The organism is Streptomyces sp. NPDC048002 (assembly GCF_040653275.1).
GTDB lineage: Bacteria > Actinomycetota > Actinomycetes > Streptomycetales > Streptomycetaceae > Streptomyces.
Window position 1 is genome coordinate 112762 of record NZ_JBEZNL010000011.1, and the last position, 56818, is coordinate 169579.

Annotated in this window: 49 protein-coding genes and 1 pseudogene (2 of these 50 running past the window's edge); 24 read left to right on the top strand and 26 right to left on the bottom strand. The window is 73.6% G+C overall.

Features of this window, described 5'->3' with window-relative positions:
• Positions 1–714 carry the 3' portion of a S1 family peptidase gene (locus AB0E07_RS16875; RefSeq protein WP_362251691.1) on the top strand. The gene continues 663 nt to the left of window position 1, outside the view, so only the last 714 of its 1377 coding nucleotides appear in the window; the start codon falls outside the window, past its left edge; the stop codon is at positions 712–714.
• 106 nt (positions 715–820) lie between these two features.
• Here the strand turns inward: AB0E07_RS16875 and AB0E07_RS16880 are convergent, their stop codons facing one another.
• From AB0E07_RS16880 to AB0E07_RS16890, 3 genes are all read right to left on the bottom strand, one after another.
• Positions 821–985, bottom strand: a complete 165-nt coding sequence (locus tag AB0E07_RS16880) for a hypothetical protein (protein ID WP_362251938.1) — start codon at positions 983–985, stop codon at positions 821–823.
• Between the two features lie 153 nt (positions 986–1138).
• A complete protein-coding gene (locus AB0E07_RS16885) occupies positions 1139–1834 on the bottom strand; it encodes a L,D-transpeptidase (RefSeq protein WP_362251693.1) in 696 nt (231 codons plus the stop codon).
• Positions 1835–1995: 161 nt separating this feature from the next.
• Positions 1996–2790, bottom strand: coding sequence for an SDR family NAD(P)-dependent oxidoreductase (locus AB0E07_RS16890; protein WP_362251696.1), 795 nt, complete (start codon positions 2788–2790; stop codon positions 1996–1998).
• A 51-nt stretch (positions 2791–2841) separates the two neighbouring features.
• Here AB0E07_RS16890 and AB0E07_RS16895 point away from each other — a divergent pair, with 51 nt between their 5' ends.
• Positions 2842–3390, top strand: coding sequence for a hypothetical protein (locus AB0E07_RS16895; protein WP_362251699.1), 549 nt, complete (start codon positions 2842–2844; stop codon positions 3388–3390).
• Positions 3391–3422: 32 nt separating this feature from the next.
• Here AB0E07_RS16895 and AB0E07_RS16900 read toward each other — a convergent pair whose 3' ends face one another.
• The 8 genes from AB0E07_RS16900 to AB0E07_RS16935 form a co-directional block, all read right to left on the bottom strand.
• Positions 3423–4337, bottom strand: a complete 915-nt coding sequence (locus AB0E07_RS16900) for an SDR family oxidoreductase (protein WP_362251702.1) — start codon at positions 4335–4337, stop codon at positions 3423–3425.
• Positions 4338–4443: 106 nt separating this feature from the next.
• Positions 4444–5466: a HEAT repeat domain-containing protein gene (locus AB0E07_RS16905; RefSeq protein WP_362251705.1), complete on the bottom strand. Its 1023-nt coding sequence runs from the start codon at positions 5464–5466 to the stop codon at positions 4444–4446.
• Positions 5453–6139 (bottom strand): HEAT repeat domain-containing protein, encoded by a 687-nt coding sequence (locus AB0E07_RS16910; protein WP_362251708.1) that lies wholly within the window; start codon positions 6137–6139, stop codon positions 5453–5455. The genes AB0E07_RS16905 and AB0E07_RS16910 overlap by 14 nt, the downstream gene beginning before the upstream one ends.
• Positions 6140–6235: 96 nt before the next feature.
• Complete coding sequence (locus AB0E07_RS16915) at positions 6236–6865, bottom strand: MBL fold metallo-hydrolase (protein WP_362251712.1); 630 nt, start codon at positions 6863–6865, stop codon at positions 6236–6238.
• The gene (locus tag AB0E07_RS16920; protein ID WP_362251714.1) at positions 6865–7950 is read right to left on the bottom strand and encodes an S-(hydroxymethyl)mycothiol dehydrogenase; all 1086 of its coding nucleotides are present in this window, start codon (positions 7948–7950) and stop codon (positions 6865–6867) included. Before AB0E07_RS16920 ends, AB0E07_RS16915 begins: the two co-directional genes overlap by 1 nt.
• Before the next feature lie 89 nt (positions 7951–8039).
• On the bottom strand, positions 8040–8876 hold the full coding sequence (locus AB0E07_RS16925; protein ID WP_362251716.1) for an SDR family oxidoreductase: 837 nt from the start codon (positions 8874–8876) through the stop codon (positions 8040–8042).
• A gap of 95 nt (positions 8877–8971) precedes the next feature.
• Positions 8972–9898 (bottom strand): DNA-3-methyladenine glycosylase 2 family protein, encoded by a 927-nt coding sequence (locus AB0E07_RS16930; RefSeq protein ID WP_362251719.1) that lies wholly within the window; start codon positions 9896–9898, stop codon positions 8972–8974.
• Between the two features lie 63 nt (positions 9899–9961).
• Positions 9962–10258 (bottom strand): hypothetical protein, encoded by a 297-nt coding sequence (locus tag AB0E07_RS16935; protein WP_362251722.1) that lies wholly within the window; start codon positions 10256–10258, stop codon positions 9962–9964.
• A gap of 170 nt (positions 10259–10428) precedes the next feature.
• On the opposite strand from AB0E07_RS16935, the gene AB0E07_RS16940 reads away from it, so the two are divergent.
• The gene (locus tag AB0E07_RS16940) at positions 10429–10794 is read left to right on the top strand and encodes a nuclear transport factor 2 family protein (RefSeq protein ID WP_362251724.1); all 366 of its coding nucleotides are present in this window, start codon (positions 10429–10431) and stop codon (positions 10792–10794) included.
• Positions 10782–11018 (top strand): hypothetical protein, encoded by a 237-nt coding sequence (locus AB0E07_RS16945; RefSeq protein WP_362251727.1) that lies wholly within the window; start codon positions 10782–10784, stop codon positions 11016–11018. Before AB0E07_RS16940 ends, AB0E07_RS16945 begins: the two co-directional genes overlap by 13 nt.
• Before the next feature lie 23 nt (positions 11019–11041).
• On the opposite strand, the gene AB0E07_RS16950 is transcribed toward AB0E07_RS16945, so the two are convergent.
• From AB0E07_RS16950 to AB0E07_RS16960, 3 genes are all read right to left on the bottom strand, one after another.
• Entirely contained in the window at positions 11042–11698 is a 657-nt protein-coding gene (locus AB0E07_RS16950) for a TetR/AcrR family transcriptional regulator (protein WP_362251729.1), read from the bottom strand.
• 82 nt (positions 11699–11780) lie between these two features.
• A complete protein-coding gene (locus tag AB0E07_RS16955) occupies positions 11781–13637 on the bottom strand; it encodes a cellulase family glycosylhydrolase (RefSeq protein WP_362251732.1) in 1857 nt (618 codons plus the stop codon).
• Between the two features lie 73 nt (positions 13638–13710).
• Positions 13711–15681 (bottom strand): translation factor GTPase family protein, encoded by a 1971-nt coding sequence (locus AB0E07_RS16960; protein ID WP_362251735.1) that lies wholly within the window; start codon positions 15679–15681, stop codon positions 13711–13713.
• A gap of 238 nt (positions 15682–15919) precedes the next feature.
• On the opposite strand from AB0E07_RS16960, the gene AB0E07_RS16965 reads away from it, so the two are divergent.
• A complete protein-coding gene (locus tag AB0E07_RS16965; protein WP_362251738.1) occupies positions 15920–17020 on the top strand; it encodes an XdhC family protein in 1101 nt (366 codons plus the stop codon).
• Positions 17021–17158: 138 nt separating this feature from the next.
• On the opposite strand, the gene AB0E07_RS16970 is transcribed toward AB0E07_RS16965, so the two are convergent.
• On the bottom strand, positions 17159–17659 hold the full coding sequence (locus AB0E07_RS16970) for a metallophosphoesterase (RefSeq protein WP_362251741.1): 501 nt from the start codon (positions 17657–17659) through the stop codon (positions 17159–17161).
• Between the two features lie 139 nt (positions 17660–17798).
• Between AB0E07_RS16970 and AB0E07_RS16975 the strand changes: the two genes are divergently transcribed.
• Positions 17799–19724, top strand: a complete 1926-nt coding sequence (locus AB0E07_RS16975; RefSeq protein WP_362251744.1) for a glycosyltransferase — start codon at positions 17799–17801, stop codon at positions 19722–19724.
• A gap of 5 nt (positions 19725–19729) precedes the next feature.
• A complete protein-coding gene (rfbC, locus tag AB0E07_RS16980; protein ID WP_362251746.1) occupies positions 19730–20326 on the top strand; it encodes a dTDP-4-dehydrorhamnose 3,5-epimerase in 597 nt (198 codons plus the stop codon).
• Between the two features lie 45 nt (positions 20327–20371).
• Here rfbC and AB0E07_RS16985 read toward each other — a convergent pair whose 3' ends face one another.
• The 5 genes from AB0E07_RS16985 to AB0E07_RS17005 all read right to left on the bottom strand — a co-directional run bounded on the left by AB0E07_RS16985 (position 20372) and on the right by AB0E07_RS17005 (position 26633).
• Positions 20372–21172: a class I SAM-dependent methyltransferase gene (locus tag AB0E07_RS16985; protein WP_362251748.1), complete on the bottom strand. Its 801-nt coding sequence runs from the start codon at positions 21170–21172 to the stop codon at positions 20372–20374.
• Positions 21169–22044: a dTDP-4-dehydrorhamnose reductase gene (gene rfbD, locus AB0E07_RS16990; RefSeq protein ID WP_362251751.1), complete on the bottom strand. Its 876-nt coding sequence runs from the start codon at positions 22042–22044 to the stop codon at positions 21169–21171. The genes AB0E07_RS16985 and rfbD overlap by 4 nt, the downstream gene beginning before the upstream one ends.
• Entirely contained in the window at positions 22041–23021 is a 981-nt protein-coding gene (rfbB, locus tag AB0E07_RS16995) for a dTDP-glucose 4,6-dehydratase (protein ID WP_362251754.1), read from the bottom strand. The genes rfbD and rfbB overlap by 4 nt, the downstream gene beginning before the upstream one ends.
• Positions 23018–24085 (bottom strand): glucose-1-phosphate thymidylyltransferase, encoded by a 1068-nt coding sequence (locus tag AB0E07_RS17000; RefSeq protein ID WP_362251757.1) that lies wholly within the window; start codon positions 24083–24085, stop codon positions 23018–23020. The genes rfbB and AB0E07_RS17000 overlap by 4 nt, the downstream gene beginning before the upstream one ends.
• A gap of 94 nt (positions 24086–24179) precedes the next feature.
• Complete coding sequence (locus AB0E07_RS17005) at positions 24180–26633, bottom strand: SpoIIE family protein phosphatase (protein WP_362251760.1); 2454 nt, start codon at positions 26631–26633, stop codon at positions 24180–24182.
• A 205-nt stretch (positions 26634–26838) separates the two neighbouring features.
• On the opposite strand from AB0E07_RS17005, the gene lanKC reads away from it, so the two are divergent.
• The 4 genes and pseudogenes from lanKC to AB0E07_RS17025 form a co-directional block, all read left to right on the top strand.
• Complete coding sequence (gene lanKC / locus AB0E07_RS17010; RefSeq protein WP_362251763.1) at positions 26839–29433, top strand: class III lanthionine synthetase LanKC; 2595 nt, start codon at positions 26839–26841, stop codon at positions 29431–29433.
• A 61-nt stretch (positions 29434–29494) separates the two neighbouring features.
• A complete protein-coding gene (locus AB0E07_RS17015; protein WP_362251766.1) occupies positions 29495–29608 on the top strand; it encodes a SapB/AmfS family lanthipeptide in 114 nt (37 codons plus the stop codon).
• Positions 29609–29687: 79 nt separating this feature from the next.
• Positions 29688–31379: an ABC transporter ATP-binding protein gene (locus tag AB0E07_RS17020; protein WP_362251768.1), complete on the top strand. Its 1692-nt coding sequence runs from the start codon at positions 29688–29690 to the stop codon at positions 31377–31379.
• Positions 31380–32290: 911 nt separating this feature from the next.
• Positions 32291–32830, top strand: a pseudogene (locus tag AB0E07_RS17025) (ATP-binding cassette domain-containing protein); the annotation flags it as partial.
• 240 nt (positions 32831–33070) lie between these two features.
• Here AB0E07_RS17025 and AB0E07_RS17030 read toward each other — a convergent pair.
• Positions 33071–33679: a response regulator transcription factor gene (locus tag AB0E07_RS17030; protein ID WP_362251771.1), complete on the bottom strand. Its 609-nt coding sequence runs from the start codon at positions 33677–33679 to the stop codon at positions 33071–33073.
• Positions 33680–33939: 260 nt separating this feature from the next.
• Between AB0E07_RS17030 and AB0E07_RS17035 the strand changes: the two genes are divergently transcribed.
• Complete coding sequence (locus AB0E07_RS17035; protein ID WP_362251773.1) at positions 33940–36087, top strand: SpoIIE family protein phosphatase; 2148 nt, start codon at positions 33940–33942, stop codon at positions 36085–36087.
• A gap of 92 nt (positions 36088–36179) precedes the next feature.
• Here the strand turns inward: AB0E07_RS17035 and AB0E07_RS17040 are convergent, their stop codons facing one another.
• Positions 36180–37484: a S1 family peptidase gene (locus AB0E07_RS17040; RefSeq protein WP_362251776.1), complete on the bottom strand. Its 1305-nt coding sequence runs from the start codon at positions 37482–37484 to the stop codon at positions 36180–36182.
• A 185-nt stretch (positions 37485–37669) separates the two neighbouring features.
• Between AB0E07_RS17040 and AB0E07_RS17045 the strand changes: the two genes are divergently transcribed.
• The 8 genes from AB0E07_RS17045 (at position 37670) to AB0E07_RS17080 (ending at position 48517) form a co-directional block, all read left to right on the top strand.
• Positions 37670–38083, top strand: a complete 414-nt coding sequence (locus AB0E07_RS17045; protein ID WP_362251779.1) for a PaaI family thioesterase — start codon at positions 37670–37672, stop codon at positions 38081–38083.
• A gap of 453 nt (positions 38084–38536) precedes the next feature.
• Positions 38537–38752 (top strand): type A2 lantipeptide, encoded by a 216-nt coding sequence (locus tag AB0E07_RS17050; protein WP_362251782.1) that lies wholly within the window; start codon positions 38537–38539, stop codon positions 38750–38752.
• A gap of 98 nt (positions 38753–38850) precedes the next feature.
• On the top strand, positions 38851–39657 hold the full coding sequence (locus tag AB0E07_RS17055; protein ID WP_362251786.1) for an HlyD family efflux transporter periplasmic adaptor subunit: 807 nt from the start codon (positions 38851–38853) through the stop codon (positions 39655–39657).
• Complete coding sequence (locus AB0E07_RS17060; RefSeq protein ID WP_362251789.1) at positions 39654–41876, top strand: NHLP family bacteriocin export ABC transporter peptidase/permease/ATPase subunit; 2223 nt, start codon at positions 39654–39656, stop codon at positions 41874–41876. The genes AB0E07_RS17055 and AB0E07_RS17060 overlap by 4 nt, the downstream gene beginning before the upstream one ends.
• 1 nt (position 41877) lies before the next feature.
• Positions 41878–44694, top strand: a complete 2817-nt coding sequence (locus AB0E07_RS17065; protein ID WP_362251791.1) for an NHLP bacteriocin export ABC transporter permease/ATPase subunit — start codon at positions 41878–41880, stop codon at positions 44692–44694.
• 169 nt (positions 44695–44863) lie between these two features.
• A complete protein-coding gene (locus AB0E07_RS17070; protein ID WP_362251793.1) occupies positions 44864–46366 on the top strand; it encodes an MFS transporter in 1503 nt (500 codons plus the stop codon).
• A 157-nt stretch (positions 46367–46523) separates the two neighbouring features.
• Positions 46524–47531 carry a Ppx/GppA family phosphatase gene (locus tag AB0E07_RS17075; RefSeq protein ID WP_362251795.1) on the top strand — a complete coding sequence of 336 codons (1008 nt, stop codon included), beginning with the start codon at positions 46524–46526 and terminating at the stop codon, positions 47529–47531.
• Between the two features lie 176 nt (positions 47532–47707).
• Positions 47708–48517: a VOC family protein gene (locus tag AB0E07_RS17080; RefSeq protein WP_362251797.1), complete on the top strand. Its 810-nt coding sequence runs from the start codon at positions 47708–47710 to the stop codon at positions 48515–48517.
• Between the two features lie 152 nt (positions 48518–48669).
• On the opposite strand, the gene AB0E07_RS17085 is transcribed toward AB0E07_RS17080, so the two are convergent.
• Positions 48670–49104, bottom strand: coding sequence for a subtilase-type protease inhibitor (locus AB0E07_RS17085; protein WP_362251800.1), 435 nt, complete (start codon positions 49102–49104; stop codon positions 48670–48672).
• 565 nt (positions 49105–49669) lie between these two features.
• On the opposite strand from AB0E07_RS17085, the gene AB0E07_RS17090 reads away from it, so the two are divergent.
• The 3 genes from AB0E07_RS17090 to AB0E07_RS17100 all read left to right on the top strand — a co-directional run bounded on the left by AB0E07_RS17090 (position 49670) and on the right by AB0E07_RS17100 (position 53530).
• Positions 49670–51262, top strand: a complete 1593-nt coding sequence (locus tag AB0E07_RS17090) for a cytosine permease (RefSeq protein WP_362251803.1) — start codon at positions 49670–49672, stop codon at positions 51260–51262.
• A 112-nt stretch (positions 51263–51374) separates the two neighbouring features.
• The gene (locus AB0E07_RS17095; RefSeq protein WP_362251805.1) at positions 51375–52544 is read left to right on the top strand and encodes a lactate 2-monooxygenase; all 1170 of its coding nucleotides are present in this window, start codon (positions 51375–51377) and stop codon (positions 52542–52544) included.
• Positions 52541–53530 (top strand): 2-hydroxyacid dehydrogenase, encoded by a 990-nt coding sequence (locus AB0E07_RS17100; RefSeq protein WP_362251808.1) that lies wholly within the window; start codon positions 52541–52543, stop codon positions 53528–53530. Before AB0E07_RS17095 ends, AB0E07_RS17100 begins: the two co-directional genes overlap by 4 nt.
• A 27-nt stretch (positions 53531–53557) precedes the next feature.
• Here the strand turns inward: AB0E07_RS17100 and AB0E07_RS17105 are convergent, their stop codons facing one another.
• From AB0E07_RS17105 to AB0E07_RS17115, 3 genes are all read right to left on the bottom strand, one after another.
• A complete protein-coding gene (locus AB0E07_RS17105) occupies positions 53558–55138 on the bottom strand; it encodes an RICIN domain-containing protein (protein ID WP_362251811.1) in 1581 nt (526 codons plus the stop codon).
• Positions 55139–55572: 434 nt separating this feature from the next.
• Complete coding sequence (locus tag AB0E07_RS17110) at positions 55573–55950, bottom strand: toxin Doc (RefSeq protein ID WP_362251813.1); 378 nt, start codon at positions 55948–55950, stop codon at positions 55573–55575.
• A gap of 3 nt (positions 55951–55953) precedes the next feature.
• A complete protein-coding gene (locus AB0E07_RS17115) occupies positions 55954–56199 on the bottom strand; it encodes a hypothetical protein (protein WP_004979459.1) in 246 nt (81 codons plus the stop codon).
• A gap of 209 nt (positions 56200–56408) precedes the next feature.
• Between AB0E07_RS17115 and sigJ the strand changes: the two genes are divergently transcribed.
• Positions 56409–56818 carry the 5' end (the start) of an RNA polymerase sigma factor SigJ gene (gene sigJ, locus AB0E07_RS17120; protein WP_362251817.1) on the top strand. It continues 589 nt past the right edge of the window, so 410 of the gene's 999 nt are visible here — the first part of the coding sequence; it begins with the start codon at positions 56409–56411; its stop codon lies off the right edge, out of view.

Here is a 56818-nt window from a genome sequence, read left to right on the forward strand (position 1 = left end):
GAGCAGGTGGGCCGCACGGTGCGGCAGAACTTCCCCGGCGGTGACTTCTCCCTGGTGCAGTACGCCGACGGCGAGGCCGGGGACGGCGCGGACGTGGTCGCCGTCGGTGACGGGCAGGGTGTGCGGATCACCGGGGTGAGCGATCCCTCGATCGGGCAGCGGGTGTTCCGCAGCGGCAGCACCAGCGGACTGAGCGACGGCACGGTGACGGCGCTGAACGCCACGGTGAACTACCCCGAGGGCACGGTGACCGGGCTGATCGAGACGAACGTGTGCGCGGAGCCCGGGGACAGCGGCGGGCCGCTCTTCTCGGAGGGCATCGCGCTGGGCATCACCTCCGGCGGCAGCGGGGACTGCGTCTCGGGCGGTACGACGTTCTTCCAGCCGGTGACGAAGGCCCTCGCCGAGCTGGGCGTCCAGCTCATCGCCGCGGCCCCGCAGGGCGGCGGACAGGGCGGGGCGGCCTCGCCGGCGCCGTCCGCCTCGCCCACGCAGAGCGCCATCGCGCCGGGGGCGGCCTCACCGGGCTCCTCGGCGCCCGTGAGCGGGGCGGAGGCGACGCAGCTTCTGGCCCGGCTGGCCGATCCGCGGAACGTGGGTCCCGGGTTGCTGATCATCGCGGGATCGCTGGTCGCGCTGGTGGCGACGCGGTTCATCCGCTCGGAACAGGACCGCAAGGCGTATCAGCGCTACTACTCGGCGAGCTGGGGGTGAGGGGGCCGGGCGCACCGGCCGGGGAAAGTAGAAAGGGCACCCGTTCGAAAGGGTGCCCACTGGGGTCTTCGAGGCTCGGCGGTCCCCGGGGAGCGTCAGGCGGCGTTCACACCGCCTGCGGGGCCGCTGCGGCCCACTCCATGACGAGTCGTTGGTACTCCTCGCGCTCCTCGACGCTCAGTGTCCCGCCCGCCCGGCGCCACAGGGCCCGGATCTCCTCGTTGACCTCGTCAGCCGATCGATCGGAAACGGGTTCAACACTGGTGGACATGGTGTGAAGCATACGTCCACGCAGGTGAAGGCGGCGTGAGTAAGGGCGACCAATCCGGACATACCGGACCGTGTCGCTCCTCACGTCCCGATCCCGGCCATACGCCCGCGCCCACAGCCGAGTTCAGCCGGAACCGGGGCGCGGGCGGACGTCTCACGTGCCCGGCTTGCGGCCGTAGACGAAGACGTCGTCGCCGTTCTTCAGGAGGGACCAGTACTTCTTGGCGTGCGTCTTGGTCATGTTGACGCAGCCGTGCGAGCCGGGCGGGTTCCACATGCTGACGCCGACCGAGTGGAAGGCCTGACCGCCGTCGAAGAACTGGGCGTACGGCATCGGGACGTCGTAGATCGTGGAGACGTGGTCGATGTTGCGCCAGTAGATCTTCTTCGCGCCGGTGCGGGTCTCGTAGCCGTCGCGGCCGGTGCGCACGGCGACGGGGCCGTAGACGAGCTTCTCGCCGTCCTGGATCCAGCTCAGCTGGAGGGTGAGGTTCACACAGGCGATGCGGCCCTTGTTCACGGGGCACTTGCCGTCCTTGTTGGGCTTGTTCCCGACGGCCTTCTGCTTGTTCATGAGGTTCATCACGCCCCAGGTCACCGGACCCGCGTAACCGGCGTTCGGTGTGATGCCGTGCTTGGTCTGGAAGCTCTGGATGGCCTTGCAGTCGGCGCTGGACTGCTTGCCGTCGACGGGTCGGCCCAGGAACTTCTCCACCTGCTTCTGGTACGGCCCGGTCTGCGAGGTGCAGCTCGCGGCCTGCGCCGGCGCGGCACCGAGCGCGAGCGTGAGCGGCGCCGTCAGCGCGGTGACTCCGAGGAAGACGGCTCCTCGTCTGCGTATGTCCCCCATGGTCGGCCTTTCCCTCAAGAACGGTGCGTCGCGGTGTGCCGCGATCTCTGCCAGCTAGACCGGTGTCCGGCGGTGTTGGTTGTGCTCCGGGGCGGTCCGTGACCAAATGGTGAACTTCGGGAGCTTCCGGCCCCGCGCCCGGGGCCGGCGTCCCGGTCCGCCTATTGGTCGTCCGCCTGGAGGGCCATCCGGAACCCTGTGTTCACCGAGGTCAGGCCGCCGTCGACGACCAGGGTGGTACCGGTGATCCAGGACGCGTCCCGGGAGGCGAGGAAGGCGACCGCGGCGGCGATGTCCTCCGGCTCGCCGACGCGGCCCAGCGGGTACACGCCGCCGGCCCGCTCCAGGTCGTCCTCCCGGCCCGCCCAGGCCGCGGTGCGGACGGTGCCGGGGGCCACCAGGTTCACCCGGACCCCGCGGGAGGCCGCGTGGCCGGCGAGGGTGCGGGTGAGGGAGGCGAGTCCGGCCTTGGCGGCGCTGTAGGCGTGGTTGCCGAAGCTCTGGATGCCGTTGACGGAGCCGATCGAGACGATCGCGCCGCGGCCGGAGGCGGCGAGGTGGGGCAGCGCGGCGCGGGAGCAGCGGTAGGCGCCGGTGAGGGTGAGGTCCAGGTCGCGGGCCCAGACCTCGTCGGATTCGTCCTCGAAGAGCGGGGCGTCGGGGGTGCAGCCGTAGGCGTTGTTGACCAGGACGTCGAGCGAACCGAGGACGGTCACGGCGTGGGCGACCGCGGCCTCGACCGAGTCGCGGTCCCCCACGTCGCAGCCGAACGCCTCGGCCGTCAGGCCCTGTTCGCGCAGGGCGGCCGCCGTCTTCCCGGCCGCCGTCCCGTCCACGTCCGTCACCAGCACCCGCGCGCCCTCGGCGGCGAACCGGGCGGCCGTGGCCGCGCCGATGCCGCGGGCGGCACCCGTGACGAGAACTCCGTACCCCGCGAAGCGTGTTGTGTCCGTCATGCTCCCGCACGGTAGTGCCGGTGAGATCAACCGGGCAGCTACCGTGCAGCCATGGATGTGTTCCTCCAGCAACTCCCCGCCCTGCTGGGCGTGGTGATCGGCGCCCTCGGCTCGTACCTGGCCCTGCTGCGCAGCGACACGGCCCGCTTCCGGCGGGAGGAGGCCGCGCGGTGGGAGGAGCGGCGGCTCGCGGTGTACTCCGACTACGCGCGGTCGGTGAAGCGGACCGTGGTGATCACGTACCGGGTCGCCGCCGAACTGGGCTGCGGCACCCACCCGGACCCGCTGACACTGGAGGAGGCCAAGCCGCTGCTGGCGGAGGCGAACGACGGCCGCGACCCCTCGGGCGAGGCGCTGCTGATGCTGGGCAGCGTCGAGGTGGTGGACAAGGCCCGCGCCTGGGTGGTGACGGCGATGGAGATGGAGCGCTACGTCCGCACGGGCGGCCGGGACCCGGACGCCTGGCAGGCGCTCCTGGCCCGGCAGCGCGCCGGGCGCGAGGGCTACTACACGGCGGTCCGTGAGGACCTGGGCATGCCGCCGGGCCACTCCGCGCGCTGGCGGCTGCCGGTGACGGAGCCGGTGCCGCCTCAGCGGTAGTGGGTGCCGCCTCAGCGGTAGTGGGTGCCGCCTCAGCGGTAGCCGGTGGTGTCGGCGGGCTTCCCCGCGTCCTGGACCTCCACCAGGTACCGCCAGGCGTCGGGGCGGCTGCCGTCGAGGTCGGTGAAGCCGTACTCCCCCGCCAGGCCGCCGCTGGAGAGGGAGGCCCCGTTGTACCGGGCGACGTCGGGGTCGGCGGCGAGCGCGGCCACGGCGCGGCCGACGTAGCGCGGGGTCTCCGAGATCGCGAAGTGCGGGACGCGGGCGAGGGCGTCGCGCCAGTTGTCCTCGCGCACCCCGAACGTGTCGAGCATCATCTCCGAGCGCAGCCAGCCGGGGGTGAGCGCGAGGGCGGTCGCGCCGCGCGGGCCGAGTTCGTGGGCGAGGGAGAAGGCCATGCGCAGCACGGAGGACTTGGCGAGGTCGTAGAAGAAGGAGGCGCGGTAGTGGTCGCGGTTGTAGTCGGCGGTGCCGTCGGTCATCTCCACCACCAGACCGCCGGGGTGGCGCAGCAGCAGCGGCAGGGCGAAGTGGCTGGTGATGGCGTGCGTCTCAACGGCGAGCCGGAGCAGCCGCAGTCCGTCGTCGAGATCGTGCTCCCAGACCGGGACGTCCCAGCCGAAGAGCTTCTCGCCGCCCCAGACGTCGTTGACGAGCACGTCGAGCCGGCCCTGTTCGTCCGCGACTCGGTCCACCAGGGCCCGCACCCGGTCGGGTTCGAGGTGGTCGGTGGGTACGGCGATGCCGTGGCCGCCCGCCGCGGTGACCAGGTCGGCGGTGTCCTCGATCGTCTCGGGCCGGTCGTACTCGGAGCGCCGCTGCCGGGTCGTGCGTCCGGTGACGTAGACGGTGGCGCCGGCCGCGCCCAGCTCCACGGCGATACCGCGCCCGGCTCCCCGGGTGGCTCCGGCGACCAGTGCGACCCGGCCCTTCAACGGCTGTGACATGTCCTGCCTCTCCCTGCGACGGTTTCGTGCTCCTACCGTCCCCGGAAAGCCGGACATCTTCTGTCACCTTTTCCGGCGGGTCTTGCGACCGTGCGCGCGGCGGCCGTCAGGGGCGCTCCTCACGCAGCCCGAGGACGTACGTCGCGGTGAGCGCGACGACCCGGTCCTCGTCGTGGGTCAGGCCGTCCAGCGCCCGGGAGGCGGCGGGGCCCGGGATGTCGGCGAGCGCCTGCGTCAGGCGCCGGCGGGCGGCGGGGCCGCCGGAGTCGTGGGCGAGCAGGCCGGTCAGGGCGGCGGCGATCCGCTCGGCCAGTGTGTCGTCGGTGGCGGCGAGGGCGCCCAGCGCGTCCGCCGCGTCGACATCGCTGGTGCCCGCGACGACCATGTCGAGCAGCGGTTGCACGGCTTCCGGGACGCCCCGGGCGCCGAGGGCGAGTGCCGCGAGTCGGTGGACCGCGGCGTCGGGGTCGGCGAGGGCCCGCCGCAGGAGTGCGGTGCCGGCCTCGCCCGGGAGGGCGACGAGGGCGTGGACGGCACGGGCGCGGACCTCGGGGTCCGGGGAGTCCAGGCCGCGCGCGAGGGTGGGCAGCCCGGCGTCGCCGGAGCGGGCCAGCGCCCACCGGAAGGTCCCGGCGACGTTCGGCTCCGGCTCGTTCAGCGCCGCCTCGGCCAGCGCCTCGGCGGGGAGTTCGGTCCCGGAGGCGCCGGAGGTCCCGGAGGTCAGCGCCGCCCGCTGGCGGCTGTCCGCGTTCTCCGAGCCGAGGGCCTGGAGCAGGGCCACCACGCGCAGCACGTCGTCCCAGGCGGCGGGTCCGGCCGCGTCGATCCGGCGCAGCCGGGTCAGCAGCTCCGTCTCGGCGGCGATCCGGGCGCGGGTGTCGCGGATCAGGTCGTCGACGAGTCGCGCCGGGGCGAAGTCCGGATCGTCCAGGGCCCGGCCCACGTCCCGCAGGGAGAGGCCGAGGGAACGCAGGCTCTCGATGTGGAAGACCCGGCGGATGTCGTCGTCGGAGTACTCCCGGTAGCCGGAGCCGCTCCGGGCGGTGGGCCGGACCAGGCCGAGCGACTCGTAGTGGCGGAGCATGCGGGCGCTGACGCCGGACCGTCGTGCCACCTCACCGATCAGCACCGCTGTCGCCGTCCTCCTTCCGGCCGTCCGGGCCGAGCACCGCGACCCGCTTGGCCTCTTCGAGCGCGTACGCGAACCCGGCCTCCGGGTCGCGTCGCAGGTGCTCCGTCGCGTGGGCGTGGGCGCGTACCCGGGGTTCCGGGGAGGTCATCGCCGTCCGCAGGACGGGCGGCGCCGTCTCGTCGAGCGCGATCAGGGCCCGGCTGAGGCTGAGCTGCGTCGGGTGCTCCCCGCGGCCGAGCTGTGTCGCCAACGCTACCGCCAGGGCGGCCCGCTCACCCTCGGGGACCAGCACGACCGCCGCCCGCCAGGCGCTGCGGGCGACCTCGTCGTCGGCGTCGGTCAGCAGCTCGCGGGTCAGCGCGGGCCACGCGCGCCGGTCGCCGATCTTGGAGAGGGTGTGCAGCGCCTGGCTGCGGGCCTGGGCCTGCGGCGAGGCGAGCTCGTCGAGCAGCAGGGGCAGGGTCACGTCGGCCGGCTGGCGGGTGAGAGCCCAGGTCAGCGTCTCGCGGACGGAGAAGTCCGGCTCCACCGCGCACCGGGCCACGAGCGCGGCGACGAGGGCGGGGTGCGGGTTCGTGCCCGCGGCCAGCGCGGCCCGCAGCCGGACCGACGCGCTGTCCGCGGCGAGCCCCTCGGCTGCGCGCGGCGGGTTCTGTGTCTCCTGGGTCATGGGTGACCACCTCCTCCACCGCAGTGAAGGCCTTGCCACCGTGTCAAGGTCAAGCGCCCCGCCCCCGGGTGGGGCGGGGCGGGTTCGCCGGAGGCGTCAGTGGCCGCGGGCGATCCACTCCTGGAGGTGCGGGGCCTCGGCTCCGATCGTCGTGCCGTCGCCGTGCCCGGTGAGGACCTTCGTCTCGGGCGGCAGCGTGAGCAGGCGGTCCCGGATCGAGTCCACGATCGTCGGGAAGTGGGAGAACGAGCGGCCCGTCGCGCCGGGGCCGCCCTTGAAGAGGGTGTCGCCGGTGAAGACGGTCGCCAGGCCCGGGTCGTAGAGGCAGACCGCGCCGGGCGCGTGCCCGGGGGTGTGCAGGACCCGGAGGTCCGCCCCGGCCGCCTCGATGACCTGTCCGTCGAGGAGGTGCGCGTCGGGGTCGCGGTCGGGGTGGGTCTGCTTCCACAGCGACAGGTCGTCGGGGTGCAGCCAGATCGTGGCGCCGGTGCGCTCCGCGAGGGCGGGCGCGGCGTCGATGTGGTCGTTGTGGGCGTGGGTGCAGACGATGGCGGTCAGTCTGCGGTCGCCGACGGCCTCGGCGATGGCGTCGGCGTCGTGGGCGGCGTCGATGACGACGACCTCGTGGTCGTCGCCGACGAGCCAGACGTTGTTGTCGACGTCCCAGGTGCCGCCGTCGAGGCTGAACTGGCCGGAGGTGACGAGGCGTTCGATGCGCGTGGTCATCAGAGCACCACCACCGAGCGCAGGACGTCGCCCTGGTGCATCCGCTCGAACGCCTTCTCCACGTCGGTGAGTTCGATGGTCTCCGTGACGAACGCCTCCAGGTCCAGGCGGCCCTGGAGATGCAGGTCGATCAGCATCGGGAAGTCCCGGGAGGGCAGACAGTCGCCGTACCAGGAGGACTTCAGTGCGCCGCCGCGGCCGAAGACGTCCAGGAGCGGCAGTTCGAGCTTCATCTCGGGGGTGGGGACGCCGACGAGGACGACGGTGCCGGCCAGGTCGCGGGCGTAGAAGGCCTGCTGGTAGGTCTCGGGGCGGCCCACGGCCTCGATGACGACGTCGGCGCCGAAGCCTCCGGTGAGCGACCGGATCGTCTCCACCGGGTCGGTCTCGCGTGAGTTGACGGTGTGCGTGGCGCCCATGGCGCGGGCCTTTTCGAGCTTGCGGTCGTCGATGTCGACGGCGATGATCTTCGCCGCGCCCGCCAGGTTCGCGCCGGCGACGGCGGCGTCGCCGACCCCTCCGCAGCCGATGACCGCGACGGTGTCACCGCGGCCCACGTTGCCGGTGTTGATGGCGGCGCCGATGCCGGCCATCACACCGCATCCCAGCAGACCCGCGACCTGCGGGGAGACGGCCGGGTCGACCTTGGTGCACTGGCCCGCGGCGACCAGGGTCTTCTCGGCGAAGGCGCCGATGCCGAGGGCCGGGGAGAGTTCGGTGCCGTCGGTGAGCGTCATCCTCTGCTTCGCGTTGTGGGTGTCGAAGCAGTACCAGGGCCGCCCGCGCAGACAGGCACGGCAACGCCCGCACACCGCACGCCAGTTGAGGACAACGAAATCGCCGGGCTCGACCTCGGTGACGCCGTCGCCGACCGACTCGACCACGCCCGCCGCCTCGTGGCCCAGCAGGAAGGGGAAGTCGTCGGAGATTCCGCCCTGTTTGTAGTGCAGATCGGTGTGGCAGACACCGCAGGCCTGGATCTTCACGACGGCCTCGCCGGGCCCCGGGTCGGGCACGACGATCGTCTCCACCCTGACCGGTTCGTCCTTGCCCGGTGCGATCACGCCGCGTACCTGCTGCGCCATGGTGCTGCCTCTCTTCCTCAGACCGGAGTGCGTCCGGTTCGACCCTACGCGCGACTGATCGGAAACGGCGTGTCCTGGCGGAAAGCCGCTCAGGCGCGCAGCACCGCTCCCAGGGAGGTGGCGGGATGCCCGGTCAGGTCCTCGATCGCGCTCGTCACCCCGGCGAGGGAGCCGTCGGCGACGGCCGTGTAGGTGGAGACCCAGGCGTCGAGCTGCCAGTCGGGGGCGCCGTGGCCCCGCCGGGAGGCGTACGCCTCCTCGACCGTCTCCGGTACGTACGTCACCGGGCGCCCCGTGACGGCGGTCAGGGTGGCCGCCACGTCGGCGAATCCGAGCGCCTCGGGGCCGGTCAGTTCGTAGGTGCGGCCGGTGTGCGGGCCCGGGGCGCGCAGCACCGCGACGGCGGCGTCGGCGATGTCGTCCTGCGCGACCACGGCGGCCCGGCCTTCGCCCGCCGGACCGCGGATGGCGCCGTCCTCACCGACGAGCGCGGGCATGAAGTCGGCGTACAGGTTGTCCCGCAGGAAGGTGAAGGGGATGCCGCTGGCGCGCAGGTGCTGCTCGGTGTGCCAGTGGTCGCGGGCCAGGGTGAAGGTGGCGTCGGGGGCGGCGCCGTAGAAGGAGATGTACACCAGGTGGGCGACCCGGGCCGCCGCCGCGGCGTCGATGAAGGTGCGGTGCTGCTGGACCCGGTCGGGGGTCTCGGAGGCGGAGACCATCAGGACGTGGTCGCCGGCGCGCAGGGCGCGGGTGACGGCGCCCGGGTCGTCGTAGGCGCCGGGCAGGGCGGTGGCGCCGGGCAGTTCGGGGGCCCGGGACGGGGTGCGGACCAGGAGGGTCTGCTCGACGCCGGCGGCGGCCAGCCGCCGGGCTACGCGTCCGCCGAGGCGGCCGGAGGCGCCGGTGACGGCGTACGTGGGAGCCATGGGTTCTCCTGGGGCGGCGTGGGGGTGGGACTCGATCCCTATCAGACATGTGTGCGGAGCACCTCTCGGCGACACGCCCGCCACCGCCCGGCCGGTCAGTGGAGGGGGCCCGCGCGCGGCGCCCGGGGTCCGTGCCGCGGGGCCGCGCCCGGGGTGAGTTCGAGGAGGCGGACGACCCGGTAGCGGTGCGGGCGGAAGGGCTCGTAGAAGGGCTCGACCTCGTCGTCGTGGAGCGGGCGGCCGAGCAGGGCCACGCCGGTCAGGGTGGCGAGGTGGTAGTCGCCGAGCGGGAGGGCGTCGGCGTCGCCGAGGGCACGGTGGCCGACCTGGGCGGCGGTCCACGCGCCGACGCCGGTGAGGTTCGCCAGCACGGCGTAGGCGCGTTCCGGGTCGTCGGCCGCCCGTTCGAGCCGTGCCGCGTGGCGGGCGGCGGCCACGACGGTGGCGGAGCGGTGCAGGTCCACGCCGGCCCGGCGCCACTCCCAGCTCGGGACGGTCCGCCAGGCCTCGGGCGTCGGGGGCAGCCGCATGCCCTCGGGGGCGGGGCCGGGGGGCGGTCCGCCGTACGTCCGGACCAGGCGGGCGAAGGAGGCGGCCGCGTCGAGGCCGACGACACGTTGCTCCAGGACGGCGGGGACCAACGCCTCGAACAGGCGTCCGGTACGGGGCACCCGCAGCCCCGGCAGCCGGTGCACCGCCCGCCGCAGTACGGGGTGGCGGGGCCGGAACAGCTCCGGCCGGTCCTCCTCGCCCAGTTCACGCCGGACGGAGTCGGCCAGTTCGGCCGCGCCGGGGCCCCAGAGGTCCACGTGGAGGTCGTCCAGGCGCCGCTGGCGGACGCGGTAGGTGACCGGCCCCGAGGCGGTGAGCGCCGTGCGCCACAGCGAGCCGTCGGTCTCCTCGCGGTGCGTCGGGTCGTAGGGGCCGCGGCGCAGGCTGCGCAGGGTCAGCCCGGCGTCCACGGGGAAGCCGGGCTGCCAGCGCACCGAACGATCCGGGGGCTGCGGCATCGGATCGGTCACGGTCTCCCAGGGGACATGCCGAGGGCCGCCCGGCTGAGCGGACGGCCCTCGGGGGTGCGGCGGTCAGTACTGAATGCCCGGGAGCAGACCGGTGACCGGCGCGGCCAGGTCGGTCACCTGGTGCAGCTGGTTCAGTTCGTGGACCCGGTTGAGCTGGCCGAGCTGCGCGGAGGGCCGCGGGACGGCCGCCTCGTGCTGCTCGGGGATGTCGCTCACGGCGAGCGAGTCGAGCATGCTCATCGGGCTGAGCGACCCGGTGTCCGGGGCCTTCGACTCGGCCGCGCCGGCCAGGGGCGCGGCGAGGCCGGTGACCGCGGCGGCCAGACCGACGGCGGCGGCGATGCGTCGTGTTGAGATCATGTCCGGAGCAACGCCGGCGGGCCGGTCGCGGACACGGGCGCGCGGCGCGGCTCACTCGTCAGGCGGACCGCGGTGGCTGCGCTTGCCGAGGCCGCCGGCCCGGAGGAGCCTCGAAGGAGAGGCCGGCGCGGCCCTCTCCCCCGAGGCCGCGGGCCTTCGAGGAGGTCACCATGGGCACCGCGGCACGCTCCGGATTCGACACCGAGGTCCTGCGCCGGGGCATCGAGGGAGACACGGCGGCGGCACTGCTGTCGCTGTACGCCGACGACGCCGAAATGCGCGTCGTGGACCGCAACACCCAGCCGAGCAGTCCCCGGGTCCTGCACGGCCGTGACGAGATAGGCGAGTTGCTCGCGGACGTATACAGCCGGGACATGACCCACAAGATGGAGCGGTGCGTGGTCGACGGCGACAACGTGGCGTACAGCGAGAGCTGCCGGTACTCGGACGGGGTGCGGGTGCTGTCGGAGTCCATGCTCACGCTGCGGGACGGCAAGATCGTCGAACAGACCATGATCCAGGCATGGGACGAGTGACCGCACGGCTGCCGAGGATCCGGATCTCCACCCGGATGACCTGGACCTTCTCGGCACAGGCGGGCATGGGGCGGCCCCGCCCGGCGCGCGTCCGGCGGGCCCGGCCCCGGTCCGCGGCGGGCCGGCTGGCGTCCGCCGCGCTGCTGCGGTCGGTCCTGCGCGGCGCGCGGGCGCGGCGACTCCCCGCGGCGCCGCCCCGTCCACGCCGCCTCAGACACCGCTGAGCAGCCACACGGCGCCGGTCGGCTCACCCCTCTTCCCAGCCCACCGGCCGCAGCATGGCGAGGAGTTGCCGGACGAGTTCGTCCACGACCTCGTCCAGCGTCGCGTCCAGCCAGCCCGCGCTCCAGTCGTGCAGCAGCCCGTTGACGCTGCCGATGAACGCCGTGGCGGCGAGACGGTGGTCGCGTCGTGCCGCCTCGCCCCGCTCGGCCGCCGCGTGGGCCTCGGCGCAGATCAGGTCGACCCAGCGGGAGCGTCGGGCGAGGCGCTGCTCCTCCAGCCGGGGGCTGACCCCGACGATCTCGACGAAGGTGATGCGGACCCGGCGCGGATCGGCGGTGACATGGGCCGCGTAGGCGCGGAAGATCGCGGCGGCGCGCTCGGCCATGGGCGCGCCGCCCACCTGCGCGGCGCGCGCCAGGACCGCCTGTTCGGTCAGGTCGTTCACCTGGAGGTGGAGGGCGGCCAGGACGTCCTCCAGGGTGCGGAACTCCTCGTAGAACTGCCGGGTGGACAGTCCGGCGGCCTCGCTGAGCGCCGCGACGGTGGTGGCGCGGTAGCCCGGGGTGTCACCGAAGAGGCGGAGTGCCGCGTCGAGGAACCGGTCGCGTCGCTCGGCCTTGCGTTCCGCCGCCGATCTGCCGCCGTAACGTCCGGTCGGTGCCCTGAGCCTGCCCGCCAATGTCTCTCCCCTCCTGGGCCGTCCGCCATTGTGTGGTGTGCACACGCTTACCGAGAAGGCCCCGGAGGGGAACCCGTGCCGTTCACCTCCCCGCGGCCCAGGCGGCGAGTTCGGACCTGGCGGCGGCCAGCAGTTCCGCGGAGGGGGCCGAGGCGCCGTTGGTCACCAGGGCGAAGTGCGGGGCGCCGGAGTCGGTGTCGGTCAGCAGCAGCCGGCGGCTTCCGGTGCCGCCGGGTTCGGGGGCGACGGCGACGGGGGTCGTCGAGGTGTACGCCGGTGGGGCGTGCACCGTGCCCAGGTCGGAGACGACCGTGGTGGAGCCGGTCGGGAAGGACGCCGGGAGGTGGAGTTCGGTCGGTGCCGAGCCGTCGCCGGAGCGCCACATCAGCAGTCCGTACTGGCCGGTGCCGACCAGTCGGGCCACCTGGGGCAGCGAGGCGGGCACCGGGTTCCAGGTGAGGGTGGTGGAGCCGTCCCGGGAGCGGTCCTCGTAGGTGAAGGCGACGGTCGTGCCCGCGGTGGCGCTCGGGTAGAGGCGGTCCAGCAGGCGGGCGTCCTGGCGCAGGACCGGGGTGCCGGAGTCGTCGAGCCGCACCGCCGAGAGGTCCTCGTCGTTCCAGGCGTCCCCGGCGGTGAGCACCTTGTCGGGGTTGCCGTTCATCAGCTCGTGGTGGCGTCCGTGGTAGATGTCCCACTGCCACTGGCTGCCGGACAGGACCGGACCGGACGCCGCCGGGTCGGACCACCAACTCGCGCCCTTCACGCGGGAGTCGAGGGCCTGGTACATCGCCTTGAGCACGGTCGGCGCCTTGTCGGCGACCGACCCGGCCAGCGGATGCCCGAACTCGCTGACGATCCCCGGCGTTCCGGCCGCCGCCGCCCGGTCCCGGACCGTGCCGAAGTCGCCGCTGTACTGCCCGTCCTGCGCCTTGCCCCACATGAAGATCCCTGAGATGGCCTTCTGGTCGTAGAAGTGGGTGTTGAACACATAGCGCGGTCCGAGCCGGCCGGCGTCCAGCAGGCCGCCCTCCTGGCGCTGGAAGTCGAGGTTGGCGTTCCAGAAGAGGTTCGGCTCCACGAAGGCGGGCTTGTCCTGCCAGCCGGCCGCGTCCATGCGCGCCCGGAACCGCTCGTAGAACGGCCACAGCACGTCCCGCTCCCAGGTACGGCTGGTCTGCCCGGAGTCGTAACTCCCCGCGTGCGGTTCGTTGTACGGGTCGAAGCCGACGACGCCGGTGAACCGCGCGGCGCCGAGGTGCTGCCGGAGGTACGTCATCGTCGTCTGCGCGGTGGCGAGGAAGGCGTCCTGGAGGCCGTACGCGTTGTGCCAGAAGTCGTACGACGCCCGTGTGACGGCCTCGTTCTGGGTGATGTTCTGGCCCCAGAACAGGCAGATGCCGCAGGACTCGTCGGGGTAGTTCCCGGCGTCCACCGCCCACTCGGGGGCACCGTCGCCGGTGTACCAGCTGTCGGCGTCGAAGAGGTGGCGGGAGAAGAGGTCCTGGTGGAAGTCGGGGTAGACGCGCAGGCCCGCGTCGAGGAAGGCGCCGATCTGGGCGGTGGCGGCGGACAGGTAGGCCGTGTCGACCTGTCCGCGTACCGGTTCGGCGTAGGCCCAGGAGAGCAGGAAGCGGACCGTGTTGCCGCCGCCGAGGGCGCGCAGCGCGGCCGCTGACTTGCGGGCGTCGGCCACCGAGGCGAACGGCAGCCCGCCGTTCTCGGCGAGCTTGGTCTCGCCGGAGACGTTGTAGCCGCGCAGGACGACCTCACGGCCGTGGCCGTCGGTGAAGCGGCCGTCCCGCACGGTCAGGGGTGTCTCGTCGAACCACAGGGCGTCGGAGAGGGCGGGGGCGGCGGCGGCCGGAGCGGGACCGGCCGCCGTCAGGAATCCGAGGAGGAGGACCAGCACAACGAGCACACGCGCACGTGTAGTCGGCATGTTCACTACAGTCCGGCGGCCGCCCGGTCCCGTCAACACTTCTGACCCACAAGTAAGTTGACTGTTAGTCAGTTCAACTGCCCACTCTCCGGGTCACGTTCAGCAGGTACTCCTTCCGGTTCAGCGGGTTGTGGTCGGTGCGCGCCCGCTCGGGGACGGTTCCCCGGGCGACCGGCGCGTAGTGGTCGAAGGCGCTCTCCAACTCGCCCTCGCCCCGCGTGAGTCCGGGCAGCCGCTGCTCCAGCTCGTGCACCCGCGCGGCCGGCACGGCGCCGTCCAGGACACAGACCGCGCCCCGGGTCCCGGTGGATCCCGGCACCGCCCCGAGCCCGGCCAGCACCGGCAGCAGCGCGCCGAGGGTGTCGGCCGGCGCCCGAAGCCGGAAGCGGTGCATCGGCTCGTGCACCCGCGTGCCCGCCCGCCGCAGCGCCTCGGTCAGCACCAGCGGGGTCAGCCCCCGGAAGTCGTAGCCGGTGCTGGACATGCTCTTGTCGAAGCCCTGGTGGGCGTGGCTCTGCCGGGGCGAGTAGCCGCAGTGCGTGAGGGTGACCGCGCAGTCGGGGACCGCCCAGCCGTGCAGCCCTTGGCCCAGGTTCTCGCGGACGGAGTCCTCGATCGCCTTGAAGAAGGCGTACGGCATGGAGCCGAGCTCCACCTCCAGGGCGAAGGAGACGCCCGCGCCGACCGGGGCCGGCTCGACGCGCAGGCCGACGGTGGCGAGGAAGGGGTTCGGGTCCTTCTTGTTGAACTCGACGGCGCTTCCGGTCCCGGCGGGCCGCTCCACGCACAGAGGTGTGGTCTCCCGGAAGGTGACGTCGAGGCCGTACTCGTCGGCGAGCGTGGCCTGGACGACCTCCTTCTGCACCTCGCCGTAGAGGGAGACGGAGATCTCCCGGCGCCGCTCGTCGTGGCGCAGGGCGATCAGCGGGTCCTGTTCGGCCAGCTGGGTGAGCGCGACGTGCAGCGCCCGGGGATCGGTCCCCGGGCCGGGGACAACAACGGTCTCCAGGGTGGGCGGGGCGAAGAAGCGGCTCTCCGCGGCGCGGGGGCGGCCGAGCGCGTCGCCGATCCGGACGTCGGCGAGCCCCCACAACCTGGCGATGCGGCCCGCGGTAACCGCGTCGCGCCGGACGTCGGAGCCGTGCTCGAAGACGCTGACCGCCGTGACCTTGCCCTCCTTGCGGGCGTCGCCGAAACGGACGGGGGTGCGGACTCCGAGGGTGCCGGAGAACATCCGCGCGTAGGCGATCTTCTCCCCCGCCGGCCCCCGCTCGACCTTGAACACGGTGCCCGAGACCGGGCCGCGCGGGTCGCCGTCGACGGCGGGCAGCAGCTCGCGCACTCCGCCGATCAGCGCGTCCACCCCGGCACCGGTGACGGCCGAGCCGAAGTACACCGGGTGGACCAGGCCCCGGCGGGTCTGGTCGGCCAGGGCGGCGCGCACCCGGCCGTCCGGGACGGTGCCCTCGACGTACGCGGTGAGGAGGCCGTCGTCGTGGTCGGCCAGCGTGTCGAGCGCGGCCGCCCCGAGCGCGGGCGTGAACCGGGCCGCGCGGGTGCCGATTCCGGTGGTGCGGCCCATGGGCACGACGGCGATGTCCAGCCGGGCGGTGAGCGCGCGCAGCAGGTCCTCCTCGCGGGCGCCACGGCGGTCGATCTTGTTGACGAAGACCAGGGTGGGGATGCGCAGCCGCCGCAGGGTCCGCATCAGGACCCGGGTCTGCGCCTGCACCCCCTCGACGGCGGAGACGACCAGCACGGCACCGTCCAGGACGCCGAGCACCCGCTCCACCTCGGCGATGAAGTCCGGGTGGCCGGGGGTGTCGATGAGGTTGACCGTGACGTCGTCGACCGGGAAGGAGACGACGGCGGACTTGATGGTGATCCCGCGCCGGCGCTCCAGCGCGAGGGTGTCGGTCCGGGTGGTCCCGGCGTCGACGCTGCCGATCTCGTCGATCACGCCGACCGAGTGCAGCAGGCGCTCGGTCAGGCTGGTCTTACCGGCGTCGACATGGGCGAGGATTCCTAGGTTGAGCAACGGCACGGAGCGTCATGTCCTTCGATGAGGGGGTCGTTCCTTCCTGGGGGGACATGAACGGAGTTCGCATCGGGGCTCCTTCTCGCGTGCCGGGTGGATCGGGCGCAGTCCAGCAGGTGCGGGAAGCCCGCGGCAATGGATTAACGCTCAACCACATCTGGTGTCCGGCGGGGCAGGGCGGGCGGTGCGATCGTGGTGAGGGAGGTGTCCGGGTGTCCGGCGGTGCCGGAGAGAGGAGCGGGCGATGCGTGACGTGCTCCCGGTGCTGGCCGCCTGGTACCGGGCGGGATCGCCGTTCGGACTCGCCACGGTCGTCGCGACGAGCCGCAGCGCGCCGCGCGAGCCGGGGGCAGCGATGGCCGTGGGCCCGGACGACGAGGTCGTGGGCAGCGTGTCGGGCGGCTGTGTCGAGGGGGCCGTCTTCGACCTGGCCAGGGAGGTGGCGGCGAGCGGCGAGGCGCGGCTGGAGACCTTCGGCTACAGCGACGAGGACGCGTTCGCGGTGGGCCTCACCTGCGGCGGCGAGATCACCCTGCTGGTGCGTCCGGTGACGGCCGAGGCCGATCCCTCGTTCGGCGCCGTCGCGGAGTCCGTCGCGGCCCACGCGCCCGTCACCGTCGCCACGGTGGCCGACGGGCCCGCGCCGCGCGGAGGGGCCCTCGCGGTCTGGCCCGAGCGGGTCCTCGGCACGCTCGGCTCGCCGGGCCTGGACGCGGCGGTCACCGCCGACGCCCGCGGTGAACTCGCCCTCGGCGCCACCGCCCTGCGCCACTACGGGCCGCACGGCGAGCGCCGCGAGGACGCGGTCGCGGTCTTCCTGCACTCCTTCGCGCCGCCGCCGCGGATGCTGGTCTTCGGCGCCATCGACTACGCGGCCGCCGTCGCCCGGATCGGGGACTTCCTCGGCTACCGGGTCACCGTGTGCGACGCCCGCCCGGTGTTCGCCACGCCCCGGCGCTTCCCCGAGGGCGTGGAGGTGGTCGTGGACTGGCCGCACCGCTATCTCAGCGGCACCGAAACGGACGGGACCACGGTGATCTGCGTGCTCACCCACGACCCGAAGTTCGACGTGCCGCTGTTGGAGGAGGCGCTGCGCAGGCCCGCCGCGTACATCGGGGCGATGGGCAGCCGCCGTACCCACGAGGACCGGACGCGGCGGCTGGCCGCGGCCGGGCTCACCGCGGCCGAGCTGTCCCGGCTGCGTTCCCCGGTCGGCCTCGACCTGGGCGCCCGTACCCCCGAGGAGGTCGCCGTGTCGGTCGCCGCCGAGATCGTCGCCCTGCGCTGGGGCGGCAGCGGCGCCCCCCTCACCGGGACCCGGGGCGCGATCCATCCCGCGCGCTAGGTGTGTTTCGAAAGTCCCGCCTGCCCCGCGACGCCTCCCACGGACCCCGGACCGCCGTCGCGACCCGCCCGGGACGCGTCCCGCCCCCGATCTCACCCGAACGGCCCCACCACGTGTCCCTTCGGAACCGGCGTCCCGCTACCGGGGCGGCAGCCGGTGCAGTTCCACGTCGGTGAGGAGGCCGTCGGCGACCGACGCGGTGAGGTAGGTGCAGTGCGGCTGACGGCGGCGGTCCGTCGGGGAGCCCGGGTTCAGCAGCCGCAGCCCCGTGGCCGCGGTGCTGTCCCAGGGGATGTGGCTGTGGCCGAAGACCAGGACGTCCAGCTCGGGGAAGCGGGCGGCGCAGCGCGTCTCCCGGCCCTGGGCGGGGCCGGTCTCGTGGACCACGCCGAACCGCAGCCCGCCGAGTTCGGCGAGGGCCACCTCGGGGAGCCGGGCGCGCAGTTCGGGGCCGTCGTTGTTGCCGTACACGGCGACCAGGCGGCGGCTGTCGCGCTCCAGCAGGTCGAGGGTGGCCGTGTCGACCCAGTCCCCCGCGTGGATCACCACGTCGGCGCGCGGGAGTTCGGCGAGGAGCGGGCCGGGAAGTGCGCGGGCGCGCTTGGGCAGATGGGTGTCGGACATCAGCAGCAGACGCACTCCGACAGGCTACGGGCGCCGGGCGGACAAAGGTGGCAAGGCGGCGGGAGAGGGTTAGCATCGGGCCAGGCATACCGTGCCGCACCCACCGTGCCGCACCCAGCGAGGCAGCCGACGACCCGAGGGGACTTCGAGCGCGATGCCGGTCAAGGTCAGCGTCATCGTCCCCGTCTACAACCCGGGGGCCTACATCGAGGAGTGCGTCTCCTCGCTGCTGCGGCAGTCCCTGCCCCCGGACGCCTATGAAGTGATCTTCGTGGACGACGGTTCCACCGACGACACGCCCGGCCGGCTCGACGAGCTGGCCGCCGAGCACCCGCGGGTCACGGTGCTGCACCAGGAGAACTCCGGCTGGTCCGGCAAGCCCCGCAATGTCGGCATCGAGGCGTCCCGCGGCGAGTACGTGATGTTCGTGGACAACGACGACCATCTCGGCGACGAGGCCTTGGAGCGGATGTACGACTACGCCGTCGCCAACGACGCCGACGTGGTCGTGGGCAAGATGGCCGGTCAGGGCCGCGGGGTGCCGGTGGAGCTGTTCCGCCACAACCATCCGCGGGCCACCGTGGAGAGCGCGCCGCTGATCGACAGCCTCACCCCGCACAAGATGTTCCGCCGGGCCTTCCTGGACCGCATCGGCCTGCGCTTCCCCGAGGGACGCCGCCGCCTGGAGGACCACGTCTTCGTCACCGAGGCGTACCTGCGCGCGGAGAACGTCTCGGTGCTCAGCGACTACGTCTGCTACTACCACGTCCGCCGGGAGGACGCCTCCAACGCGGGGTTCCAGCGCTTCGACCCGGTCGGCTACTTCAAGAACCTGCGCGAGGCGCTCGACGTGGTCGAGCGGTACACCGAACCGGGCCCCCTGCGCGACCGGCTCTTCCGGCGCTGGCTGCGGGTGGAGATGGTCGAACGGATGCGCGGCAAGCGGCTGTTGGCGCTGCCGGGCGACTACCGCAAGGAGCTGTTCCGGGAGATCCACTCCGTCGTCGTCGAACGCTTCGGGCCCGGCGTGGCGGCCGGCCTCCCGCCGACCCAGCAGGTCGTGGCCGCGCTGATCGCCGCCGACCGGCTGGGCGAGGTGGAGGAGTTCGCCGAATGGGAGGCGGGCATCGTCCTGAAGGCCGTCCCCGAGGAACTGCAGTGGGCCGACGGCGCGCTGCGGGTGTCCTTCGCGGCCGAGTACCACGCGGGCGGCGCGCCGCTGACGTTCAGTTCGGCGGGCGGCGGCGACCCGCTCTCGACGCCGCCGAAGGACGTGGCCGAGGCCATCGCCCGGGTGGGCGCCGACACCCTCTCCCGGTTCGGCACGGCCGCCGCCGACCTGCTGCTGCGCCGGCGCTCCAGCGCCGCCCAGTACTTCCAGCCGGTGCAGTTCACCCGTGAGACCGTGCCGACCGAGGACCCGGGCCGCTTCCGGCTGGTGCTGCGGGCGACGGCCACCGTGGACCCGGCGACCGCGGCCGCGGGCGCGGCCCTGACCGGCGGGCTGTGGGACGCGGTGGTACGGGCCCGGCTGGGCGGCTGGACCAAGGAGTGCCGGCTGGCCCCCGCCCGGGGCGCCGAGCGGCCCACCGCGATCGCCGTCGTCACGGCCGGGCACGTGGCGCTGCCGTACTGGACCGCCCGGCACAACTCGCTCGCCGTGGACGTCGACCGGGCCAGCCGGAGTCTCGGGCTCGGCCGCCTCACGCCGGAGCGGGTCTCCGTCGTGGACGGCCGGCTGACCGTGCCTGTGCCCTTGCACGTGCCCGCCGACACGCCCGTCCTGCTGCGGCTGACCGCGAAGGGCCGGACCCTGCCCGTGCCCGGCACGCTCTCCCCCGGACCCGACGGTCCCGGAGCACTGCTGACGGCCGATCTGCCGGTCCCCTCGATGGGCGGGACCACCTGGCGGGTGGCGCTCGCCCCGGTCCCGGACGCGCGCGAACCGCGGGTGCTGGCGCTGCCGTTCGCGCTGCACTCCGGGGCGCTCGGGGTGCAGGCCCGGCGCAGACCCCGCCCGGGGCCGCTGCGCAGACTCGTACGCAAGGCGAGGGCCCTGTTCGGGTCCGCTCGGAGGTGACGGCGTTGCGCTCACTGGGGATCGAGGGTGCCTGGGTGCTGGAGCCCAAGGTGTTCCCGGACGACCGGGGCAGCTTCCACGAGTGGTACCGCGGCGAGGAGTTCCGCGAGGCCACCGGCCACGACCTCACGCTCGCGCAGGCCAACTGCTCCGTCTCCCGGCGGGGCGTGGTGCGCGGGGTGCACTTCTCCGACGTGCCGCCCGGTCAGGCGAAGTACGTCACCTGTGTGCGCGGCGCCGTCCTGGACGTGGTGGTGGACCTGCGCACCGGTTCCCCCTCGTTCGGGCAGTGGGAGGCGGTCCGGCTCGACGAGGACACCCGGCACGCGGTGTTCCTCTCGGAGGGCCTCGGCCACGCCTTCATGGCGCTGAGCGACGACGCCACCGTGGTCTACCTGTGCTCCACGGGCTACGCGCCCGATCGGGAGCACGGCGTGCACCCGCTCGACGCGGACCTGGACCTGCCCTGGCCGGCGGGGATCGAGCCGGTGCTGTCGCCGAAGGACGCCGAGGCGCCCTCCCTGTCCGAGGCGCTGCGCGCCGGGCTCCTGCCGTCCTACGAGGACTGCGCCGCCCGGCTCCGGGAGCTGCGGGCCCGCTGAGCGGGGCACGCCGGACGGTCCCGGCGGGCCCGCCCGGCGGGACGCTCAGTTGACGGTGAGCTCCTCCAGGGCCCGGCGCAGCGGGTCCCAGCCGCGGGAGCGGCGCAGACCCAGGTTGCGGGCGCGGGCCAGGGGGCGCCAGAAGCTCGCCCGGAGCAGTTCGTCGGGGCGCACGGCGCCCGTCCGCTCCAGGATCGACTCCGGCACCTTCTGCGGGTCGGGCACGTCGTACTCGGCGAGGATCTCGTCGTAGCGGTCGCTGAGCACGGTGCTGGCGGGGTCGGCGCCGAACACGACGAGCTGGCCGGTGGGCTGGGTGTCCACGAGGAGCGTGACCAGGTCGGAGCGGAACCGGGTGAGGATCTCGACGAGCTTGTAGACGTCGCCGGTCCAGGCGCCGGTGTGCCGGTCGCGGGCCGCCTCGTCGACGTTGCGCGGGAGCATGTCGTCGAAGACGATCACGCTGGCCCAGTCGGAGTGCCGCTCGACGTTGATGAAGTCCCGCAGGGCGTACTCGAACAGGTGCATGCCGTCGATGAAGGACAGGTCCAGGGTGGTGCGCCGCCAGTGCCCGACCGGGCTGCGGCCGCGGCGCAGGTTGCGGACCGGGTGGCGGCCGCCCTTGAGGTGGGCGAGGGGGTTGTCCCGGGCGAAGAAGTCGTCGCTGGTGGCCTTCACCAGGTGGACGTCGCAGCGGATCTCCGTGACGACCTTGAAGGCGGGGTCGACGGCGATGCTGGGCACCCGGGACAGCCGCAGGCTGCGGCCGTCGTTGACCCCGATCTCCAGGTAGTTGCGGTTGGCGGTGGCCTTGTGCAGTTCCCGCAGGAACTCATGGCGTTTCACGAAGGGGACTCCTTGCGGATGCGGGGAAGTGCCTCGTGCAGGGCGGAGCGCCAGTCCCGCGGCGGCGGCCGGCCGATGGACTGCCAGCGGCCGTGCGCGAGGACGCTGTACTCGGGGCGGGGCGCGGGCCGGGCGTGGGCCGCGCTGTCGGTGGGGCGCACCCGGTCGGGGTCCGCGCCGAGCAGCAGGAACACCTCACGGGCCAGGTCGTACCAGGTGGTCTCGCCCGAACTGGTCGCGTGGAGGACGCCGTTGACGCCGGTTCCGACGCGGGGGCCGAGGTCGGCGACGAGGGTGGCGACGTCGGCGCTCCAGGTCGGCTGTCCGCGCTGGTCGGCGACGACGTCGACGGTGGGCCGCTCCGCCTCCAGGCCGATCATGGTGCGTACGAAGTTCCGGCCGTGGACGCCGTACAGCCAGGCGGTGCGCAGGACGACCGAGGCGTCGGGGAGTTCCTCGCGCACGGCGACTTCCCCGGCGAGCTTGGTGCGGCCGTAGGCGGTGCGCGGGGCCGGCGGGTGGTCCTCCGGGTACGGCGTGGTGCGGGACCGGCCGGAGAAGACGTAGTCGGTGGAGAGGTGCACGAGCCGCGCGCCGTGGGTCGCGCAGGCGCGGGCCAGCAGGCGCGGGCCGTCCCCGTTGACGCGCAGGGCCGTGGCCTCGTCCCGCTCGGCGTCGTCGACGGCCGTGTACGCGGCGCAGTTGACGACGATCTCCGGCCGGTGCTCGGCGAACGCCTCCTGCACGGAGCCCGGTTCGGTGATGTCCAGGCGGTCGTGGCCCGCCGGGGTCACCTCTTCGCCTCGTGCGCGGAGTTCGGCGAGGACGTCGTGGCCGAGCATGCCGCCCGCGCCGGTGACCAGCCACCTCATCCGCGCTCCTCCCCGACCCGCCGCTTCAGCGGCTCCCACCAGGCGCGGTGTTCGCGGTACCAGTCGACGGTGGCGGCCAGCCCGGTGCGGAAGTCGTGGCGGGGGGTGTAGCCGAGTTCGGTGCGGGCCTTGCTCCAGTCGACGGAGTAGCGCAGGTCGTGGCCCTTGCGGTCGGGGACCCGGGTCACCCGGTCCGGGCCGGCCCCGCAGGCGTCGAGCAGCAGGCCGGTGAGTTCCCTGTTGCTGAGTTCGGTGCCGCCGCCGATGTTGTAGATCTCGCCGGGCCTGCCCTGGGTGCGCACGAGTTCGACGCCCTGGACGTGGTCGTCGACGTGGAGCCAGTCGCGGACGTTCAGGCCCTCCCCGTAGAGCGGGACCTGTTCGCCGTCGAGGAGGTTGGTGACGAAGAGCGGGATGACCTTCTCGGGGAACTGGCGGGGCCCGTAGTTGTTGGAGCAGCGGGTGACCCGGACGTCCAGGCCGTGCGTGTGGTGGTAGGCGAGGGCGAGCAGGTCGGAGGAGGCCTTGGAGGCGGAGTACGGGGAGCTGGGCAGCAGCAGGTCCCGTTCCGTGGAGGAGCCGGTGGCGACCGAGCCGTACACCTCGTCGGTGGAGATGTGCACGAAGGTCGAGACGCCGCCGCGCAGGGCGCCCTCCAGCAGGGTCTGGGTGCCGACGACGTTGGTCAGGACGAAGTCGGAGGCGCCGGAGATCGACCGGTCCACGTGCGACTCGGCGGCGAAGTGCACCACTTGGTCGGCCTGGCCGGTGAGTTTGCCGACGAGTTCGGCGTCCCGGATGTCGCCCTGGACGAACTCCAGCCGGGGGTGGTCGAGGGGGAGGTTGTCGAGGCTGCCCGCGTAGGTCAGCTTGTCCAGCACGGTGATCAGCGGCGCGTCGGGCGCGTCGGAGGCCAGCAGGGTGCGGACGTAGTGGGACCCGATGAAGCCGGCGGCGCCGGTGACGAGGAGGTTCATGGATGGATCTGCACCTTGCTGTGGTCGCCGAGGACGAATCGGTGGGCGCTGGGGACGTGCTCGGCCGGTGTCACCTCGGCGTGCCGGCCGATCAGGGAGGACTCGATGCGCCCCACGCCGGCGATGGAGGAGTCCCGCAGCACGATGGAGAACTCCAGCTCGCTGTCGGTGATCCGGCAGTTCTCGGCGACGGAGGTGAACGGTCCGACGTAGGAGTTCTCGACGAAGGTCCCGGCGCCGATCACGGCGGGGCCGACGATGCGGGAGTTGACGATCCGGGCGCCCTCCTCGACGACCACCCGGCCGACGGTCTCGGACGCCTCGTCGACCTCGCCGTCGATGCGCCGGTCGAGGCCCTCCAGGACCGTCCGGTTGACCTCCAGCATGTCGTCGACGTTGCCGGTGTCCTTCCAGTAGCCCTCGATGACGGTGCACCGGACGTCGGCGCGGGCGTCGATGAGGTGCTGGATGGCGTGCGTGATCTCCAGCTCGCCGCGCCAGGACGGTTCGATGGAGCGGACCGCCCGGTGGATGGCGGGGGTGAAGAGGTAGACGCCGACCAGGGCGAGGTCGCTCCTGGGGTGCTCGGGCTTCTCCTCCAGGCCCACCACCTGTCCGGCGTCGTCGAGTTCGGCGACGCCGAAGGCGCGCGGGTCGGGCACGTGGGTGAGGAGGATCTGGGCGTCGGGGCGATGACGGCGGAACTCCTCGACGAGGTCCCGGATGCCGCCGACGATGAAGTTGTCGCCGAGGTACATCACGAAGTCGTCGTCGCCCAGGTAGTCCCGCGCGATCTGGACCGCGTGGGCCAGGCCCAGCGGTCGTTCCTGGGGGATGTAGGTGATCTGGAGGCCGAACTTGGAGCCGTCGCCCACCGCTTCCTGGATCTCCGCGGCGGTGTCGCCGACGACGAGGCCGACCTCGGTGATGCCCGCCTGGGCGATGGATTCTAGCCCGTAGAAAAGCACAGCCTTGTTGGCAACCGGGACCAGCTGTTTGGCCGATGTGTGAGTGATCGGCCGCAGCCGCGTGCCGGCTCCGCCGGACAGCACGAGAGCCTTCATCTGGTTCACCATAGCGTCGTTTTCACGTCACTGAATGGTCAGATGTCGGGCGCGCGGCGCCGATGCCGCCGAACGGGGTGGGGGCGTCGGCGGCTCAGTGGTTCAGCGGGATCTCGCTCCACACCTGTTTGCCGCCGCTGACCGGGAGCGTTCCCCAGGCCGCCGACATGGACTCGACCAGCAGGATGCCGCGGCCGCCGGTGGCCTCCCAGCTGATGCTGGTCGGCTTGGCGGGGCTGCGGGGCGAGGTGTCCGCGACGGCGACCCGCAGTCTGCCGTTGACGAGGGTGAGGTAGAGCCGCACCGGGCCCTCGGTGTGCACCAGGGCGTTGGTGACGAGTTCGGAGACCACCAGCAGGACGGCGTCCGTGTCGCCGGTCAGGCCCCAGGAGCGCATCGTCCGCCGGGTGAAGCGGCGAGCGTGGCCGACCGCCTCCGGCACCCGCCACACCGTCCAGCTCTCCCGGCGCGGGCGTACCTCCATGCCGTCGTAGCGCAGCAGGAGCAGGGCGACGTCGTCGCTGCGGCGGGCGCTGCCGAGCAGGGCGTCGGCGACCAGGCCGAGGTGGGCGGGGTCGGCGTCGGCGAGGTCGCGGGCCAGGCGGTTCATGCCGACGTCGATGTCCTCCTCCACGGACTCCACCAGGCCGTCGGTGGTCAGGGCGAGCAGGGTGCCCGGCCGGAGCCGCAACGGGCTCATCGGGAACTCGGCCTGGGTCAGGATGCCGAGCGGGGGGCCTCCCTCCACCTCGGGGATGTCCGTTGCGCCGTTCGGGTGACGCAGGACCGGTGGCAGGTGTCCGGCGCGGACGCACCAGGCGGTGCCCTCCTCCAGGTCGACGTCGACGTAGACGCAGGTGGCGAAGAGGTCCGTCTCCAGTTCCATCAGCAGTCGGTTGGCGTGGCTGACCACCACGTCGGGCGGGTGCCCCTCGGCGGCGTAGGCGCGCAGCGCGGTGCGCATCTGGCCCATCACGGTCGCGGCGGCCGCGCTGTGGCCCTGGACGTCGCCGATGACGAGGGCCACGTGGTTGTCGGGCAGCGGGATGACGTCGTACCAGTCGCCGCCCAGTTCCAGTCCGGCCGTGCTCGGCAGGTAGCGGGCGACGGCGACCGCACCGGGCAGCCGGGGCAGTCGGCGGGGCAGCAGCTGGCGCTGGAGCATGCCGACCAGTTCGTGCTCGGCGTCGAAGGCGTGGGCGCGCATCAGGGCCTGCCCGGCCAGGCCGGCGGAGGCGGTGAGCAGGGCGCGTTCGTCGGGTCCGAAGTGGTGCGGGGTGTCCCAGCCGATGAGGCAGGCGCCCGCCATCCGGCCGCCCGCGGGCAGCGGCAGGACCGCGAGGCCGCCGGGGCCGACCTCGGCGAGGGCCGGCTCCAGCGAGGCGTCGGCGGGCCAGATCTGGGCGCGGCCCTCGCGCAGGGCGGCGGCCAGGGTGGGCATGGCCCGCACCGGCGCGTCGGGCCATTCGGTGCGCCATTCGGAGCGCCACAGTTCGGGCCAGGACTCGGGGGTGGGCGGGTCGAGGACGGTGACGACGAGCCGTTCGTTCTCCAGCTCGGCGAGGGCGATCCGGTCGGCGCGCAGGGGTTTGCGCAGCGCGGCGACGACGGCCTGGCTGACGTCCCGGACGGTGCCGGCGGTGGCGAGGTCGGCGGCCAGCCGCTGGACGCGGGAGACGTCGGTGACGTCGGAGCGCAGGGTGGAGGCGTCGGCGACGGTCCCGGCGAGCCGGGTCTGGTGCCCCTCGCCGCCGGGCAGCAGCCGGCCGCGCAGTCTGAGCCACTTGGGCGGGCCGGTCGGCTGGAGCACCCGGAACTCCAGCTCGCGTTCCCCGAGGGACATGTGGTCGGCCTCGACGACCGACATCAGGGAGGGCAGGTCCTCCGGCACCGTCAGCCCCAGCAGGGTCTCCACCTTGCCGTCGAACTCGCTCGGCGTGAGGCCGAACAGCGTCAGGATGCCGTCGCCGACGTCGACCCGGCCGGTGTCCATGGCGAGGTTGAAGGCGTCGGCCGGCAGTTCGCCGCCCTCGGCGCGCGAGGCGGGGGCGGGGTAGGCGAGGGTGCGGGCGATCAGCTCCAGGACGGCTCGGTCCCCGGCGTCGAAGCCGTCCGGGGCCTCGCTCACGGCGACCAGGCAGCCGGCCCCGTCCTCGGCCCGCGCGGGCAGCACCGCCAGATGGAAGTCGCCCGCCGTGGCCCGCCGGGACTGCGCCAGGTCGGTCAGCTCCTTCGGCCCGAGCCAGCCGGGGCGCCCGGTACGGGCGGTGTCGGCGATCACGGAGCCGCCGGTGGCGGCGTAGCTGTCCCGCAGCCCGTAGGGGCCGCGGGGGGCGCCCGCCCACTCCACCAGGCACAGCAGCTCGCCGTCCTCGGTGAGGGTGTACACGGCGGCCAGGGCCGCACGCGCGAAGACGAGCGCCTGTTCGAGGATGCGGCGGATCCGGTCGGGCGCCGCCGGGTCGGCGGCGACCGCGTTCAGCGCGTCCTCGGCGCGCCGCCTGCCTGGTCTGCGTCCCGCAGCGCCCTCACCACCCACGTTCGCCATTACAGCGCTTATGGGACATCCGCGCAGCCCTTGCGACCGTTCCTGCGGTCGAGTGCCGGTGGAGACCTGGAGCCCGCCCCCTGATTCGAAACCGTCCGAACAAGTCTTGACGCATGCGTTCTGCACGGCGATCTGGTGACAGGCGTGTCTGTCCGTGACCATCGGCCCGCTGACAGGCTCGTCACCGGTCCACGAAGGGGGTCGCATGGACAACCGCTACGAGGTGTACGCCCTCGCCGACAGGCACTTCTACGAGACGCCGGACCGGCTGTCGCAGGCCGGGGGCGCGACGCCGGTATTCGAGGCGGCGCGGCGGGCGGTGCCCGAGGGGTGGGCCACGGCGCGGATCGGCGACTGGCTGAACCTGACCCCGCTGGGGGCGGACGGCGCACCGGTGCCCGGTCCGGCCCAGGGCTGGAAGGTCCACGCCTCGGCCACCCGGGCGAACGCGGAGGAGATCGCCGCGATCGTGTGGGACTACTGCGTGCCCCGGCGCATCCCGTTCAAGTTCGTGCCGGGTCCGCATCTGCTGCACCTGCGCAACACGAAGTACGCGGCCCGCGACAGCAGCGGCAAGTTCGTCACCCTCTACCCGGCCGACGAGGAGCAGCTGCACACCGTCCTCGATGAGCTGGGCGACCTCCTCAAGGGGTTCGATGGCCCGTACATCCTCACCGATCTGCGCTGGCAGGACGGTCCCCTCTACGTCCGCTACGGCGCCTTCGCGCGCACCTTCGTCGTCGACGAGCGGGGCACGCTGGTGCCGGCCGTGCGGGACGGCGAGGGGCGCCTGGTGCCGGACCGGCGGGAGCCCTCGTTCCGGGTACCGGAGTGGGTGACGCTGCCGGAGTTCCTCCAGGCGCAGCTGGCGGCGCGGAACACCACGACGGTGGGCGAACTGCCGTACCGGATCGAGAAGGCGCTGCACTTCTCCAACGGCGGCGGGGTGTACGCGGGCACCGACTCCCGCGACGGGCGCCGGGTCGTGCTGAAGGAGGGCCGGCCGCACGCGGGGCTGGCCGCCGACGGGGCGGACGCGATCGCCCGGCTGGAGCGGGAGAGGGGGGCGCTGGAGCGGCTGGCGGGGACCGGTGTGGCGCCCGAGGTGCGGGACTGGTTCCTGCTGGGCGACCACCGCTTCCTGGTGATGGACTTCGTGGCGGGCCGACCGCTCAACTCCCTGCTCGCCGAACGGCACCCCCTGCTCACCCCCGACCCCGACGCGGCGGCGGTGGCCGACTACACGGCGTGGGCGCTGCGGATCCACGCGCGGGTGGAGCGGGCGGTGCGCACCGTGCACGAGCGCGGCATCGCCTTCCACGACCTGCACGTCTTCAACATCATGGTCGCGCCCGACGAGGAGACGGTCTCCCTGCTCGACTTCGAGGCCGCCGCGCCCGCCGAGGAGCGGGGCCGCCAGGTGGTCGCCCACCCCGGCTTCTTCGCGCCGCCCGACCGCAGGGGCACCGACGTCGACCTGTACGCGCTGGCCTGTCTGCGGCTGGCGCTGTTCCTGCCGGTCACCACCCTGTTCGTGGTGGACCGCGGCAAGGCGGCCCACCTCGCCGAGGTGATCGCCGGTCAGTTCCCGGACGTGCCGCGGGAGTTCCTCGACGAGGCGGTGGCGGAGATCACCCGGGACGACGCGCGGCCGACGGCCTCGTACGTCGCGCCCTCCTTCGTGGAGCCGGGCGACTGGCCGCACAGCCGCGGCTCCATGATCAGGGCGATCCTCGCCTCGGCCACCCCGGAGCGCCGGGACCGGCTGTTCCCCGGTGACATCGCGCAGTTCTCCGACGGCGGCGGACTCGGCCTCGCGCACGGCGCCGCGGGTGTGCTGTACGCCCTGGACGCCGTCGGCGCCGAGCGCTACGAGGAGGGCGAACGGTGGCTCCTGGACCGCACCGCCCCGGTACCGGCCGGCACTCCGCTCGGGCTCTACGACGGCCTCGCGGGCGTGGCCCACGTCCTGGACCGGCTCGGGCACCGGCAACGCGCCCTCGACCTGGTCGGGGCGATCCTCGCCGAGCGGTGGCAGAAGCTCTCCTCCGACCTGCGCGGCGGACTGGCCGGACTCGGTCTCGTCCTCGGCGATCTGGCGGACCGCACCGGTGAGCCGGAGCTGCGGGACCGGGCCGCCGAGGCCGCCGACATCGTCGTACGGCGGCTCGCCGAACCGGAGCCCGAGGCGCCCCGGCGGCGCCGGGCCGGGCTGCTGCGCGGAGCGAGCGGTCCCGCGCTGTTCCTGCTCCGGCAGTTCCAGCGGACCGGGGACCCGGCGCTGCTGGCCGCCGCCCGTGCGGCGCTGCGCCGGGACCTGGAGTGCTGCGCGGTCCACGCGAACGGCGCCGTGGAGGTCGACGAGGGCTGGCGCACCCTGCCCTACCTCGGCGACGGCAGCGCGGGCATCGGGACGGTGCTGGACGACCTGCTCGCTCTGGATCCCGACGCGGCGGCCGAGTTCGGGCCGGCCCGGACCGGCATCCTGACCGCCGCCACCTGTCGCTTCTACGTCCAGCCCGGCCTCTTCCAAGGCCGCGCCGGACTGATCCTGCACCTCGCCCGCACCGAGGATCCCCGGCTGGCCGGGCAGATCGCCGGGCTCGGCTGGCTCGCCATGTCCTACCAGGGGCACCTGGCCTTCCCCGGGCACCAGATGATGCGGCTCTCCATGGACCTCGCCACCGGAACGGCGGGATGTCTGCTCGCGCTGGCCGGCGCCCACGGCGCCCGGCCCGGAGCACACCTGCCGTTCCTGCCGCCGCTCGGGCGGCCCCCAGAGCACGGTTCCGCGACCTGACGGAACCGTGGCGCCACCCCGTCCCCACACCCGTGGACGACGCCGACGAAAGGAAGACGACATGGCCCTTCTCGACCTGCAGGCGCTGGAGACCGAAGAGCAGTTCACCGGCGCCCAGAGCACCCTGAGCCTGCTCTCCTGCGTGAGCGCGGCCAGCATCACGCTCTGTCTCTGACCGGCACCGTTGATCCACGGCTCCGGGTCGCCCGCCCTGGCGGGAGGGCGGCCCGGAGTCCCGCGCACCGAGGGGCGTTATGGCAGAGGACAGGAACGCGCTGCCCGGGCGTCTCGGTCCGGCCCCCTTCCGCTGGGCCGCCCTGTGCCTGCTGGGCACGGCCGCGACCGGCGCCGCTCTGCTGCTGCCCGCGGCGCTGGGCCGCGCCCTGGACCTGCTGCTCGCCGGTGCCCCGGCGACCCGCTGGGTGCTGTACTGCGCCGCGCTCGTCCTGCTCGTCGTCCTGCTCGACGCCTGCGAGACCGTGCTCACCGGCACCGTCGACGCCCGCACCACGGCCTGGCTGCGCCAGCGGCTCACCGGACATGTGCTGGCCGTCGGCCCCCGGGCCGCCGCCCGCTTCGGCCCCGGTGACCTGGTGGCCCGTCTCGTCGGCAACGCCGCCCAGGCGGGCACCGCCCCCGCCGCCCGCGCGGCCCTGATCGCCTCCCTCGCCGGTCCGGCCGGCGGAACCCTCGCCCTGGCCCTGATCGACCCGTGGCTCGCGGCGGTGCTGCTGGCCGGGGCGCCCGTCCTCGCCCTGCTGCTGCGCGCCCTGAGCCGCGACACCACCGCGTGCGTGACGCACTACCAGCGGGTGCAGGGCCGGATCGCGGCCGCCCTCGCGGAGGCCGTCGGGGGCAGCCGCACCATCACCGCGGCCGGCCTGGCCCGGCAGGAGACCGAGCGGATTTTGGCGCCGCTGCCCGAACTGTCCGCGGCCGGACGGCGGATGTGGTTGGTGCAGGGGCGGGCGGCCGCGCAGGCCGTCGCCGTCGCCCCGCTGCTCCAGCTCGCCGTGCTGGCCGTGGCCGGTGTGCTGCTCGCCCGGCACCGGCTGACGGTCGGCGAGATGCTCGCCGCCTCCCGGTACGCGATGCTCGCCACCGGCGTCGGGATGCTGGTGGCCCAGCTGTCGGGTCTCGCCCGCGCGCGTGCGGCGGCCGGGCGGCTCGGCGAGGTGCTGGCCGAACCCGCCACCGCCCACGGCCGGACCCCGCTGCCGGCCGGAGCGGGCCGGCTGGAGCTGCGCGGCGTGACGGTGCGCAGGGACGACCGGACCGTGCTCGACGGGATCGACCTCGTCGTCCCGGCCGGGACCGCCCTCGCCCTGGTGGGCCGGTCCGGCTCCGGCAAGTCCCTGCTCGCGGCGGTCGCGGGCCGGCTGGCCGATCCGGACGCCGGGGAGGTGCTGCTGGACGGCGTGCCCCTGCGCGAGCTGAGCCACGACGCGCTGCGCCGGTCCGTCGGCTACGCGTTCGAACGCCCCGCCCTGCTCGGCGGGACCGTCGGCGACACCCTCGCCCTCGGCCTCGCCGCCCCCTCCCCCGCCCGGGTCCGCGAGGCGGCGGTACGGGCCCACGCGGACGACTTCGTGCGCCGGCTGCCCCAGGGCTACGCCACCGCGCTCGCGGACACCCCGACCTCGGGCGGCGAGGCGCAGCGGCTGGGACTGGCCCGGGCGTTCGCCCACGGCGGCCGGCTGCTGATCCTGGACGACGCCCTCTCCAGCCTCGACACCGTGACCGAGGCACGGATCACGGGCGCGCTGCTGGGGAAGGGCGACGGTGGGACCCGGCTGCTGGTCGCCCGTCGCGCGGTCACCGCGTCCCGCGCGGACACCGTCGCCTGGCTGGACGGCGGGCGGATCCGGGCGGTGGGACCGCACACGCGGCTGTGGCGCGATCCGGCCTACCGGGCGGTCTTCGCCGAGGCCGGGGAGCCGTCGTGACGAAGGTGCGTCTGGCGCGGTCCGGGGCCGCCTTCCTGCGGGCCCGGTGGCGGGTGCTCCTGCGGCTGGGGTGCTGGTCGGTGCTGGAGACGGCACAGACCTTCCTGACCGGGTACGCGCCCGCGCGGGCCCTGGACGAGGGCTTCCTGGCCGAGCGGCCCGGCGTGGGCCTGATCTGGCTCGCGGTCGCCGGTCTCGGGGTGCTCGCCGGGGCCTTCGGTACCGGCCGGGTGTACGCGGCGGTGGCCGAACTGGTGGAGCCGCTGCGGGACGGGCTGGTACGGCGCGTGGTGGCGCGCGGGGTGCGGGAGGCGGACGGCGGGGCTCTGTCCGGGCTGACGCAGCAGGTGGAGATCGCCCGCGACACCTTCGCCGGGCTGGTCCTGGTGTCGCGCTCCTTCGTGTTCACCACCGTCGGCGCGCTCGTCGGGCTGTTCTCGCTCGACCCGCTCCTGCTGCTGGTGGTGGGGCCGTGTCTGCTCGCCGGGGTGGGGCTGTTCACGGCGGGCCTGCGTCCCCTGGCCCGCCGGCAGGAGGCGTTCCTGGAGACCGACGAGGCGCTGGCGGACCACCTGGGCTCGGTCTGTCCCGGGCTGCGCGACATCACCGCCGCCGGGGCGGAACGGCAGACCGCCGACGCGACGGACGAACGGATCGCCGCCGGACTGCGGACGTCCCTCTCCCTGGCCCGCTGGAGCGTGCTGCGGGTGGCCGCGCTCGCCCTCGGCGGTCAGCTGCCGATCGTGCTGCTGCTCGCCGCGGCGCCCTGGCTGCTCGACCGGGGCGTCACCGCGGGCGCCCTGGTCGGCGCGCTCGCCTATGTCACCCAGTCCCTGCTGCCCGCCCTGAGCAACCTGGTGCACGGCCTGGGCACGAGCGGATCGCGGCTGGCCGTGGTGGTGCGGCGGCTGGTGCGCGAGGCCGCCCCCGGCCCCGACGCGCCGCCCGCGGCCCCCGCTCCCCGGGCCGGTGCTCCCGCGCTCGGCCTGTCGGGGCTCACCTTCGCCTACGGTCCGCACAGCGCCCCGGTCGTCGAGGACCTCGACCTCACTCTGGTTCCGGGCGCGCATCTGGCGGTCGTGGGCCCGAGCGGCATCGGGAAGTCCACGCTCACCGCGCTGGTCGCCGGGCTGCTGGAGCCCCGGCGCGGGACGGTCCTGGTGCACGGGCACCCGGCGGCCGGGCCGTGCGGCGCGGCCCTGCGGGTGCTCATCCCCCAGGAGGCGTACGTCTTCGGCGCGACCGTCGCCGAGAACCTCTCCCTGCTGCGGCCCGGACCTGTGCCCGAGGCGGAGCTGCTGGCCTCGGCGGCGGCCGTCGGGGCGGCACCGCTGCTGGACCGGCTCGGCGGTCTCACCGCCCGCGTGGACCCGGCGGCCCTCTCCGCCGGCGAACGGCAACTGCTCGCCCTGGCCCGCGCCCATCTCTCGCCCGCCCCCCTCGTCGTGCTCGACGAGGCGACCTGCCATCTGGACGCGGCGGCCGAGGAGCGGGCCGAGCTGGCCTTCGCGGCCCGGCCCGGCTCCACCCTGGTGGTGGTGGCCCACCGCCTCAGCTCGGCCGCCAGGGCGGACCTGGTCCTCGTCCTCGACGGGCGGGACACCGCCCTCGGCACCCATGCCGAGCTGCTGCGCGGCTCCGCTCCGTACCGCGCCCTGGCCGGGGAGTGGGCGCCCCTGCCCGCCCCGCGCTCAGAGCCAGCCCTCGCCCTGGGAGATCCGGATCGCGTCGATCCGGTTGCGGGCGCCGGTCTTGCGGGTGATGGCCGCCATGTAGTTGCGCACCGTCCCGTGGGACAGGTGCAGGCTCCCGGCGATCTCGGCGACGGAGGCGCCCTCGGCGGCGAGTGACAGCACGCTCAGCTCGCGCCGGGTCAGCGGCATCTCGGCGGCCCTGAGGAAGCCGAAGCCCAGGGAGTCGTTGACGAAGCGCTGCCCCTGGGCGACGCGGCGGATGCCCCGCAGCAGGTCCTCCGGCGAGCCCTCCCGGTCCACGAAGCCGAGGGCGCCGACCTCCACCGCCCGTTTCAGCAGGCCGGGCCGGTTCGTGCCGGCCAGCACCAGCAGCCCCGGCGGGGCCTGGCCCGTGCCCCGGGCGCACAGCTCACCGAGCGGCGGGATGCCGTAGGTGTCCGAGCACTCCAGGTCGGCGGCGCAGACGTCCGGCCGCAGGGACCGCACCCGCGCGGGCGCGCCGCGCCAGGCGCTGTCGAACACCGTCAGGTCGGGTTCGCGGCACAGCCAGTCCGCCAGGACCGCCCGCACCAGACAGGCGTCGTACACCAGAAGCACCCGGATCACTGCCGCCCCTTCTGCCCGCCCGCCGGTCGCCGGTGCTGAGCACGGTTTCCATTGTTGGTGCCCGCGCCCGTCCCCGGGCACGGCGAACCGGCCAACGGGATGCGCGAGGGGCGCACGGCCCGCGCCGGACGCCCCACGCGCGCATCCACTGCCGCTGCATGACGGGAGCGGGGCGGGGTAAGGGGCGCGCTCGCCGTGCGCGTCCTGCGGCCGCCGGGGAGACTTGGCCTCTGGGAGCCGTCACCCGGCCGTACGAGGAGGTGGTCGGCGTGTCCGACGGGCAACCGTCCGCCCAGGCGCCCGCGACGGGCAGGACCCGCGTCGGCCGCCCGCTGCTGTCGCTCGCCCTGGCGTCGATGATGGACGACGTGCACGCGCACTCCGGCGCCGTCTACCTGCGCGCCGCGCAGGAGCCGGTGCTGGAGATGGCGGTGATGGCGGGGCTGCCCCGGGCCTTCGCCGCCCCCTGGGAGCGGGTGGGGCTGAGCGCGCCGATCCCGGTCGCCGACGCGGCACGCGAACGGCGCCTGGTGTGGATCGGCGGCGAGGAGGAGATGGCCCGCAGGTATCCGCGGATCGCCGTCGTCCTGCCGTACCCCTTCGCCCTGGCGGCGCTGCCGGTGGCCACCGACTCCACCACGTACGGCGCGGTCTTCGTGACCTGGCCCGGCTCGCACCCGCCGGAGCTGTCGGCGCGGGAGCGCACCCATCTGACCGCCGCCTGCGAACGGCTCGCCGCCCGGCTGGCCCGAGCGCTGGAGGACAGCGTCCCGCTGCTGCCCGAGCACGACCTGATCGCGGCGCCCACCCTGTCCGGCGCGGCCGGCACGCTCGGCACGGTGGAGTCGGCGCGGATGGTGGCGCGGCTGCCGTACGGCATGTGCTCGCTCGATCTGCACGGCCGGATCGCCTTCGCCAACCCCGCGGCCGCCGAGCTGATCGGCGTACCGGTGAGCGAGCTGCTCGGCACCCAGCTGTGGGCGTCGGTGCCCTGGCTGAACGACCCGGTGTACGAGGACCGCTACCGGGCCGCGCTGATGAGCCAGCAGACCACGTCCTTCGTGGCGCTGCGCCCCCCGGGCGACTGGCTGTCGTTCCGGCTGTACCCCAGCACGACCGGCCTGAGCGTCCGCATCACGCGGGCCAGGGCGGTGGCCGAGATGAACCGCTCGCCCCGGCCGGCCGGGGCGACGCCGTCCCGGCTGGTGACGATCTCCCAGGTCCTCAATCTGACCGGCGCCCTCACGGAGGCGGTGAGCGTGCAGGACGTCGTGCAGCTGGTGGCGGACGAGATCGCGCCGGCCGTCGGCAGCCAGGCCCTGGTGGTGTTCGCCCCGCGCGCGGACCGGCTGCGGGTGCTGGGCCACCGCGGCTATCCCGACCCGCGGGTGGTGGAGCGGTTCGACGGGATGGCGCGCGGCGAGAAGACCCCGGGCAACCATGTGCTGACCACGGGGGTGCCGGCCTTCTTCGAGGACCGGCAGCAGTTGGAACGCCTCTATCCGGCCCGCGAGGCCACCCCGGACGGCTTCGCGGCCTGGGCGTATCTACCGCTCATCGCCTCCGGCCGGCCGGTGGGCACCCTCGTGCTGGCCTTCGACCGTCCGCACGGCTTCCCCGCGGACGAGCGGGCGGTGCTGACGAGCCTCGGCGGTCTGGTCGCCCAGGCGCTGGAACGGGCCCTTCTCTACGACGCCAAGCACCATCTCGCCCACGGTCTCCAGGCGGCGCTGCTGCCGAACACCCTGCCGCCGCTGCCCGGCATCGAGGCGGCGGCCCGCTATCTGCCGGCCACTCAGGGCATGGAGATCGGCGGGGACTTCTACGACCTGGTCCCGGCGCGGGGCCAGGCTGCGGCGGTCATCGGGGACGTGCAGGGCCACAATGTGACGGCCGCGGGCCTGATGGGCCAGATCCGTACGGCGGTGCGCGCGTACACGACGGTCGGGCAGCCGCCCGGGGAGGTGATGGGCAGCACCAACCAGCTGCTCATCGACCTGGGGGCCGATCTGTTCGCGAGCTGTCTGTATCTGCGGCTGGACCCGGACCGCGGCCGTGCGGTGATGGCCCGGGCGGGCCATCCGCCGCCGCTGCTGAAACGACCGGACGGGCGGGTGCGGGTGCTCGACCTGGCCGGGGGGCCGCTGCTGGGCATCGACGCGTCCGCGGTCTACCAGACGACGGAGGTCGACCTGGCGCCCGGCTCGGTGCTGGCCCTGTACACCGACGGGCTGATCGAGTCGCCGGGCACCGACATCGAGGACGCGGTCGCCGACCTCGGCGAGGTGCTGGCGGAGTGGGGGCATCTGCCCCTGGACGACCTGGCGGACCGCCTGGTGGAGTCCGGTACCAGGCCCGGCGGGCGGATCGACGACGTGGCGGTGCTGCTGCTGCGCGCCGAGGAGTGAACCGGCGCGTGCACGGACAGGGATGACCGGCCCTCCCGCCGAAGGGCCGGTCACCCGGACTGTGGGGACGCGTGGGGACGCGTGGGGTCAGGTCAGTGCGACTCGGTCACGCCGTACTCGTCCCCGGCACCCACGCCGGCGTCCTGGCCGGCGCCCGCGTCCTCGCCGCCGACCTCCTCGGCTCCGGCTTCCTCACCGCCGACCTCCTCACCGACGCCGGCCTCTTCACCGGCTTCCTCGCCCGCACCGGCCTCCTCGCCGGCGCCGCCCGCCGCGTCGCCCGCGCCCAGGGTCGCGCCGACCGCTTCCAGCGCGGTCGTGACCGGCTGGAAGAAGGTCTCGCCGCCCACCGTGCAGTCGCCGCTGCCGCCGGAGGTCAGGCCGATGGCCTGGCCGTCCTGGGTGAACAGCGAGCCGCCGCTGTCGCCGGGCTCGGCGCAGACGTTGGTCTGGATGAGCCCGGTGACCGTGCCCTCGGGGTAGTTCACGGTGGCGTCGAGACCGAGGACCTGACCGTCGCTCAGCCCGGTCGTGCTGCCCATCCGGAAGACCTGGAGGCCGACCGTCGCCTCGGCGGCCTGGTTGATCGGGACGATCTGGCCGCCGCCCACGTTGACGTCGCTCGGCGCCTCGGTGGCGGGGTCGTCGTACTTCACGAGTGCGAAGTCGCCCTCGCCGGGGAAGGTGGCCTGGTCGACGGTGGCGATCGGGGCGCCGCCCTGGGCGTCGGACCACTGTTCCGCGGCCACCCCGCAGTGACCCGCCGTCAGGAAGGCCGGGCTGCCGTCGCCGGCGGTGACGTTGAAACCGGCGGAGCAGCGGGCGCCCCCGGCGAAGATGGCGTCGCCGCCGGAGAGGAACGTCTTGAAGGTGCCCTCGGACTTCCTGATGGTCGCCATGCCGGAACCGAGGCTGTCCACGGTCGACTCCAGCTGGTCCCACTTGGCGCCGGTGACGGTGCTGTCGGCGGTGACCAGGATCTTGTTCGTCCGGGGGTCCACGGCCCAGGCGGTGCCGGGGATGGTCGCCTCGGACTTCAGGGTCTGCGCGCCGGCGGCGAGCGCGGGCAGGCTGTTCTCCACCTCGCGGACCTTCGCGCCCGCCTTCTTCGCCTGCACGATGACGTTGTTGTTGTCACCGGAGATCACGTTGACGACGAGCTGCTGGCTGCCGGCGTCGTAGTACGAGCCGGCGAAGGCCTCGCCGAGCAGACCGGCGAGCTGTGAGGCGAGGTCCGAGGCGTCCGCCGCCTTCAGGGTCCTGGGCGCCGCGGCGTCGTCCGAGGCGCCGTCCTGGGACGCGTTGGCGTTGGGCAGCAGGATCGCGGCGGCGCCGAGCGCCGCCACACCGCCCGCCGCTATCGCGGCCTTGCGCTTCGGCATTCGCTTGTGACTCAACCTTCTCGACCTCCTGGGGACGGGGACCGTGCCGCCGTGCGTGCGGCGGCTGTTCGGGGCGCCTGGATGGTCACTGGTACGCGCGCGGCGCTCGGTGTGTTCAATTCCGTTTGCTGGCGCGCGGATCGAAACGCCGATTCGGCCAGCAGCGGGGTTCCGGTGACGGGGGTGGGGACAATCCCCCCATGACGATGACCACCGCTGAAGCCGACAAGATCCTCGCCGACAACTTCGCCCCCTGGGTCCTCGAACTGGGTCTCACCGTGGAGGGCCTGGACGAGCACCGCGCCGTCCTGCGGCTGCCCTGGTCGGAGCGGCTGGCCCGGGAGGGGGGCGCGCTGTCGGGCCAGGCCCTGATGGCGGCCGCGGACACCGCCACGGTGATCGCGGTGTCGGCGGCCCGCGGGGGCTACGGACCGATGACGACCGTTCAGCAGTCGACCACCTTCCAGCGGGCGGTGTCCGGTTCGGATGTCCTGATCGAGGCGGTCGTCACCAAGCTGGGCCGCCGGACGGCGTTCACCGACATCACGGTGACCGACGGCGGCACGGGTGAGATCGCGGCCCACGCGAGCACGGTCTACGCACTTCTGGGCTAACACCCTGCGGAGTCGTCCGGACACGTTCCGTTGCACCCCGGGACCGGAATCCCGGCTTCAGGGAATCTGCACAGGGCATGCCCGAGCAGGTCACCCCGGACCGCACTCCCACACAAGCCGCTACCGCCGGTCACACCATTGGGGCGGGAGTGTCGCATTCGGCCCGCGCCCCGCAAGAGCGGGCGTGGGCCGATGCCGTGAGGCATGTGAAGAAGTCACCGGCAAGGCGTGTGCGCGCCTGCACCGAAGACCGCTTCAGCGGCACAAGTGCGCAGGTGGGGGCGGCGATTGATTGGAAGCGCGCGCTCGCCGCGTGCTTTGATCCATGGCACCGCGGGGGCCGCACACGGCACCCGGAGACGGGCGCCGGGCGCCCGCGGTCGCGGCATCCGTCTGTACCGGAGGGGGCCGCTCTCCCCCTTGAGAAATACCCATACGAAGGGAAGTTCCATCATGAACTCCACCCCCCAGGTTGAGACCGTCGAGATCTCCGACGCCGAGCTGGACAACGTCTCCGGCGGCCTCGCCGTGAACGCCCTCGGCACCGTCACCGGCCTGGTGGACGGGATCGCCCCGGTCTCCGGCCTGGTGGACACGGCCGTCGGCACCGTCGAGGGTGTCACCGGCCTGAACACCGCCCCGGTCACGAACCTGGTCGCCGGTCTCTGACCGCGCCCTTTCTGTGATGTCGAGTCCCGGAGCCGGTTCCCGGCTCCGGGACTCCTCGGATTCCGTACCGGCTTCCCCGCACAGGTGAGGGTCGACCCTTGCAGTTCCGCCAACAGGCCCTCAACAGGCTCCAGTCACCGGAGGAGCTCGATCTCCCGGTGCGGTTCGCCCGCCCCCAGGGCTGGCTCACGCTGTCCGTGACGGTCGTCGTCATGGCGGCGGCCTCGGTGTGGGCGGTGACCGGTTCGGTGGCCTCCACCGTCGGCGCGCCCGCCATCCTCACCCACGGACAGGGCAGTTACGTCCTCCAGAGCCCGGTCGCCGGGCAGGTCACGGCGGTCCTCGCCGAGCAGGGGCAGCGGCTGCCCGCCGACTCCCCCCTCCTGAAGGTCCGTACGGCCGAGGGCGAGACGGTGGTGCGGACGGTCGCCGCGGGACGGGTCACCGCGCTCGCCGCCACCATCGGCCAGATCATCTCCACCGGCGCGGACGTCGCCGCCGTGGAGAAGGTGACGCGCGCCTCGGACCCGCTGTACGCGACGGTGTACGTGCCCGCTCAGAACGCGGCCGCCATCCCCGAGAACGCCGCCGTCGACCTCACCGTCCAGTCGGTGCCCACCGAGGAGTACGGCGTGCTGCGCGGCCATGTGAAGTCGGTGGACCGAGGCGCCCAGTCCGCCCGGTCCATCGGCGCCTTCCTCGGGGACAGCCAGTTGGGCGAACAGTTCACCGAGGACGGCAGGCCGGTCGCGGTGCTGGTGCGGCTGGACAGGTCCCGGGGCACGAAGAGCGGCTACCGGTGGTCGTCCGCCGACGGTCCGCCCTTCGCCCTCACCTCCATGACCCTGGCCGAGGCCTCGGTCCGTCTGAGCGACGAGCGCCCCGTCGACTGGCTGCTGCCATGAGCGCCGCGCCGGAGACCCGGAGCCGGCGCCGCACCGCGCCGCCGAAGCGCCCGGTGCCCAAGGGCGGCGCGAAGACCGTCCGTACTCCCACCGTCCTGCAGATGGAGGCCGTCGAGTGCGGCGCCGCCTCCCTCGCCATGGTCCTCGGCCACTACGGCCGCCACGTCCCGCTGGAGGAGCTGCGCATCGCGTGCGGTGTCTCCCGGGACGGCTCGCGCGCCAGCAACCTCCTGAAGGCGGCCCGCAGTTACGGTCTGACGGCCAAGGGCATGCAGATGGACACGGCCGCCCTCGCCGGGGTGCGGACCCCGGCCGTGCTCTTCTGGGAGTTCAACCACTACGTCGTCTACGACGGCATGGGGCGCCGCCTCGGCCGCCGCGGGGTGTACGTCAACGACCCCGGCAAGGGCCGCCGCTTCGTGCCGATGGAGGACTTCGACGGCAGCTTCACCGGTGTGGTGCTGGTGATGGAGCCCGGCGAGGGGTTCAGCCGGGGCGGGCGCAGACCGGGCGTGCTCGGCGCCATGCCGGCCCGGCTGCGCGGCACTTCGGGCACGATGCCCGCCGCGGTGCTGGCGAGCCTGCTGCTGGTGCTGGTCGGCGCGGCGGTGCCCGCGCTCAGCCGCACCTACATCGACACGTTCCTGATCGGCGGTCAGACCTCCCTGCTGGGCGTGCTGTTCGCGTCGATGGGCGCGTCGGTGCTGCTCACGGTCGTGCTGACCTGGTTGCAGCAGGCGAACCTGCTGCGCGGCCGGCTCATCTCCTCCACCCTCTCCAGCGCCCGCTTCCTGCGGCACCTGCTGCGGCTCCCGGTCACCTTCTTCTCCCAGCGCAGCCCCGCCGACCTGGTCCAGCGGCTCCAGTCCAACGACGCGGTCGCCGAGACCCTGGCCCGCGATCTCGCGGCGGCGGGCGTGGACGCGGTGGTCGTCGTCCTGTACGCGCTGCTGCTCTACACCTACGACCCGCAGCTCACCGTCGTCGGCATCGGGGTGGCGCTGCTGAACATCGTGGCGATGCGCGTGGTGATCCGGCTGCGCGCCACCCGTACCGCCAAGCTGCGCGCGGACAGCGCCCGGCTCACCAACACCGCCTACACCGGGCTTCAGTTGATCGAGACGATGAAGGCGACCGGCGGCGAGGACGGCTACTTCCGCAAGTGGGCCGGGGAGCACGCCACCACGCTGGAGGAGCAGCAGCGCCTCGGGGTGCCGAGCGCCTGGCTGGGCGTGGTCGCGCCGACGCTCGCGACCCTGAACAGCGCGCTGATCCTGTGGATCGGCGGGATGCGGGCCGTCGAGGGACACATCTCCGTCGGTCTGCTGGTCGCCTTCCAGGCGCTGGTGACCCGCTTCACCGCCCCGCTGACCCGGCTCAACGGCGTGGCGGGCCGGATCCAGGACTTCGCCGCGGACGTGGCCCGGCTCAAGGACGTGGAGAACTTCCGCGCGGACCCGCTCTACGACCGTCCCGGCGGCGCCGACTCCACCCGCCGGCTGCACGGACACGTCGAGCTCCAGAACATCGCCTTCGGCTACAACCCCCTGGACAAGCCCCTGTTGACGGGTTTCGACCTGACCGTCGGGCCGGGGCAGCAGGTCGCCCTGGTCGGCGGCTCGGGCAGCGGCAAGTCCACCGTGTCCCGGATGATCTCCGGTCTGTACACGCCCTGGGAGGGCGTGATCCGCATCGACGGACAGCGGCTGGAGGACATTCCGCGCGGGGCCCTCGCGGCCTCCGTCTCCTTCGTCGACCAGGAGGTGTTCCTCTTCGAGGGCACGGTCCGGGACAACATCGCGCTGTGGGACCCCTCCGTCCCCGACGAGGCGGTGACCGAGGCCCTGCGGGACGCCGCCCTGTACGACACGATCATGCGCCGGCCCGGCGGGATCCGGAGCCGGGTGGAGCAGGACGGCCGCAACTTCTCCGGCGGCCAGCGTCAACGCCTGGAGATCGCGCGGGCGTTGGTGCGCAGGCCGTCCATCCTCGTGCTCGACGAGGTGACCAGCGCGCTGGACGCGGAGACCGAACTCGTCGTCATGGACAACCTGCGCCGGCGCGGCTGCGCCTGTGTGGTCATCGCGCACCGGCTGAGCACCGTCCGCGACAGCGACGAGATCGTCGTACTGGAGCACGGCTCGGTCGTGGAGCGGGGCCGGCACGAGGAACTCGTCGCGCGCGGCGGCGCGTACGCGGCGCTGGTCAGGGAGCGGTGAGATGACGTCCGTGCACGAGGGCGACCTGGTGCTGAACGCGATCGGCGGGCTCGGTTCGCGGGTCGACTGCGCCGGGTTCAACCGCCTGGACCTCGAAGGCCCGCAGGTGCTGTGGCTGGTCGCGTCCGGCGCGCTGGACCTGTTCGCGGTGGACGCCGAGCAGCAGGGGCACTGGCACCATCTGGGCCGGCTGGAAGCGGGTTCGCTGCTCCTCGGGCCGGTCGCGGGAGCGCGGCACACGCTGGTCGCGCGCCCGCTCAGGGACTGCGTGGTGCACCGGGTGGGACTGCGCGAGCTGTACCAGCCCGCCCCCACGGAGACCTGGTCCTACGACGAGTACGGCACCCCGCGGTACGTCCCGCCGACGAGCAGCCCGCTGGAGTACGCCCTCGCCCTCGGCGTCGGCCGCAGTCTGTCGGTCCTCTTCCAGGCGCCGACGGCGCACGAGCGGGCCGCCGAGCTGACCGACGACGACGTGCTGTGGATGCAGGTGCCGCCCGGCAGCGTGCAGTACGGCGCCCTGTACGGCCAGGAGGCGGCCGCCGATCTCCTGGTCGACCCGGCCCTGTGGCAGAGCATGGTGGATCAGCAGTACCGCCTGCTGACCACGCTGGACCGCTGGATCGAGCAGTTGGAGCGCACCCACGAGTCCCGGACCGCGGCGGGCATCAAGGCCGGCGAGGCGGTCCGCGCGCAGGCCGACCGGACCCTGCTGGCCTCGATCGGCAAGCGGTCGGGGCCGCGTGCCACCGCCGCCGACGCGGACGCCACGTACGCGGCCTGCCGGCTGGTCGCCGAGGCGGCCGGGATCGCGCTGACCGAGCCCGCGCGCGGCGGCGCCGGCGGCGACCGGCTCGACCCGGTCGAGCGGGTGGCGCTCGCCTCGCGGGTGCGGACCCGCGCCGTGCGTCTGGACGGGCGCTGGTGGCGGGAGAACGTCGGCCCGCTGGTGGGCCACCGGGCGCTGTCCGGGGCGCCGGTCGCGCTGCTGTGGCGGCGCGGCGGGTATGTCGCGGTGCATCCGGCGACCGGCCGGGAGACTCCGGTGGAGAAGGCCAACGCGGAGGAGTTCGAACCCCGTGCGGTGATGTTCTACCGGCCGCTGCCCGACCGTGCGCTCAGCCCGCTGCGGCTGCTCAGGTTCACTCTGCGCGGCACCTCGGGAGATCTGACGAACCTGCTGCTCAGCGGCTTGGTGACGGTCGCGATCGGGGCGCTGGTGCCGATCGCGACGGGCAAGGTGCTCGGCGAGTTCGTGCCGAGGGCGCAGACCGGCCCGATCGCGCAGGTGTGTCTCGCGGTGATGATCGGCGGTGTGGTGGCCGCGGCCTTCCTGCTGCTCCAGAACCTGACCGTGCTGCGGCTGGAGGGCCGGATCGAGGCGACCCTCCAGCCGGCCGTCTGGGACCGGCTGCTGCGGCTGCCGACGCAGTTCTTCACCGAGCGTTCCACCGGTGAGCTGGCGAGCGCGGCCATGGGCGTCAGCGCGATCCGCCGGCTGCTGGCCGGGGTCGGCCCCACGGTGGCCCAGGCGGTGACCGTGGGCGCGGTGAACCTGGGCCTGCTGCTGTGGTTCAGCGTGCCGATGGCGCTCGCGGCGATCGGGATGCTGGTGCTCGTCGCGCTGGTGTTCCTCGGGCTCGGGCTGTGGCAGGTGCGCTGGCAGCGGCGTCTGGTGGTGCTCGGCAACAAGCTGAACAACCAGGCGTTCCAGACCCTGCGCGGACTGCCCAAACTGCGGGTGGCGGCGGCCGAGAACTACGCGTACGCCGCCTGGGCCGCGCAGTTCGCGCGGAGCCGGGAACTGCAGCGCGGGGTCGGCCGGATCAAGAACCTGAGCGCGGTGCTGGGCGCGGTGTACCTGCCGGTGTGCACTCTGCTGATGTTCATGCTGCTGGCGGGCCCGGCGCGCGGTTCGATGTCGGCGGCGGCGTTCCTCACCTTCAACACCTCGGTGACGATGCTGCTGACCTCCGTCACCCAGCTCACCGGCGCGCTGGTGTCGGTGGTGGCCGCGCTGCCGCTGTTCGAGGAGATCAAGCCGGTGCTGGAGGCCGCCCCGGAGGTCCGCGCGGCGAGCACCCGCCCCGGCCCGCTGACCGGGGCGATCGAGGCCCGCCGGCTGTCCTTCCGCTACAGCGACGACGGGCCCCTCGTCCTGGACGACGTGTCCTTCGCCGTCCGCGAGGGCGAGTTCGTGGCGGTCGTCGGCCCGAGCGGCTGCGGCAAGTCGACCCTGCTGCGCCTGCTGATCGGCTTCGACCGGCCGGTCTCGGGCAGCGTCCTCTACGACGGCCAGGACCTGGCCGCCCTGGACCGGTCGGCCGTGCGCCGCCAGTGCGGGGTGGTGCTCCAGCACGCGCAGCCGTTCACCGGCTCGATCCTCGACGTCATCTGCGGCACCGAGCCCTACACCCCGGAGGAGGCGATGGCCGCCGCCGCGCTGGCGGGGCTGGCCGAGGACATCGAGCGCATGCCGATGGGCCTGCACACCATCGTCTCCGGCAGCGGCGCCGTCTCCGGGGGCCAGCGCCAGCGGCTGATGATCGCCCAGGCGCTGATCCGCAGGCCCCGCATCCTCTTCTTCGACGAGGCGACGAGCGCGCTGGACAACGAGACGCAGCGCACGGTGATCGAGAGCACGAAGGCGCTGAACGCGACCAGGATCGTGATCGCGCACCGGCTGTCGACCGTGCTGGACGCGGACCGGGTGATCGTGATGGAGGACGGGAAGGTGGCCCAGGTCGGGTCGCCGGCCGAGCTGCTGGCGGACGCCGGGGGGCGGCTGCACGAGCTGGTGCGGCGCCAGCTGGCCTGAGCCCTGGGCGGGGCTCGGGGCGGGGCTCGGGGTGTGAACCCGCGCACAGCGCTAACGAAACTTTGCCGTTTCGCTGGAGCTGCTCTAATCTCGATGTGTACGAAACCGTTTCGTTCAGGCGCCCCCTCCGCGGCGAGGCCCGAACGACGTTCCCTGGAGTGGTTTCCCCATGTCCCAGAAGACCCTGACCGACAGCGCCCCCGGGCGCGCCACCGAGGAGTCGCCGAACTCCTCGGCCAAGCGGTGGTGGATCCTCGCGGTCGTCGGGCTGGCCCAGCTGATGGTGGTGCTGGACGCCACCATCGTGAACATCGCCCTCCCCTCGGCCCAGGCCGACCTCGGCTTCTCCGACGGCAACCGGCAGTGGATCGTCACCGCGTACGCGCTGGCGTTCGCCTCGCTCCTGCTGCTCGGCGGGCGTCTCGCGGACCTCTTCGGCCGCAAGCCCGTCTTCCTGATCGGCGTCCTAGGCTTCGCCGCGGCCTCCGCGCTCGGCGGCGCCGCCACCAGCTTCGAGATGCTGGTCGTCGCGCGGGCCCTCCAGGGTGTCTTCGGCGCCCTCCTCGCGCCGGCCGCGCTCTCCCTGCTGAACACCACGTTCACCGACGCACGCGAACGCGCCAAGGCGTTCAGCGTGTACGGCGCCATCGCCGGCGCGGGCGGCGCGGTGGGCCTGCTGCTCGGCGGGCTGCTGACCGACGCCCTGGACTGGCGCTGGACCCTCTACGTCAACGTGCCGATCGCGCTGGTCGCGCTGGCCGGCGGCTGGCTGCTGCTGTCGAACCACCGGGACGCCGCGAACTCCAAGCTGGACGTGCCGGGCACGGTCCTGGTCGCCGCCGGTCTGTTCGCCGTCGTCTACGGCTTCTCCAATGCCGAGAGCCACGACTGGGGCTCCCCGCTGACCTGGGGCTTCCTCTTCGCCGGCGGTGTGCTGCTGGCCGCGTTCGCCTGGTGGCAGACCCGGGCCGCCCACCCCCTGCTGCCGCTGCGCATCCTGCTCGACCGCAACCGCGCGGCCTCCTTCCTCACGGTGCTGCTCACCGGCGCGGGCATGTTCGGCGTCTTCCTCTTCCTCACCTACTACCTCCAGCTCAACCTCGGCTTCAGCCCGACGAAGACCGGTGTCGCCTTCCTGCCGATGGTCGGCGCGCTGATGGTCGCGGCCCAGCTGGGCACCACCGTGCTGGTGCCGCGCTTCGGCCCGCGGATCGTGCTCCCGCTGGGCTTCGCCATCGCCACCGGCGGCATGGCCTGGCTGTCCGGGATCGGCGTCGGCTCGGACTACCTGACCGCGGTGCTGCCCCCGCTGATCGTCATCGGCGCCGGCCTCGGCATGGTGATGCCGCCCGCGATGCAGCTGGCCACCGGCGGGGTGGCGGCCGAGGACGCGGGAGTCGCCTCCGCGACCGTCAACGCCATGCAGCAGGTGGGCGGTTCGATCGGCACGGCACTGCTCAGCACGCTCGCCGCGAGCGCCGCGACGGACTACCTGGCCGGTCACGACGCGACCAGCCCGGCCGTGCGGGCGCAGGCCACGATCGAGAGCTACACCACCGCGTTCTGGTGGTCGGCCGGCCTGTTCGCGGCCGGCGCGGTGATCTCCTTCTTCCTCTTCCGCCCCGGCGTGCCGGAGCAGGACGCCGACGCCGCACCGGTCGTCCACATGTGACGGTCCCGTCGCACCGGGACCCGACGAGGGGCCGCCGTCCTCAGGGAGACGGCGGCCCCTCGTCGTGCCGGTGCGGCACTGGCCGGATTTCGGCGGGATCCGGCCTTCGGTGAAGCGTTGTCAGTTCACTCGGACCGGAAACGGGTACCGCCCGGCCATGCGAATCAGCGTGGTGGATGTCGGATCGAACACGGTCAGACTGGTGGTCGCGGACGCCCGGGACGGGGTTCCGCTGCCGGTGCACACCGCCAAGTGGCGGCTGCGCCTGTCCGCGGACGTCCGGCCGGGGGACGCCGTACCGGAGGAGGCCGTCGAACGGCTGGTGGACGCGGTCGGGGAGGCGAGCCGGACGGCCGCGCGGTGGCGCGCCGCCGACCCGGTCGCCTTCGCCACCGCCGTGGTGCGGGCCGCGCCGAACCGGGACGAGGTGCTGGGCGCGGTCCGGGCGCGGACCGAGGTGGACCTGTGCACGCTGCCGGGCGAGCTGGAGGCCGAGCTGACCTTCCTCGCGGCACGGCGGTGGATGGGATGGCGGTGCGGGCCGCTGGCCCTGCTGGACATCGGGGGCGGCTCCCTGGAGGTGGCCTTCGGCAGGGGCCGGCTGCCGGACTTCGCGGCGTCGCTGCCGCTCGGGGCGGGCCGGCTGACCCATGAGTTCTTCGCGGGCGAGGACCCTCCCTCGCCGGAGCGGATGCGGGCGCTGCGCCGCAGCGTGCGCCATCAGCTGCGGGACGCGGCGGCGCGGATCCGCTGGGAGGGACCGCGTACGGCGGTGGCGACGTCCCGGACCTTCCAGCAGCTCGGCCGCCTGTGCGGGGCGGCGCCGGGGCGCCACGGCCCGTTCACCGAACGGCTGCTGCACCGGGACGACCTGCGGCTGGCCGTGGACCGGCTGGCCGCGCTGCCCGCCGCGGAACGCGCCCGGCTGCCCGGCATCTCCGCCCCGCGCGCCGCGCAGAGCCTGGCCGGCGCGATCATCGCGCACACGGCGATGAAGCTGACCGGGCTGACGGAGGTCACCGTCTGCCCCTGGGCGATCCGCGAGGGGATCCTGCTGCGGCACATCGAGGACGGCCCGTCCTGGTGGGCGCGGGCGGCCCGCGCCGACGAGTCCGCCCCGCCGCACGAACCCGCGCCGCTGCGCCTCGCGGGCGTCGGCGGCTGAACGAGCGCCCCGGGCCGTGTCCGGCCCTCCGGGAAGGGCCGGACACGGCAGCGATGAGTTTCGGTGACGGGCACGGTCCAAGTTCCGGAAGCCGTCCTCGCCGGCCGGGTGCCGCCCTGCGGGGCGGGCCGGCCGGTGCGAGGGTGGCTGAGACGGACCTCCGAAAGGGAAAGCTCATGATCACCACCGACCCGGTCCCCGGCGTCCCCTGCTGGATCGATCTCGGCACGCCCGACGTACCGGCCGCTGCGGCCTTCTACGGCGCCGTGCTGGGCTGGACGTACGAGCCCATGCAGGGCGAGGCGACGGACGGCGAGGAGATGGAAGGCGGGATGTTCAAGCGCGACGGCAAGACCGTCGCGGGGCTCGGCAAGCTCACCGAGGAGGGTGCGCGGTCGGCCTGGATGATCTACTACAACGTCGCCGACGCCGACGCCACCACCCAGGCGGTCGAAAAGGCCGGCGGCACGGTGCGGGTGGCCCCGCGCGACCTCGGCGAGTGGGGCCGGATGGCCCAGTACAACGACTCGCTCGGCGGTCAGTTCGCGGTCTGGCAGCCGGGCACCGACGCCGGCATGGAGGTCGTGGACCGGCCGGGCTCGCTGTCCTGGACGGAGCTGTACACGACCGACGCCGACGCCGCGAGGAAGTTCTACACCGAGGTCTTCGGCTGGTGGTACGGCGAGGTTCCGCTGCCCGGCGACGCCGGGGCGTATGCCCTGATCACGCCGGCGGGACTGCCCGCGGAGCGGATGCAGGGCGGCATCATGGCGATGCCCAAGGAGTACCTCTCCCTCAATGGAGGGACCCCGTACTGGCACCCGGTCTTCGACGTGGAGGACTGCGACGCGGCCGTCGCCCGGGTCGTCGAGAACGGCGGCACCGTCCAGATGCCGCCCGAGGACTCCGAGGACGTGGGCCGGCTCTCCGTCTGCGTCGACCCGGCGGGCGCCGACTTCGTGGTGCTCAAGCCCGTGGCCCGCTAGCGGGCCCGGGGCCCGAGTACGAGGTACCGACCGGGCGGCCCCACTCCGCCCGGCCGGTCCTCGGTACGAGATCACCGGCTCCGCGACAGGACTCGCACTCCCCAGCTACGCGTCACTGCTCTTGTTCACGGTTGCCGTGCGATCCCGGTCCCTCAGAACGCGAACACACTCGCTCCGAGGGAGCTCTTGACGCACTCGTTGGAGAAGGTCCGCTCGTAGGAGACCCGTTCTCCGCGCCAGACGCCCGCGACGGTGACCACCACGGGGTTGTACTCCCTGGTGCACAGGACTCCGCTGTCGGCCGTGAGCGCGTCGAAGTCGCCCTGCGCGGTGCGCAGGTCCGCGCAGGCCGCCGCGGCCGCCGGGTGCGTGCCGGAGGCCGAGGGCGCGCAGACGAGGGTGACGGCGCGTTCCGGCGCGGCGAGCGCCGCGCTCTCACCGTGGCCCGTGGTGAGGACCAGCGCCGAGGGGGCGTAGAGAGAGGCGGGCGCGTTTCCGGGGGCCGCGGGGGCGGCCGAGGCGAGGGGGCCGAAGACGGCTGCCGCCGTCAGGCCGAGGGTCGCTGCCCAGCGCGCGGTGTTCCGCATTGTGTGCATCCTTCCGCTCGAATCGGGGGTGTGCCGGCGCTCGCCCGATCGGGTCGGCAACCGGCGACGGCGAGTCTGCCGAGTCCGCCGCCGGAACACACATCGGACCCACAGGTTTCAGTAACATTGCGTATTGAAACAGTGGCGTGAAGTAACGGAGTTCGAACGTTCCAACCCCGTGGCTGGGCGATTCTTGATCGCCCGAAGCAGCCAAGTGGCCTGTTTACATGTGCTCCGCAATCGGCCTGAAACATTCCGATTCCGGTCCGGTTCGATCCCTCCGTGGCCCCTGTTGTTCATGTTCGAGCCCGTCGACGGTCACCGGGCGAGCGCCGTCCCGGCCCTCCGGGCCCGCCCCATCGGTGGAGGAATCATCCACCCGCGGGCCGAAAGATGGATGAATCATCAGCTGGCACCCGCCGTGACCAGGGCCGTACCGTCGCCACACCCCTGAGGGACGGCCCGTCCGCGCCACGCACACCCCCGCGCCGGCGCGCGGCCGTCCCCCTCCCCCTCGCCGCGTCACCCCGCGCTCCACCGCCGCGCCGCCCCGCTGGAGCCCCCGTTGTCCCCGACACCCCCGTCGCCGCAGTCCGCTCCCCCGTCCCTGACGGAGGTCGAGACCCACGGCGTGGACCGCATCCCCGACGCCGACCGCACCGCCGGCCCGCTGGACCTGTTCCGGCTCGCGTTCGGCGGCGCCAACACCTTCTCCACCTGTGTCCTCGGTGCCTTCCCGATCCTGTTCGGGCTCTCCTTCTGGCAGGGTCTGGCCGCCACCCTCCTCGGCGTCGTCGCGGGCGCCCTGATCCTGTGTCCGATGGCCGTGTTCGGCCCGGTGAACGGCACCAACAACGCCGTGTCCTCCTCCGCGCACCTCGGTGTGCACGGCCGGGTGGTCGGCTCGTTCCTCTCCCTGCTGACCGCGGTCGCCTTCTTCTCGATCTCCGTGTGGAGCTCGGGCGACGCCCTGGTCGGCGGCGCGCACCGGCTGTTCGGCCTCTCCCGCGGCGACCTGTCGTACGTCGTGGCCTACGCGCTCTTCGCCGGCCTGGTCCTCGCGGTGTGCGTATACGGCTTCCGGTTCATGCTCTTCGTCAACAAGGTGGCGGTCGTCTCGGCGAGCGTGCTGTTCGTGCTCGGCGCGGTGGCCTTCGCCGGCGACTTCGACCCGGGCTACGCGGGCGTGTTCACCGACTCCGCCGACGCGGCGACCCAGTCGCTGTTCTGGCCGTCCTTCATCGGCGCGGCCCTGATCGTGCTCTCCAACCCGGTCTCGTTCGGGGCGTTCCTCGGCGACTGGTCGCGCTACATCCCCGCGAGCACCCCGCGCCGCCAGGTGATCGGCGCCGCGTTCCTGTCGCAGATCGCCACCCTGCTGCCGTTCGTCTTCGGCCTGGCGACCGCGAGCATCATCGCCGACAAGGCGCCCGAGTACGTCGATCCGGCCGCCCCGGACTTCGTCGGCGGGCTGCTCGCCGTCTCCCCGGGCTGGTTCTTCCTGCCGGTGTGCCTGATCGCGCTGATCGGCGGCATGTCGACCGGTACGACGGCCCTGTACGGCACCGGTCTCGACTTCTCCTCGGTCTTCCCGCGGCTGTCCCGGGTGCGGGCGACCGTGCTGGTGGGCGCTCTGGCCATCGCGTTCATCTTCGTCGGACGGTTCGCGCTGGACCTGGTCCAGTCGATCTCCACCTTCGCCACGATGATCATCACCTGTACGACCCCGTGGATGGTCGTGATGATGCTCGGCTTCTGGACCCGGCGCGGCTGGTACGACCCGGAGGCCCTCCAGGTCTTCAACCGCCGTCAGCGCGGCGGCCGTTACTGGTTCTCGCACGGCTGGAACTGGCGGGGCATGACGGCCTGGTGGGTGTCCGCGCTGCTCGGCGTGCTGTTCACCAACATCCCCGGCCAGTTCGTCGGTCCGTTCGGCGATCTCGCGAACGGCGTGGACATCAGCCTGCCGCTGTCCATGGCCGTGGCCGCCGTGCTGTTCCTGTCGCTGCTGCGGCTGTTCCCCGAACCGCGTGCGGTGTACGGCCCCGAGGGCGCGCGGCTGGCCCGCACGGTCGACGTGCCCGTCCCGCCGATCACCGGCCCCGGAACCCAGGAGGCGGCCAGGGCCCCGGAGCCGTCCGCCACGGCACCCAACTGACCGTCCAGGGGTGGGCGCGGGCCCGCCCGCCCCCACCCCTGGACTCCTGCCTACCGGTCGGTATGGTCTCCCGTACTGCGCGTTCTCAGCGACGAGGGGCGGGACCGACTCGATGGCCAAGCACTGGGCGGACTTCCAGTACGAGATCTATCTCAACGGGATGACGGGTGCCGTACCCCGGCTCCCCACCGATCTGACCCGGCTGGAGGAGCTGACCGAGCGCCGCCTCGGCCCCGGCCCGGTCGGCTACGTGGCCGGCAGCGCCGGCGCCGGCAGCACCGCCCGCGCCAACCGGGCCGCCCTGGACCGGCACCGGATCGTTCCGCGCATGCTGCGGGACGTGCACGAGCGGGATATGTCGGTGGAGGTGCTCGGCCGCGCCCTGCCCGCGCCGCTGGCGCTCGCCCCGGTCGGCGTCCTGTCGATCATGCATCCGGACGCCGAGCCCGCCGCCGCCCGCGCCGCCGCCGCGCAGGGCGTGCCCTTCGTCCTGTCCTCGGCCTCCAGCACCCCCCTGGAGGAGGTCGCCGAGGCCATGGGGGACGCCGAGCGCTGGTTCCAGCTGTACTGGCCGAAGGACCCGGAGGTGGCCCGGAGTTTCCTGAACCGGGCGAAGGCGGCCGGGTACACCGCGCTGGTGGTCACCCTGGACACACCGTTGCTGGCCTGGCGCCCGCGCGACCTGGACCAGGCGTACCTGCCGTTCCTGCACGGGGTGGGCACCGCCAACTACTTCACCGACCCGGCGTTCCTGGCCGGCCTCGCCAAGCCGGTGCACGAGGACCCCAACGCCGCGGTGATGCACTTCGTCGGCATGTTCGCCGACCCCGGCAAGACCTGGCCGGACCTGGCGTTCCTGCGGGAGAACTGGGACGGCCCGATCGTCCTCAAGGGCGTCCTGCACCCGGACGACGCGCGGGCGGCGGCCGATGCCGGGATGGACGGGATCGTGGTCTCCAACCACGGCGGCCGCCAGGTGGCGGGGTCCGTCGGGGCGGCCGACGCGCTGCCCCGGGTGGTGGACGCGGTGGGCGACCGGCTCACCGTCCTCTTCGACAGCGGGATCCGTACCGGCGACGACATCGCCAAGGCCCTCGCCCTCGGCGCCCGCGCGGTGCTCGTGGGACGGCCCTACGTCTACGGGCTCGGGCTGGACGGACAGGCGGGCGTCGAGCACGTCATCCGCTGTCTGCTCGCCGAACTCGACCTCACCCTCGCCCTGTCGGGGCACGCCGGACCCGGCTCGCTCAGCGCCGCCGACCTCGTCGAGGGGCCCGCGTGAGCGGCCCCTGCGACGTCCTCGCCGTCATCGCCCCGCACGTGGGCGGCCGTACCGTGGGAGCGGGCCTCGCCACGCTCTTCCCCGAGGGGACGCGGGTCACCGTCGTGGAGGCGGCGGACGAGGACCCTCAGGCGCTGCGCTCGGCCCGCGCGATCATCACCGGGCTCGCCCCCGTGACGGCCCGGCACCTCGCGGCCGCCGAGGCGCTGGAACTGGTGCAGTGCGCCAGTCACGGGTTCGACTACGTCGATCTTCCCGCCGCGCGCGAGCGGGGCGTCGAGGTGTGCACCATCGGCTCCAGCGGCGCCGAGGCGCAGAACGTCGCCGAGCAGACCTTCGCCCTGATGCTGGCCCTGGCCAAACGGCTGGTCCCCGCCCACCTCGCGCTCGTCGAGGCGGACTGGGCGCTGCCCCGGCTCCAGCGCTCGCTGACCGAGCTGTCCGGCAAGACCCTGGGCATCGTGGGTCTGGGCGGGATCGGCCGGGAGGTGGCCCGGCGCGCCGTGGCGTTCGACATGGAGGTCGTCTACGCGGGGCGCAACCGGGTCGACGAGGCGACGGAGGCCCGGCTGGGCGGCGCCCGCCACCTCCCGCTCGACGACCTGCTGCGCGTTGCCGACTACGTCTCCCTGCACGCGCCGCTCACCGAGGACACCCGGCATCTGCTGGACGCCGGACGGCTGGCGCTGCTGAAGCCGACGGCGTTCGTGGTGAACACCGCGCGAGGCGCCCTGATCGACCAGGACGCCCTCGCGGACGCGCTGGAGAAGGGCGCCCTGGCCGGGGCGGGCATCGACGTCTTCGACCCCGAACCGCCCACCCCGGCCCTGCGGTTGCTGCGCGCCCCGAACGTGGTGCTGTCCCCGCACGCCGGCGGGGTCACCCGCGAGACCCTGGTCCGTATCGCGCTGGCCGCGGTGGCGAACGTCGCCGGATTCCTGTCCGGGCGGGAGCCGCTCGACAAGGTCGGCCGGGGCGGCCGGTAGCGAAGACGGTCCCGGCCCGCGCCGTGGTCAGCCGGCCCGGGGCGGCGCGGCCACCGACAGCGAACGGGGCTCCTCCGACTCCCCGTCGGCGGCCAGCCAGCGCTGGGCGTCGGAGCCGTCCCGGACCTTGACCACGATGTCGGCGCCCACCGCGCCGGTGGTGGAGGCGAGGGCGAGCTGATCGCCCCAGCGGGGCAGCAGTTCGCCCTGCACGGTGAGGTCGTAGCGGACGTCGTCCGCGCGGCCGCCGTCCTCGTCGTCGGCGCACCGGCCGAGGACGACGACACCGGCGTCGACGTGGGAGTCCAGGCACAGTTCGGGGGCGGCGGCGCTGCGCAGCAGCCCGTCCTCCTCGAACGACCAGCGCTGGGTGTCCGCCGCCGAGCAGTCGGCCAGCTCGGCGCCTGCTCCGGACGCGGGGCGGCCCCGGACGTCCAGGCAGAGGCCGGAGTCGGCGACCCGCAGCCGGGTGGTGCGGGGCGGTACGGGGAGCTGTGCCGTGCCCGGGGGCGCGGACGACACCGTGGGCGGGGCCTCGTCGCCCGTCTCCCGGCTGGTGGCCGAGGCCGCCGGGGCCGTGCCGTCGTCGTCGGACCAGCCGCCGGCGACGACGACCGAGGCGAGCAGCCCGGCGGAGGCGATACCGACACCGGTGAGCAGGGCCCGCGAGGGGCGGGGCCCGTCCATCACCCGGCGTACCTGCGCGGGGACCTTGAGCAGGGGGCGTCGGCGGCGCCCGTGCCGGGCCGCGCCCCGGCCCCGGGTGCCCTGCTGGGCGCGGTTCGGGCGGGAGTCCAGATAGCGTCGGGCGCCCCAGCCGAGCACCGCCTCGGCGAGCAGGTTGTCCAGGGCACCTTCGAAATGGCTCAGCTGTTCGGCGGCGAAACGGCAGTACCGGCACTCCGAGAGATGGTCCCGGACCTCCGGCAGCAGGGCGCCGCCGCGGCGAATGGGGACGTCGAGGAGGCGGTTGTAGAAGCGGCAATCCTTGGTCGGCGCGAGTTCCCGGTGGGCGATCACGCAGCCCTCGCGGAATTTTTCACGCGCCTGTTCGAGCGCGATGGTCGCGGTGTCGGTATCGATGCCGAGCAGACCAGCCGGTACGGATATCGGTTCCGCCTCCACCTCGGTGTGCCAGAGCAGACACCGGGCCAGTCCGGGAAGGGCGTTGAATGAACGTCCGGCCAACTTGCGATTTTCCGCCGTCATGGACTTCGCGGCGCGCATACCGCGGCCGCCGGCCGGTTTCTTCAGCTCCGGCAGAACCGCCGATATCCGTTCCTCGGCCGCCCATACCCGGACGGTGTCCCGTACCGCGATCAGCAGCCGGGGGCGCAGCGCGATGGCCGGTTCGCCGAGTGCGAGGCGGTCGAGGACGTGGTGGACGGCGGCGGTGGTGACCATCGCGGCGAGGTCCGCCCGGGAGGCGAGACAGATCGTCGCGTAGGTGTGGGCGGATTTCCAGTGACGTGCCATCAGCAGCGCCACGACGGGTGCGGTCTCGCCGTCCGGTCTGCCTCTCAGACGTGCGGCGAGTCCTTCGTCCGATTCCTCGGGGACACCGGCGGGCGGGGGGTACGGGGGGCGAGGGGGGTGGGGGGTGGGCACAGAGCGGATTCCTTCCCACGCGCGGAGAAGTGCGCGGGGAGCGTGAATTCACCGACGACCGTCCGGCCCGATCCCCCATCGGCGCGAATGCGACCCGGCTATGACCCCCGCACGGACGGTGATAACCCTTGCACAGACCACTCACGCCCAACAAGGCACTCGGGCAACATCCGCACCTTTGAAAGAAAGTCAGATTCCCCCTCAACTTCCTTCACCTGCACGGGTTTTCGCCAATCCCTGCGCCCCGTGTGAATCCCACACCCGTGCCCGGGGGCCACGCACGCTCCCGGTGCCGGGGAGGGCGTAGTGGACTGGGCACCGGCCCCTCGGGAGGCCCAGCGCAGGGCAGGGGAGGCTTCTCTGCGCTCAGGGCCGCCGACCCTTCTCCATCCGCCCTCGGTCGGCGGCCCCGAGGGCGGCGGGGCCGCCGCGGTTCAGATCTGCCAGGAGCGCAGCCGGTCGGCGGCACCGAACACGTCGGTCTTGCCGTCGATGAGGTCCCGGGCCAGGTCCACGAGGGCCCCGTAGGGCGGGTCGATACCGGCGCCGCTGACGAACATGTAGGCAACGGCGGTGGCGCAGGCGAACCGGGCGTTGGCCGCGGGCAGCGGCTTGAGCAGGGCGAGGGTGTGCAGCAGCGCGGCCGCCCGCCAGGCCGGGTCGGAGTTGACGCCGAGGCGCGGCGGATCGACCCGGTGCCGGGCCACGGCGGCGACCAGGGCCGAGAAGTCGTTGACGGTGGGCTGGTCCGGGAGGACCTCCTCGTGCCGCTGGAGCAGCCAGGGCACGTCTATGTGGACGACGGGTGCCATCGGTCAGGCGGCCCGCCCCTCGCCCTTGGCGGGTGGTTCGTCGTCCGGGAAGGCGGCCGCGAACTCGTCGGCGTGCGAGGCGAAGAAACGGCGGAAGGCCTCCGCGCCTTCCTGGAGCGCCCGGTGCCGGGCGATGTCGGCGGCCGCCGCCTCCCGGACGAGCGCCTTCATCGACGTACCGCGTTCCTTGGCGATCTGCCGCAGGTCCTCAAGCTCGCGGTCGCTGAACTCCACGTTGAGAGCTGGCATGAGCTCAAGGTACCGCTCGGGTACTCACGCGTAAATACACCCAGGTCACATGGGGTGTCCAACGGTACCCGGGGGGCGGTACCGGGGTTTTCCCCGCGTACCGGACGAGCGTGACGCTGAGACGTGCGTCACAGTATGCCGCTCCGGTGTCACAGAACGGGCGCCTCGGGCCCTCCCATGACCGAGCGCACCGCTGCGGAGGCCACCGTATGTCCGAGACATCCCTGACCGACCGGACCGACCAGACCGACCACACCGACGACCCCGACCACCCGGCCGAGGCGACTGGAGCCGCTGAGGCGACCGATCAGTTCCTTCGCCATCGCGAGCTGCTGTTCGGCGTCGTCTACAACGTGCTGGGCAGTGTCGCCGACACCGAGGACGTGCTCCAGGAGACCTGGCTGTCCTGGACGGCCCGGGGCGGCGGCGACCCGCTGGACGGGATCGTCAACCCCCGGGCGTACCTGGTCCGGGTCGCCGTCAACCACGCGCTGGGCCGGCGTGCGGCGATCAGCCGGCGCCGGGAGTCCTATGTCGGACCGTGGCTGCCGGAACCGCTGGTGGAGCGGGACGAGAACGCGTCCGCGGCCGCGGACGACCCGGCGCTGCGCGCGGAGTC

Coding starts and splice junctions, on each gene's coding strand:
- AB0E07_RS16880 (WP_362251938.1), bottom strand. CDS start 985: ATGTCCACCAGTGTTGAACCCGTTTCCGATCGATCGGCTGACGAGGTC.
- AB0E07_RS16885 (WP_362251693.1), bottom strand. CDS start 1,834: ATGGGGGACATACGCAGACGAGGAGCCGTCTTCCTCGGAGTCACCGCG.
- AB0E07_RS16890 (WP_362251696.1), bottom strand. CDS start 2,790: ATGACGGACACAACACGCTTCGCGGGGTACGGAGTTCTCGTCACGGGT.
- AB0E07_RS16895 (WP_362251699.1), top strand. CDS start 2,842: ATGGATGTGTTCCTCCAGCAACTCCCCGCCCTGCTGGGCGTGGTGATC.
- AB0E07_RS16900 (WP_362251702.1), bottom strand. CDS start 4,337: ATGTCACAGCCGTTGAAGGGCCGGGTCGCACTGGTCGCCGGAGCCACC.
- AB0E07_RS16910 (WP_362251708.1), bottom strand. CDS start 6,139: ATGACCCAGGAGACACAGAACCCGCCGCGCGCAGCCGAGGGGCTCGCC.
- AB0E07_RS16915 (WP_362251712.1), bottom strand. CDS start 6,865: ATGACCACGCGCATCGAACGCCTCGTCACCTCCGGCCAGTTCAGCCTC.
- AB0E07_RS16920 (WP_362251714.1), bottom strand. CDS start 7,950: ATGGCGCAGCAGGTACGCGGCGTGATCGCACCGGGCAAGGACGAACCG.
- AB0E07_RS16925 (WP_362251716.1), bottom strand. CDS start 8,876: ATGGCTCCCACGTACGCCGTCACCGGCGCCTCCGGCCGCCTCGGCGGA.
- AB0E07_RS16935 (WP_362251722.1), bottom strand. CDS start 10,258: ATGATCTCAACACGACGCATCGCCGCCGCCGTCGGTCTGGCCGCCGCG.
- AB0E07_RS16940 (WP_362251724.1), top strand. CDS start 10,429: ATGGGCACCGCGGCACGCTCCGGATTCGACACCGAGGTCCTGCGCCGG.
- AB0E07_RS16945 (WP_362251727.1), top strand. CDS start 10,782: ATGGGACGAGTGACCGCACGGCTGCCGAGGATCCGGATCTCCACCCGG.
- AB0E07_RS16955 (WP_362251732.1), bottom strand. CDS start 13,637: ATGCCGACTACACGTGCGCGTGTGCTCGTTGTGCTGGTCCTCCTCCTC.
- AB0E07_RS16965 (WP_362251738.1), top strand. CDS start 15,920: ATGCGTGACGTGCTCCCGGTGCTGGCCGCCTGGTACCGGGCGGGATCG.
- AB0E07_RS16975 (WP_362251744.1), top strand. CDS start 17,799: ATGCCGGTCAAGGTCAGCGTCATCGTCCCCGTCTACAACCCGGGGGCC.
- rfbD (WP_362251751.1), bottom strand. CDS start 22,044: ATGAGGTGGCTGGTCACCGGCGCGGGCGGCATGCTCGGCCACGACGTC.
- rfbB (WP_362251754.1), bottom strand. CDS start 23,021: ATGAACCTCCTCGTCACCGGCGCCGCCGGCTTCATCGGGTCCCACTAC.
- AB0E07_RS17000 (WP_362251757.1), bottom strand. CDS start 24,085: ATGAAGGCTCTCGTGCTGTCCGGCGGAGCCGGCACGCGGCTGCGGCCG.
- AB0E07_RS17005 (WP_362251760.1), bottom strand. CDS start 26,633: ATGGCGAACGTGGGTGGTGAGGGCGCTGCGGGACGCAGACCAGGCAGG.
- lanKC (WP_362251763.1), top strand. CDS start 26,839: ATGGACAACCGCTACGAGGTGTACGCCCTCGCCGACAGGCACTTCTAC.
- AB0E07_RS17015 (WP_362251766.1), top strand. CDS start 29,495: ATGGCCCTTCTCGACCTGCAGGCGCTGGAGACCGAAGAGCAGTTCACC.
- AB0E07_RS17020 (WP_362251768.1), top strand. CDS start 29,688: ATGGCAGAGGACAGGAACGCGCTGCCCGGGCGTCTCGGTCCGGCCCCC.
- AB0E07_RS17045 (WP_362251779.1), top strand. CDS start 37,670: ATGACGATGACCACCGCTGAAGCCGACAAGATCCTCGCCGACAACTTC.
- AB0E07_RS17050 (WP_362251782.1), top strand. CDS start 38,537: ATGAACTCCACCCCCCAGGTTGAGACCGTCGAGATCTCCGACGCCGAG.
- AB0E07_RS17060 (WP_362251789.1), top strand. CDS start 39,654: ATGAGCGCCGCGCCGGAGACCCGGAGCCGGCGCCGCACCGCGCCGCCG.
- AB0E07_RS17065 (WP_362251791.1), top strand. CDS start 41,878: ATGACGTCCGTGCACGAGGGCGACCTGGTGCTGAACGCGATCGGCGGG.
- AB0E07_RS17070 (WP_362251793.1), top strand. CDS start 44,864: ATGTCCCAGAAGACCCTGACCGACAGCGCCCCCGGGCGCGCCACCGAG.
- AB0E07_RS17075 (WP_362251795.1), top strand. CDS start 46,524: ATGCGAATCAGCGTGGTGGATGTCGGATCGAACACGGTCAGACTGGTG.
- AB0E07_RS17080 (WP_362251797.1), top strand. CDS start 47,708: ATGATCACCACCGACCCGGTCCCCGGCGTCCCCTGCTGGATCGATCTC.
- AB0E07_RS17085 (WP_362251800.1), bottom strand. CDS start 49,104: ATGCGGAACACCGCGCGCTGGGCAGCGACCCTCGGCCTGACGGCGGCA.
- AB0E07_RS17095 (WP_362251805.1), top strand. CDS start 51,375: ATGGCCAAGCACTGGGCGGACTTCCAGTACGAGATCTATCTCAACGGG.
- AB0E07_RS17110 (WP_362251813.1), bottom strand. CDS start 55,950: ATGGCACCCGTCGTCCACATAGACGTGCCCTGGCTGCTCCAGCGGCAC.
- AB0E07_RS17115 (WP_004979459.1), bottom strand. CDS start 56,199: ATGCCAGCTCTCAACGTGGAGTTCAGCGACCGCGAGCTTGAGGACCTG.